The 49297-nt window shown below is 73.7% G+C and carries 50 protein-coding genes, 1 tRNA gene and 1 pseudogene (1 of these 52 running past the window's edge); 31 read left to right on the top strand and 21 right to left on the bottom strand.

The window, feature by feature from the left end:
- Positions 1-129 precede the first annotated feature (129 nt).
- On the top strand, positions 130-582 hold the full coding sequence (locus IH44_RS0114265; RefSeq protein ID WP_030459896.1) for an HIT family protein: 453 nt from the start codon (positions 130-132) through the stop codon (positions 580-582).
- A gap of 87 nt (positions 583-669) precedes the next feature.
- Positions 670-1218 (top strand): DinB family protein, encoded by a 549-nt coding sequence (locus tag IH44_RS45410; RefSeq protein ID WP_030459895.1) that lies wholly within the window; start codon positions 670-672, stop codon positions 1216-1218.
- Between the two features lie 7 nt (positions 1219-1225).
- Here IH44_RS45410 and IH44_RS0114255 read toward each other — a convergent pair whose 3' ends face one another.
- The 3 genes from IH44_RS0114255 to IH44_RS0114240 all read right to left on the bottom strand — a co-directional run bounded on the left by IH44_RS0114255 (position 1226) and on the right by IH44_RS0114240 (position 4590).
- The gene (locus tag IH44_RS0114255; RefSeq protein WP_030459894.1) at positions 1226-2344 is read right to left on the bottom strand and encodes a DUF2332 domain-containing protein; all 1119 of its coding nucleotides are present in this window, start codon (positions 2342-2344) and stop codon (positions 1226-1228) included.
- Between the two features lie 337 nt (positions 2345-2681).
- On the bottom strand, positions 2682-3080 hold the full coding sequence (locus tag IH44_RS42785) for a hypothetical protein (RefSeq protein ID WP_051816889.1): 399 nt from the start codon (positions 3078-3080) through the stop codon (positions 2682-2684).
- A 907-nt stretch (positions 3081-3987) separates the two neighbouring features.
- Positions 3988-4590 (bottom strand): hypothetical protein, encoded by a 603-nt coding sequence (locus IH44_RS0114240; RefSeq protein WP_030459892.1) that lies wholly within the window; start codon positions 4588-4590, stop codon positions 3988-3990.
- Between the two features lie 317 nt (positions 4591-4907).
- Between IH44_RS0114240 and IH44_RS0114235 the strand changes: the two genes are divergently transcribed.
- Positions 4908-5936, top strand: a complete 1029-nt coding sequence (locus IH44_RS0114235) for a type IV toxin-antitoxin system AbiEi family antitoxin domain-containing protein (RefSeq protein WP_051816888.1) — start codon at positions 4908-4910, stop codon at positions 5934-5936.
- Positions 5937-5958: 22 nt separating this feature from the next.
- Here the strand turns inward: IH44_RS0114235 and IH44_RS0114230 are convergent, their stop codons facing one another.
- Positions 5959-6549 carry an isochorismatase family protein gene (locus IH44_RS0114230; protein ID WP_030459890.1) on the bottom strand — a complete coding sequence of 197 codons (591 nt, stop codon included), beginning with the start codon at positions 6547-6549 and terminating at the stop codon, positions 5959-5961.
- Positions 6550-6844: 295 nt separating this feature from the next.
- Entirely contained in the window at positions 6845-8158 is a 1314-nt protein-coding gene (locus tag IH44_RS0114225; protein WP_030459889.1) for a nicotinate phosphoribosyltransferase, read from the bottom strand.
- Between the two features lie 161 nt (positions 8159-8319).
- Here IH44_RS0114225 and clpS point away from each other — a divergent pair, with 161 nt between their 5' ends.
- The 9 genes from clpS to IH44_RS0114185 all read left to right on the top strand — a co-directional run bounded on the left by clpS (position 8320) and on the right by IH44_RS0114185 (position 14327).
- Complete coding sequence (gene clpS / locus IH44_RS0114220; RefSeq protein ID WP_030459888.1) at positions 8320-8613, top strand: ATP-dependent Clp protease adapter ClpS; 294 nt, start codon at positions 8320-8322, stop codon at positions 8611-8613.
- Positions 8614-8655: 42 nt separating this feature from the next.
- Positions 8656-9231 carry a DUF2017 domain-containing protein gene (locus IH44_RS0114215; protein WP_030459887.1) on the top strand — a complete coding sequence of 192 codons (576 nt, stop codon included), beginning with the start codon at positions 8656-8658 and terminating at the stop codon, positions 9229-9231.
- 231 nt (positions 9232-9462) lie between these two features.
- Positions 9463-10905: an amino acid permease gene (locus IH44_RS0114210; RefSeq protein ID WP_051816887.1), complete on the top strand. Its 1443-nt coding sequence runs from the start codon at positions 9463-9465 to the stop codon at positions 10903-10905.
- Between the two features lie 20 nt (positions 10906-10925).
- Positions 10926-11357, top strand: a complete 432-nt coding sequence (locus tag IH44_RS0114205) for a Mov34/MPN/PAD-1 family protein (protein WP_030459885.1) — start codon at positions 10926-10928, stop codon at positions 11355-11357.
- 140 nt (positions 11358-11497) lie between these two features.
- Complete coding sequence (locus tag IH44_RS49700) at positions 11498-11611, top strand: putative leader peptide (RefSeq protein ID WP_310794779.1); 114 nt, start codon at positions 11498-11500, stop codon at positions 11609-11611.
- A 115-nt stretch (positions 11612-11726) separates the two neighbouring features.
- Entirely contained in the window at positions 11727-12005 is a 279-nt protein-coding gene (locus tag IH44_RS0114200) for a MoaD/ThiS family protein (RefSeq protein WP_014135950.1), read from the top strand.
- On the top strand, positions 12005-12973 hold the full coding sequence (locus IH44_RS0114195) for a PLP-dependent cysteine synthase family protein (protein WP_030459884.1): 969 nt from the start codon (positions 12005-12007) through the stop codon (positions 12971-12973). Before IH44_RS0114200 ends, IH44_RS0114195 begins: the two co-directional genes overlap by 1 nt.
- Before the next feature lie 221 nt (positions 12974-13194).
- Positions 13195-13383, top strand: coding sequence for a MarR family transcriptional regulator (locus tag IH44_RS0114190; protein WP_030459883.1), 189 nt, complete (start codon positions 13195-13197; stop codon positions 13381-13383).
- A gap of 191 nt (positions 13384-13574) precedes the next feature.
- Entirely contained in the window at positions 13575-14327 is a 753-nt protein-coding gene (locus tag IH44_RS0114185) for an MBL fold metallo-hydrolase (protein ID WP_030459882.1), read from the top strand.
- On the opposite strand, the gene IH44_RS0114180 is transcribed toward IH44_RS0114185, so the two are convergent.
- Complete coding sequence (locus tag IH44_RS0114180; RefSeq protein WP_030459881.1) at positions 14315-15232, bottom strand: branched-chain amino acid transaminase; 918 nt, start codon at positions 15230-15232, stop codon at positions 14315-14317. The genes IH44_RS0114185 and IH44_RS0114180 overlap by 13 nt on opposite strands.
- A 182-nt stretch (positions 15233-15414) precedes the next feature.
- Between IH44_RS0114180 and IH44_RS0114175 the strand changes: the two genes are divergently transcribed.
- Complete coding sequence (locus IH44_RS0114175; RefSeq protein ID WP_030459880.1) at positions 15415-16365, top strand: helix-turn-helix transcriptional regulator; 951 nt, start codon at positions 15415-15417, stop codon at positions 16363-16365.
- A gap of 4 nt (positions 16366-16369) precedes the next feature.
- On the opposite strand, the gene IH44_RS0114170 is transcribed toward IH44_RS0114175, so the two are convergent.
- Together IH44_RS0114170 and IH44_RS0114165 are read right to left on the bottom strand one after the other, a co-directional pair.
- Complete coding sequence (locus tag IH44_RS0114170) at positions 16370-17623, bottom strand: PTS transporter subunit EIIC (protein ID WP_030459879.1); 1254 nt, start codon at positions 17621-17623, stop codon at positions 16370-16372.
- Between the two features lie 216 nt (positions 17624-17839).
- Positions 17840-19129 (bottom strand): PTS transporter subunit EIIC, encoded by a 1290-nt coding sequence (locus IH44_RS0114165; protein WP_030459878.1) that lies wholly within the window; start codon positions 19127-19129, stop codon positions 17840-17842.
- A gap of 372 nt (positions 19130-19501) precedes the next feature.
- On the opposite strand from IH44_RS0114165, the gene IH44_RS0114160 reads away from it, so the two are divergent.
- From IH44_RS0114160 to rdgB, 4 genes are all read left to right on the top strand, one after another.
- Complete coding sequence (locus IH44_RS0114160; protein ID WP_014135942.1) at positions 19502-19735, top strand: glucose PTS transporter subunit EIIB; 234 nt, start codon at positions 19502-19504, stop codon at positions 19733-19735.
- 123 nt (positions 19736-19858) lie between these two features.
- Positions 19859-20584 (top strand): ribonuclease PH, encoded by a 726-nt coding sequence (gene rph / locus IH44_RS0114155; protein ID WP_030459877.1) that lies wholly within the window; start codon positions 19859-19861, stop codon positions 20582-20584.
- Between the two features lie 88 nt (positions 20585-20672).
- The gene (locus tag IH44_RS0114150; RefSeq protein WP_051816886.1) at positions 20673-21101 is read left to right on the top strand and encodes a hypothetical protein; all 429 of its coding nucleotides are present in this window, start codon (positions 20673-20675) and stop codon (positions 21099-21101) included.
- Positions 21102-21127: 26 nt separating this feature from the next.
- Entirely contained in the window at positions 21128-21733 is a 606-nt protein-coding gene (gene rdgB / locus IH44_RS0114145; protein WP_030459875.1) for an RdgB/HAM1 family non-canonical purine NTP pyrophosphatase, read from the top strand.
- A 71-nt stretch (positions 21734-21804) separates the two neighbouring features.
- Here the strand turns inward: rdgB and IH44_RS0114140 are convergent.
- Positions 21805-21888, bottom strand: a tRNA-Leu gene (locus tag IH44_RS0114140).
- Between the two features lie 252 nt (positions 21889-22140).
- Here IH44_RS0114140 and IH44_RS0114135 point away from each other — a divergent pair.
- Complete coding sequence (locus IH44_RS0114135; RefSeq protein ID WP_030459874.1) at positions 22141-24483, top strand: glycosyl hydrolase family 18 protein; 2343 nt, start codon at positions 22141-22143, stop codon at positions 24481-24483.
- Between the two features lie 290 nt (positions 24484-24773).
- Positions 24774-27155, top strand: a complete 2382-nt coding sequence (locus IH44_RS0114130; RefSeq protein WP_232794942.1) for a chitinase C-terminal domain-containing protein — start codon at positions 24774-24776, stop codon at positions 27153-27155.
- An 84-nt stretch (positions 27156-27239) separates the two neighbouring features.
- On the opposite strand, the gene bcp is transcribed toward IH44_RS0114130, so the two are convergent.
- Complete coding sequence (bcp, locus tag IH44_RS0114125) at positions 27240-27713, bottom strand: thioredoxin-dependent thiol peroxidase (protein ID WP_030459872.1); 474 nt, start codon at positions 27711-27713, stop codon at positions 27240-27242.
- A gap of 142 nt (positions 27714-27855) precedes the next feature.
- On the opposite strand from bcp, the pseudogene IH44_RS49105 reads away from it, so the two are divergent.
- The 10 genes and pseudogenes from IH44_RS49105 to IH44_RS0114080 form a co-directional block, all read left to right on the top strand.
- Positions 27856-28020, top strand: a pseudogene (locus IH44_RS49105) (DUF3618 domain-containing protein); the annotation flags it as partial.
- A gap of 210 nt (positions 28021-28230) precedes the next feature.
- Positions 28231-28533 carry a co-chaperone GroES gene (locus IH44_RS47230; RefSeq protein ID WP_051732111.1) on the top strand — a complete coding sequence of 101 codons (303 nt, stop codon included), beginning with the start codon at positions 28231-28233 and terminating at the stop codon, positions 28531-28533.
- A 68-nt stretch (positions 28534-28601) separates the two neighbouring features.
- Positions 28602-29450: an ABC-2 family transporter protein gene (locus IH44_RS0114115; protein WP_051816885.1), complete on the top strand. Its 849-nt coding sequence runs from the start codon at positions 28602-28604 to the stop codon at positions 29448-29450.
- Positions 29443-30276 (top strand): ABC transporter permease, encoded by an 834-nt coding sequence (locus IH44_RS0114110; RefSeq protein ID WP_030459869.1) that lies wholly within the window; start codon positions 29443-29445, stop codon positions 30274-30276. Before IH44_RS0114115 ends, IH44_RS0114110 begins: the two co-directional genes overlap by 8 nt.
- A gap of 13 nt (positions 30277-30289) precedes the next feature.
- The gene (locus tag IH44_RS0114105; RefSeq protein ID WP_030459868.1) at positions 30290-31258 is read left to right on the top strand and encodes an ATP-binding cassette domain-containing protein; all 969 of its coding nucleotides are present in this window, start codon (positions 30290-30292) and stop codon (positions 31256-31258) included.
- Between the two features lie 62 nt (positions 31259-31320).
- Positions 31321-32541 (top strand): glycosyltransferase family A protein, encoded by a 1221-nt coding sequence (locus tag IH44_RS0114100; protein ID WP_051816884.1) that lies wholly within the window; start codon positions 31321-31323, stop codon positions 32539-32541.
- Positions 32538-33845 (top strand): nucleotide sugar dehydrogenase, encoded by a 1308-nt coding sequence (locus tag IH44_RS0114095; RefSeq protein WP_030459866.1) that lies wholly within the window; start codon positions 32538-32540, stop codon positions 33843-33845. The genes IH44_RS0114100 and IH44_RS0114095 overlap by 4 nt, the downstream gene beginning before the upstream one ends.
- Positions 33793-35220 carry a DUF445 domain-containing protein gene (locus IH44_RS0114090; protein ID WP_369794943.1) on the top strand — a complete coding sequence of 476 codons (1428 nt, stop codon included), beginning with the start codon at positions 33793-33795 and terminating at the stop codon, positions 35218-35220. Before IH44_RS0114095 ends, IH44_RS0114090 begins: the two co-directional genes overlap by 53 nt.
- Before the next feature lie 123 nt (positions 35221-35343).
- On the top strand, positions 35344-36141 hold the full coding sequence (locus IH44_RS46510; RefSeq protein ID WP_030459864.1) for a hypothetical protein: 798 nt from the start codon (positions 35344-35346) through the stop codon (positions 36139-36141).
- A gap of 160 nt (positions 36142-36301) precedes the next feature.
- The gene (locus IH44_RS0114080) at positions 36302-37300 is read left to right on the top strand and encodes an adenosine deaminase (protein ID WP_030459863.1); all 999 of its coding nucleotides are present in this window, start codon (positions 36302-36304) and stop codon (positions 37298-37300) included.
- Here IH44_RS0114080 and yidC read toward each other — a convergent pair.
- The 6 genes from yidC to IH44_RS0114050 form a co-directional block, all read right to left on the bottom strand.
- Positions 37273-37959 carry a membrane protein insertase YidC gene (yidC, locus tag IH44_RS0114075; RefSeq protein WP_051816883.1) on the bottom strand — a complete coding sequence of 229 codons (687 nt, stop codon included), beginning with the start codon at positions 37957-37959 and terminating at the stop codon, positions 37273-37275. The genes IH44_RS0114080 and yidC overlap by 28 nt on opposite strands.
- A gap of 254 nt (positions 37960-38213) precedes the next feature.
- Positions 38214-38495, bottom strand: a complete 282-nt coding sequence (locus IH44_RS0114070; RefSeq protein ID WP_030459861.1) for a DUF6412 domain-containing protein — start codon at positions 38493-38495, stop codon at positions 38214-38216.
- A gap of 236 nt (positions 38496-38731) precedes the next feature.
- The gene (locus IH44_RS0114065; protein ID WP_030459860.1) at positions 38732-39802 is read right to left on the bottom strand and encodes a Gfo/Idh/MocA family oxidoreductase; all 1071 of its coding nucleotides are present in this window, start codon (positions 39800-39802) and stop codon (positions 38732-38734) included.
- Between the two features lie 99 nt (positions 39803-39901).
- Positions 39902-40264 carry a hypothetical protein gene (locus tag IH44_RS46505; protein WP_030459859.1) on the bottom strand — a complete coding sequence of 121 codons (363 nt, stop codon included), beginning with the start codon at positions 40262-40264 and terminating at the stop codon, positions 39902-39904.
- 202 nt (positions 40265-40466) lie between these two features.
- Positions 40467-40880, bottom strand: a complete 414-nt coding sequence (locus IH44_RS0114055) for a nuclear transport factor 2 family protein (RefSeq protein WP_030459858.1) — start codon at positions 40878-40880, stop codon at positions 40467-40469.
- A 23-nt stretch (positions 40881-40903) separates the two neighbouring features.
- The gene (locus IH44_RS0114050; RefSeq protein ID WP_030459857.1) at positions 40904-41815 is read right to left on the bottom strand and encodes a zinc-binding dehydrogenase; all 912 of its coding nucleotides are present in this window, start codon (positions 41813-41815) and stop codon (positions 40904-40906) included.
- Positions 41816-41942: 127 nt separating this feature from the next.
- Here IH44_RS0114050 and IH44_RS0114045 point away from each other — a divergent pair, with 127 nt between their 5' ends.
- On the top strand, positions 41943-42884 hold the full coding sequence (locus IH44_RS0114045) for a LysR family transcriptional regulator (protein WP_030459856.1): 942 nt from the start codon (positions 41943-41945) through the stop codon (positions 42882-42884).
- Positions 42885-42969: 85 nt separating this feature from the next.
- Here the strand turns inward: IH44_RS0114045 and IH44_RS0114040 are convergent, their stop codons facing one another.
- The 4 genes from IH44_RS0114040 to IH44_RS42775 form a co-directional block, all read right to left on the bottom strand.
- A complete protein-coding gene (locus IH44_RS0114040; protein WP_030459855.1) occupies positions 42970-43749 on the bottom strand; it encodes an HAD-IIA family hydrolase in 780 nt (259 codons plus the stop codon).
- Between the two features lie 301 nt (positions 43750-44050).
- Positions 44051-45574, bottom strand: coding sequence for a type VII secretion-associated serine protease mycosin (gene mycP, locus IH44_RS0114035; RefSeq protein WP_051816882.1), 1524 nt, complete (start codon positions 45572-45574; stop codon positions 44051-44053).
- Positions 45575-45680: 106 nt separating this feature from the next.
- Positions 45681-47324, bottom strand: coding sequence for a WXG100 family type VII secretion target (locus tag IH44_RS49100; RefSeq protein ID WP_051816881.1), 1644 nt, complete (start codon positions 47322-47324; stop codon positions 45681-45683).
- A gap of 37 nt (positions 47325-47361) precedes the next feature.
- Positions 47362-47922 carry a hypothetical protein gene (locus tag IH44_RS42775; protein WP_051816880.1) on the bottom strand — a complete coding sequence of 187 codons (561 nt, stop codon included), beginning with the start codon at positions 47920-47922 and terminating at the stop codon, positions 47362-47364.
- 379 nt (positions 47923-48301) lie between these two features.
- On the opposite strand from IH44_RS42775, the gene IH44_RS0114020 reads away from it, so the two are divergent.
- Positions 48302-49012, top strand: coding sequence for a uracil-DNA glycosylase (locus tag IH44_RS0114020; RefSeq protein ID WP_232794941.1), 711 nt, complete (start codon positions 48302-48304; stop codon positions 49010-49012).
- A gap of 54 nt (positions 49013-49066) precedes the next feature.
- On the opposite strand, the gene IH44_RS0114015 is transcribed toward IH44_RS0114020, so the two are convergent.
- On the bottom strand, positions 49067-49297 hold the 3' portion of the coding sequence (locus IH44_RS0114015) for a 3-oxoacid CoA-transferase subunit B (RefSeq protein ID WP_051816879.1). Its footprint extends 444 nt past the window's final position; 231 of the gene's 675 nt are visible here — the last part of the coding sequence; its start codon lies off the right edge, out of view — the gene reads right to left on this strand; its stop codon occupies positions 49067-49069.

Below are 49297 nucleotides of genomic sequence, written 5' to 3'. Positions count from 1 at the left end.
GGGCTGCGGGGGAGGAGGAGCGGGCGGTGTGTGCGCGGGTGTTGGAGGGGGTGGTGCCGGGGTTGGTGCCGACGTCGGCGGTGTGTGAGGTGAACGTGGTGGGGCAGGGGGGTCGGTAGGGTCGGTCGTATGGGTGATGGGGTGGAGTGTTACGCGTGTGCCCGGGAGGGCGAGTTCGAGCGGTTGCCGCGGTACGAGCGGATCGCGGTGGACGAGCACTGGCGGGTGGTGCACGCGGTGGGTTGTGCGTTGCCGGGGTGGCTGGTGCTGCTGCCCCGGCGGCACCTGGAGTCGATGGCGGAGCTGAGCGGGGCGGAGGCGGCGTCGCTGGGGGTGTGGCAGGTCAGGTTGGCGCGGGCGCTGGAGGTGGTGACGGGGTGCCGGAAGGCGTACGTGGCGCAGTTCGGGGAGGCGGAGGGGTTCGCGCACGTGCACTTCCACGTGGTGCCGCGTGGGGAGGACTTTCCGGTGGAGTGGCTCGGGCCGCGGGTGTTCGGGCTGTTGAAGGCGGGGGAGCGGGCGGTTCCGGCGGAGCGGATGAACGAGCTCGCCGAGCGGTTGGCCGTGGTGCTGGAGGGCTGAGCGGGGCGGGGGAGTTGGCGGGATCTCGCGGGTGGGTGGCATTTCCGCTGCTGGCCGGGTGGCGGGCGGGGCGGCGATCCTGGGGGCATGATCACTCCTGACACCAAGGACTGGACCTGGGTCCTCGAACGTCCCTGCGCCGACTGCGGGTTGGACACTTCCGCGCTGCTCTTCGAAGCGGTGCCGGGCCTGGTCCGGGCCAACGCGGAGTTCTGGACGGCGCTGCTGGACGGCGGCGGCGCCGGTGGCGTGGAGGGGCTGCGCGAGCGTCCGGCTCCCGGGGTGTGGGCGCCGTTGGAGTACGCCTGCCACGTCCGGGACGTGTTCCGGACGATCGAGGGGCGGCTGCGGCTGATGCTGGCCGAGGACGGGCCGGTGTTCGCCGACTGGGACCAGGACGCCACCGCCGTCGAGGAGCGCTACCGGGAGCAGGACCCGGCCGTGGTGGCCGGTGAGATCGCGCTGGCGGCCGAGCGGCTGGCGGGCGTCCAGGCGGCGGTGCCGGCCGGCGGTCGGCAGCGGGCCGGGCAGCGCGGTGACGGTGCCCGGTTCACGGTGGAGTCCCTCTCCCGCTACACCGTCCACGACGTGGTGCACCACCGGTACGACGTCACCGGTGAGCGGCAGGGGAGTTGACGGTCGGTCAGTTCGGCTGGTGGAGGGCGGGGTCGTCCGGCGTCAGCGTCCAGGCAGGCAGGCCGTGCGGGAGGGCTTCGGCGAGTGTGCTGGTGGGGCCGGTGGCGAGGCGGGCGGTGAGCAGGAAGCGGTGTCCGTCGCCGACCCGGCGGGGTTCGAAGGCGAGGTGGAGGAACGGCGCGGACGGGGTCGAGGCGGCGGCGAGCCGGTCCAACTCGCCTGCTGTGGAACGCCATTCCTCGGCGGGGACGTACTGGCGCATGACCGAGTGCCAGACCACGGTCAGCGCGCCCGGCGCGGTCTCGACGCCGCGCAGGAACGCGGCCGCGCCGACCGCCTCGACCGGGGCTGGCGTCCGGGCGGCGAGGGCGAGGGCGCCGTTCAGCCGCCGGGAGCGCGGGAGTTGGTCCGCCCACAGGTAGGCGCGCAGGGCCAGCGCGCCGTCGGCGGAGCGCGGGTCGATCGGGGTCGGGTCGCAGCCGCGCCGGTCCGTCACCCGCTGGAGCGGGGCGTCGCGCAGCCAGGCGGGCGGCTCGCCGCGCCAGGCGTCGGCGAGGACGACGGGGGAGTCCGGCGGGCCGTACGAGAAGCCCTCGGAGGCGCAACGGAACTGCTCGGCAAGGAGGTTGAGGCCCGCGCTGGAGCCGAGCTCGTACAGCCGTACCGGCAGCGGGGGCGCGGCGGGGCCGGCGGGGGCGGCGAGTTGGTGCTGGGCCCAGGCGAGGCCGGTGAGCAGCAGGTTGGCGCGGCCGACCTCGTTGGTCTGCGGCGGGCGGGTGAGCCACTCGCGGACGAACGGCAGGTGGGCGGCGACGGCGGCGCGGAAGGCCGGCCAGGGGGCGTCCGGGTCGGCGGGGTCGAAGCGGCCGCCCGCGTCGGGGTAGTGCGCGGCGAGGTCGGGGGCCCGGCCGGACAGCACCAGGGCGTGGACGGCGCCGAGCAGTCGCAGGGCGACGGCGGTCGGGCCGGGGGCGTCCTCGTGCCCGGCGATCGCCGCCGCGCACGGACCGCCGGCGGCCAGGTCCCCGGCGGCCCGGCGCAGCAGGGCGGCGGACAGCGGGGAGCCCAACTCGGCGCAGGCCTCCGCCTGGTGGTGGAACATGGCCACGGCGTGGTCGAAGGACATCCGGAGGCTCCGTCTCGGTCCGGTGGGGCGGGTCGGCTCGCGTCGCAGGTCACGGCCCATGAGCGGTCCACGAGCGGCCCATGGGTGGTCCATGGGCGATCCCTGGGCAGTCCATGATCGGACGGCCCCATCCTTCGCCGCCTCCGTCCGCGCGGGTAGGGCGCCTCGGCGTGATGTCGATCACCGGTGCTCCGGGTACGACCGGCCCGGGCGGGTGCGCCCCGGGTGCGGAGGTACGCCACGGGCGGACGAGGCAGCGAGGGGGCGTGCAAGCGACCCTGTGCGCCCTGGTGGAGGCGCTGACGGGGGTGCGGGTGGGGGCGGGGGACCGGCGGGTTCACCAGTCGGTGGTGCGCCGCCGGTGGGTCTGGCGGAGCTGGCTGGTGATGCTGGCGGTGTCGCCGCCCATCACGTCCGCGATCTCGGGCGTGGCCAGGCCGACCACGTAGTGCAGGATCGCCAGGTCCTCGTCGCCCTCGATGTCGGGGCGCAGCCCGCTGGTCCCGGCGGCCCCGGCCGTGCCGTTGTGCTGCTCGGTGACGGTGTCGCGGAGGATCTGCCAGGCCTCGGCGGCCGGATTGGGGCTCTCCAGGACGGTGGGCCAGACCGCGGCGATCGCGTGCAGGGCGAGCCGGACCACCCGGTGGGCGGCGCCGGGCTCCTGGAACCAGACCCGGGCGTAGCTCCGGTAGCGCGGTTCGTGCAGTTCGCAGAAGGCGGCGAACTCGACGGACACGTACGGAAGTTCGGCGGATCGATCAGCGGATGCCGAGTCTGCGGCCGGGACATGACGGTCAGTCACATCAGCTGCCTCTCGATCTGGGTCCGGACGGGGAGCGTCAGCGCTCACTCTAGGCCCTCGGGCGGGTGCTGTGGGTGACAAGTCTGCTGAGATGCCCGGGGGTGGGCCTGATTCGGGTCGTTGTGTGACGGCGCGTCAGCAAATGCCGCCCACCCGATGCGCCCCCGAGGGCATCATCGCTGGTCGGAGGCGGTGTGTCGGCGGCAGCCGCAAGGGAGTTGGTGCGCCGCTGTAGGCCCTGCGGGTGAACGCGAAATCGGCGCCGAGCCTCACCTTCACGGGCGAATCCCGGACCGCGGGCATGACCACCATCACACGCCGTTCCGGCCGGACCGCCCCGGCCACCGGCCCCGCGACCGCCACCACCCGCCCGGCGGCACCCCCGGGAACCCGAAACTTTCACCGTCCGTCGGAGCGCGCTCTACGATCGCGCGCCCCGTACCGGCCGTGTTCCGGCGGAGGCGGCCAGGTTCGGGCTCGGCCCCGCTTCGGCCCTGGCTCGGATCCGGTTCGGCCCGGCTCGGCTCCGGCTCGGCTCCGGTTCGGCCCGGCTCGGTCCGTGCTCGGCTCAGGTCCGACCCCGGCCCGGTCGGGTCGGGTCGCGCCCGAATCACGCCCGAGGCGGCAGCCGGATCGCCGTCCGATCGCGGTCGTGCCGCGCCCCGGCGTCGGGCGGAGGAGCTGACGTGCCGTCAGGAAGCCTGCCAGCGGGGCAGGCGGGCCCTTTGGCGGGCCTCGGCGACCCCGGGGGCGTCAGGGGTTTCGCGGGCCCGGCCGGAGCCCTTCACGGCCTTCGCGCTCCCGGGCCGGACCTTCGCGCTGGGCGGGTCCGGCCCGGTCCTCAGTTCTCGCGTGCCGACCGGGCGGCGGTGTTCCCGTCGAACCGGACGGTGGCGCCCGCGCCCCCGGCGGTCCGGGCGGCGGCTTCGGCGCCGGACCGCGCCGCGGTCCCGTCCGGGCGTCCGGCGGCCTCGTCGGCGCGTGCCGCGGCCCGGGCGGCGGCACCGGCGGCGGCCTCGGCGGCCGCGCTCTCGGCGGCGCGCGCCGCGGCGGCCACGCTGTCGGGTTCGCGGCGGGTCTGCTCGGGAATGCCGGCGGTGCGGGGGTCGGTCCGGGGGTCGGTCCGGGCGGTGGTCTCGGCGGCCTCGACGCTCTCCCGGGCAGCCAGGTAGGCCTGCACCGCGGCGATGCCGTAGACCGGCTGGATGAGCTGGTGGCCCTTGAAGAAGGGCCGGGCGGGGGCGAATCCGGCGGCGGTGACCAGCTCGCGGATCTCGGTTATCTCTTCTTCGCTGCGCGCGGTGAAACGGACTTCCCAGCCCTTCTTGTACGTCCGTCCGTCCTCCCCGCCGCGTCTGGCGGGATCCGGCTGGCGGACGTAGCCGGGCAGGCGGCCGAGGCGTAGTCGGGCGGCGCGCTGGGCTGATGACTCGTCGCGGGGCATGTGCCCGATGGTAGGCAATTCGTGACGGCCGCCGACGCCAGCGGGCGTGACGTTGGGTGTGGGCTCGATCACTTCCGGTCAGGTTTCGCAGGTCGGCGGCGCGGACTCGGTCGGATCGCAATGCTGTGTCGATCCGATGAAAATCGGATAGTAGAAAACAAGTCCGATCTATTACGGCAACGGAGTGAACATCCGATACGCCGAATGGGTGAGGGTATGCGGACTTTAGTGCGGAGCAGTCCCGGTTTGACGACGGTTGCGTAACAGGTCGTCAGGTCGGACGCCGGGTGTCGGAGGCGAGGGGGAACGTGGACGGCATGAGCTACCGGATTCCGCAGCAGCCCGTGTCCCTCGAAGAACTCGCCCGGCGCCAGCAGAACGTGGTGACGGCCAGTCAGCTCCGCGCCCGCGGCGTCCCGGCCCGGATGGTGAGCGAGCACTGCCGCAGCGGCGGCCCCTGGCAGCGGCTGCTGCCGCGGGTCTACCTGCTGCAGGACGGCGCGCCGACGCCCGAGCAGCGGATGTGGGCCGCGCTGCTGTACGCGGCGCAGAACGGGCCGGCCGGGGACGGGGCCCGCGAGGGTGCGGTGATCACCGGCGCGGCGGCGCTCGCGCTGTACGGGTTCGTGTCGGTGCCGCGGCTGCCCGCGGTGCACGGGGTGGAGGTGCTGGTGCCCAGGCAGCGCCGGCTGCGGGACGCCGGGCAGGTGCGGATCCGGCGCACCGGGCGGGTGCTGGAGGCCCGCTCGGTGCACGGGCTGGCGGTCGCCCCGGTGGCCCGGGCGGTGGCGGACGCGATCAGCGAGTGGGCCGAGCAGGGCGCGTTCGAGTCCGGCCGGGTCGGCCCGGGGCTGCTGCGGGCACTGCTGCGCGAGGCGCTGGAGCGCGAGGGCGGCTGCCCGGCGGCGGAGCTGCTGGCCGAGCTGGCCGAGGCGCGGCTGCTGGAGGTGCCCCGGGTGCGGGCGGCGGTGGACGAGCTGCTGGCGGCGCGCCGGGAGGCCGCGTTCGCCGAGCTGACGGCCCTGGCGGCGGAGCGGGGCCTGCCCGTCCCGCTGCCCGGGCCGGAGCTGCGGATGCGCGGCGGCACCTACATCGCGGTGCCGGACCTGTACTGGCCGGAGGCGGCCGTGGCGGTGGAGGTGGACTCCGAGCTGCGCTGCGTCAGCGAGGGCGAGGCGGCCTGGGTGCGCGGCGGCCAGCACCGGATGGAGTACCTGGGCGTGCGGGTGGTGTACATCGGCTCCGCCCGGCTCGCCGCCGAACGGGACGCGGTCGGCGGCGAGTTGGCCGAGGCGTACGGGATCGGCGGCGAGAACGTGGTGGAGCTGGTGGTCACCGGGCGCTGAGGCGCCGGGAGTTGACGCCGCGTCAGCTGCGGACGACCGGGGTGCCGGTCAACTCGACGCCCGCGGAGCGCAGTTCGTCCAGCGCCTCGGCGGTGGTGGCGGGGGCGACGCCGGCCGTCAGGTCGAGCAGGACGCGGGTGGCGAAGCCCTCGCGGGCGGCGTCCAGGGCGGTGGCGCGGACGCAGTGGTCGGTGGCGATGCCGACCACGTCGACGTCGGTGACGCCGCGCTCGTTCAGCCAGTCGGTGAGGGTGCCGCCGTGCTCGTCGAAGCCCTCGAAGCCGCTGTACGCGGCGGCGTGCGCGCCCTTGGAGAAGACCGCCTCGACCGCGCCGGAGGTCACCGAGGGGGCGAAGTTGGGGTGGAAGCCCACGCCCTCGGTGCCGGCCACGCAGTGCGCGGGCCAGGAGCGGACGTAGTCGGGCTCGGCGGCGAAGTGCGGGCCGGGGTCGATGTGGTGGTCGCGGGTGGCGACGATGTGGGCGTAGCCGGGGGCGGACTCGGCGATCAGGTCGGTGATCGCGGCCGCGACCTCGGCCCCGCCGGCGACGGGCAGGCTGCCGCCCTCGCAGAAGTCGTTCTGCACGTCGACGACGATCAGGGCCCGGTGCATGGCTGGCTTCTCTCGTTCGGGTGGGGGTGCGGTCCAAAGCCCGGGGGTCTCGGCCGCGGCGGTGTCGGGGTGGTCCGGGCGGGGCCCGGACGGTACAGCGGTTGGCACTCTAGGCAGTGCGGGGCGGCCGCGAAAGTGCGGAAGGGCAAGGGCGGGCAAAGCCGGGCCGGGCCCGCCCGTCGCGTCCACCGTCCGGCCAGCTCGGCCCGGCCCCGTCCGGGCCTCTCGGTCCCGTATCAGGCCTGCTCGGCCCCGGTCGGGCCGCTCGGCCCTGCTCGCCCCGGCTGCCGCGGGCTCAGCCGGACAGCCGCTCGGTGGTGATGACCGGCTCGCCGCGGGAGAGCTGGGTGGCCGACAGCGGCAGCGCGGCGCGGGCCCGGCGGTGGCGGTCCCGGGCGGCGTCCAGCGGCTCGCGGCCGACCACCTCGCCGTCGGTGATCAGCGGGACGTGCAGCAGGTGCGGCTCCAGCTCGGCCGGGACGGGGCCGGTGCCGACCACCTCGGCCTCGGCGACGCCGTCCCGGTCGGGGCGCCGGGCGGCCCACTTGCGGCCGCCGACGCTGGTCTTGCCGCCGGCCGAGCGCTTGGCGACCGCGACCAGCTCGCCGCCGGGCGCCGACTCGCGGGCGACCAGCTTGTAGACCATCGCGCAGGTCGGGTGGCCGCTGCCGGTGACCAGGCTGGTGCCGACGCCGTAGCCGTCGACCGGGGCGGCGGCGAGCGCGGCGATCGCGTACTCGTCCAGGTCCGAGGTGACGATGATCTTGGTTTCGGTGGCGCCGAGCTCGTCGAGCTGGCGGCGCACCCGGTGGGCGAGCAGGGTCAGGTCGCCGGAGTCGATCCGGACGGCGCCCAGCTGCGGGCCCGCCACCTCGACGGCGGTGCGGACCGCCTCGCCGAGGTCGTAGGTGTCCACCAGCAGGGTGGTGTCGCGGCCCATCGAGTCGATCTGCGCGGTGAAGGCGTCCTTCTCGCTGTCGTGCAGCAGGGTGAAGGCGTGCGCGGCGGTGCCGGTGGTCGGGATGCCGTAGGTGAAGCCGGCCTCCAGGTCGGAGGTGGCGGCGAAACCGGCCAGGTAGGCGGCCCGGGCGGCGGCCACCGCGGACTGCTCGTGGGCCCGCCGGGCGCCCATCTCGATCACCGGGCGGTCGCCCGCGGCGGCGGTCATCCGGGAGGCGGCGGCGGCGATCGCCGAGTCGTGGTTGAGGATCGACAGGATCACCGTCTCCAGGATCACCGCCTCGGCGAAGCTGCCCTCGACGGTCAGCAGCGGCGAGCCGGGGAAGTACGCCTCGCCCTCGGGGTAGCCGTGCACGCTGCCGGTGAAGCGGTAGTCGGCGAGGAAGCGCAGGGTCTCCTCGTCCACCACCCGCTGGTCGGCCAGCCAGTCGAGTTGCGGGGCGGTGAAGCGGAAGTCCTCGATGGCGTCCAGCACCCGGCCGGTGCCGGCCAGCACGCCGTAGCGGCGGCCGTCGGGCAGGCGGCGGGTGAACACCTCGAAGACCGAGCGGCGGTGGGCGGCCCCGCTGCGCAGCGCGGCCTGCAGCATGGTCAGCTCGTAGCGGTCGGTGAGCAGCGCGGAGCTGCGGTGCGCGGTGATGGCGTCCATGGGGATGATGCTACTACCACTTAGCGTCAAAGTGACGATTTCTCTCCGCGGACCGTGTCGGACCGGGTCCGGCCGTGTCGGACCACCCTGATTCGCTCCTGGGTCCCTCGGATGGAAGCATGGGTCGGGGGGAATCCGAGGTCGACGAGGAGAGACGGACTGTGAGTGTCGCGCCGGTGGAGATCGAGCGCCCGGAGGTGGAGGGGGTTCCGGTCACGGAGCCGGACACGCCGTGGGTGACCATCGTCCACAACGACCCGGTCAACCTGATGAGCTACGTCCAGTACGTCTTCCAGAGCTACTTCGGCTACCCGAAGGACAAGGCGCACCAGCTCATGATGGACGTGCACCACAAGGGGCGGGCGGTGGTCTCCAGCGGCACCCGCGAGGAGATGGAGCGCGACGTGCAGGCGATGCACGGCTACGGCCTGTGGGCCACCCTGCAGCACGACTGACGGACCGTCACCCACCATCCACGAGGGACTGATTCCACACACATGGCCGGTTTGTTCGAGAGTGCGGACGGCGGTGGCGCGGCGATCGCGCTGGACGAGTTCGAGGCCTCCATCCTGCGCTCGCTGGAAGTCCAGATGCTGGAGCTGATCGGGCCGCCGCCCGGCGGCGGCAGCGACGACCCGCTGGCCGCGCTGTTCGCGGAGGGCCCCACCGAGGCCCCCGAGGACCCGGCGCTGCTGCGGCTGTTCCCCGACGCGTACGGCGGCCCGGACGCCCCCGAGGACCCGCGGACGGACGAGATGGCCGCCGAGTTCCGCCGCTACACCGAGCTGGACCTGCGGGCCCGCAAGCGGGACGACGCGCTGGCGGTGGTCCGGGCGCTGGACGGGCTGGGCGGCGCGGGCGGGGTGATCGAGGTCGAGGCGGGCGAATTCCCGCACTGGCTGGGCGCGCTGAACGACCTGCGGCTGACCCTGGGCACCCGGCTGGAGGTCGCCGAGGAGGACGACGAGGGCCTGTACCGGCTGCCCGACTCCGACCCGCGCAAGCCGCTGGTGATCGCCTACCTGTGGCTGGGCGCGATGCAGGAGAGCCTGCTGGAGGCGATGGCGGGCTGACCGCCGCCCCCGGAGCCCCGCTCCGGCGCCCCCGCCGCGCCGGTGCCGCTCCGGCGCCCCGTCGCGCCGCCGCCGCTCCGGCGCCCCCGTTTCGCTCATATTGTCCGATTGCTCAGGTAACGCTCAGATGTGAGCCGTTCCGGGGCTTTCGCATGGTTCACTGCTGCCTCCCCGGGAAGACGGGGCCCGTCGGCCGGCCGGTCGGCGCGGACCGGGAGGCGAGGCGGGCGGATGACGCAGCAGACGGCGGACGAGGCGGCCGGGGCCGTCCCCGACGAGGAGGGCTACCAGCGGGGCCTGGGCAGCCGGCAGATCCAGATGATCGCCATCGGCGGCGCGATCGGCACCGGCCTGTTCCTCGGCGCCGGCACCGCCATCTCCAAGGCCGGGCCCAGCCTGCTGCTGAGCTACGCGGTGGCCGGCGTGGTGATCTTCGTGATCATGCGGGCGCTCGGCGAACTGCTCACCTACCGCCCGGTGTCCGGCAGCTTCGCCGAGTACGCCCGGGAGTTCCTCGGCCCGTTCGCGGGCTTCGTCACCGGCTGGACGTACTGGCTGTTCTGGGTGGTCACCGGCATGGCCGAGACCACCGCCGCCGCCGTCTACGTCCGCTTCTGGGCGCCCGGCATCCCGCAGTGGACCACCGCGCTGGCCTTCCTGCTGGTGCTGTACGCCGCCAACCTGATCTCGGTGAAGCTGTTCGGCGAGATCGAGTTCTGGTTCTCGATGGTCAAGGTCACCGCCATCCTCGGGATGATCCTGATCGGCATCGGCGTGCTCACCCTCGGCTTCTCGGACGCCGGCGACACCGCCTCGATCACCCACCTGTGGCAGGACGGCGGCTTCTTCCCCAAGGGCGTCGGCGCCACCGTGATGACCCTGCAGATCGTCATGTTCGCCTACCTGGGCGTGGAGTTGGTCGGCGTCACCGCGGGCGAGAGCGAGAACCCGGAGAAGACCCTGCCGCGGGCCATCAACACCCTGCCGCTGCGGATCGCGCTGTTCTACATCGGCGCGCTGGTGATCATCCTGTCGCTGGTGCCGTGGACCGAGTTCCAGCCCGGCGTCAGCCCGTTCGTCGCCGCGTTCGGCAAGATCGGCATCCCGGCGGCGGCCGGCATCATCAACTTCGTGGTGCTCACCGCCGCGCTCTCCTCCTGCAACTCCGGGATGTACTCCACCGGCCGGATGCTGCGCGACCTGGCCCTGCGCCGGCAGGCCCCCGGGCGGCTCACCCGGCTCAACGCCCGCCGCACCCCCGCCGCCGCGATCACCGTCTCCTGCCTGCTGATGGGCGCCGGCGTGGTGCTCAACTACTGCGTCCCGGAACGGGCCTTCCAGTACATTACCTCGGTCGCCACCGTCTGCGGCCTGTGGACCTGGGGCGTCATCCTGGCCAGCCAGATCCGCTACCGCGCGGCCTGGAAGGCCGGCCGGCTGCCCGCCCCGACCTTTCGCGCCCCCGGCGGCAACTGGAGCCGCTGGCTCTCGCTGGCCTTCCTGCTGCTGGTCGCCGTCCTGATCGCGGTCGACCCCGACGCCCGGATCTCGCTGTACGTCTTCCCCGGCTGGGCGCTGTGCCTGGCCGTCGGCTACGCGGTGCTGCGCCGCCGCGACCCGGCCGCCGTGCACGCCGACCCGGACGCCCACCTCCACGCGGGGGACGGCAACTGACGCCTCGCTATCCTGGCCGCATGCTGACCATCACCCGAGAACTGCGCGACCGGATCGTCGCCCACGCCCGCGCCGACCACCCGGACGAGGCGTGCGGCGTGATCGCCGGACCAGCCGGCACCGGACGCCCCGAGCGGTTCATCCCGATGCTCAACGCGGCCCGCTCGCCCACCTTCTACGAGTTCGACTCCGGCGACCTGCTCAAGCTCTACCGCGAGATGGACGACCTCGACGAGGAGCCGGTGGTGATCTACCACTCGCACACCGCCACCGAGGCGTACCCCTCCCGCACCGACGTGAGCTACGCCTCCGAGCCGTTCGCCCACTACGTGCTGGTCTCCACCGCCGAGGGCGCCGGCGAGCAGGACCCCTACCAGTTCCGCTCGTTCCGCATCGTGGACGGCGTGATCACGGAGGAAGACGTCGAGGTGGTCGAGGCCCACCAGGGCTGAGCGACGCCCGCCCGGGGACGGGCCGTCCCGCCGTACCTCCACGCGGCGGAACGGCCCGTTTTCTCATTCCCCGGAACGCTCCCGACCGGATGCCGAGACAAGCATGTCAAAGCGGGGGCGGGAATCTATACGATGAGCCCATGCGTTCCGTCGATGTGAGCAATCAGGCCCCAGGCACCCGCCTCGTGGCGCGCCTGCACGTCGACCTGTGCCGGCTCGCCAGCGCGATCTGTCCCGGCACCGCCGCGCGCTGACCGGCGGCACCGACCGGCAAGCCCCAGACAGCACCCGCCCCGCGCCCCGGGGCCCTTCCCCCTGCCGCGCCCCGCCCGGCCCGGCAACCCGAACTCACTCCACAGGAGCGCAGCCATGGCCATCGAGGTCCGCATCCCGACCATCCTCCGTACCTACACCGACGGCGCCAAGGCCGTCGACGGCAACGGCGCCGACCTCGGGGAGCTCTTCACCGACCTCGACTCCCGGCACCCCGGCATCGCCGCCCGGCTGCTGGACGGCGGCGAGCTGCGCCGCTTCGTCAACGTCTACCTGAACGACGAGGACGTCCGCTTCCTGGACGGCATCTCCACCGCCCTCTCCGACGGCGACAGCGTCACCATCCTCCCGGCCGTGGCCGGCGGTATGAAGTAATGCGCTACGACAGCCCGATCGAGGCCATCGGCAACACGCCCCTGGTGCGGTTGCCGAGGCTCTCGGCCGGGATCCCCGGGAACGAGGACGGCCGGGTCACGCTCTGGGCCAAGCTCGAGGACCGCAACCCGACCGGCTCGATCAAGGACCGCCCGGCGCTGCGCATGATCGAGCGCGCCGAGGCGGAGGGCCGGCTCACCCCCGGCTGCACCGTCCTGGAGCCCACCAGCGGCAACACCGGTATCTCGCTCGCCATGGCGGCCAAGCTCAAGGGCTACCGGATGGTCTGCGTGATGCCGGAGAACACCAGCGAGGAGCGCCGCGAGCTGCTCCGGATGTGGGGCGCGGAGATCATCCCCTCGCCCGCCGCCGGCGGCTCCAACACCGCGGTGCGGATCGCCAAGGAGATCGCCGCCGAGCACCCCGACTGGGTGATGCTCTACCAGTACGGCAACCCGGACAACGCGGGCGCGCACTACGCCACCACCGGCCCGGAGATCCTCGCCGACCTGCCCACGATCACCCACTTCGTGGCGGGCCTGGGCACCACCGGCACCCTGATGGGCATCGGCCGCTACCTGCGCGAGAAGGTCCCGGGCGTGCAGATCGTCGCCGCCGAGCCGCGCTACGACGACCTGGTCTACGGCCTGCGCAACCTGGACGAGGGCTTCGTCCCCGAGCTGTACGACGCCGAGGTGCTCACCACCCGCTTCTCGGTCGGCTCGGCCGACGCCGTCACCCGCACCCGCGAACTGCTCCAGCAGGAGGGCATCTTCGCGGGCGTCTCCACCGGCGCGGTCGCGCACGCCGCGATCGGCGTGGCCCGCAAGGCCGCCAAGGCCGGCGAGCGGGCGGACGTGGTGTTCGTGGTCGCCGACGGCGGCTGGAAGTACCTGTCCACCGGCATCTACACCGCCGAGACCACCGAGGCGGCGGTCGAGGCACTGCAGGGCCAGCTCTGGGCCTGACGGCCCCGGGCGGCCGGACCACGGCGCGGCACCCCGACCCGGGGGCCGCGCCGTCCGCTTGTCCGATCATCGATCCGCTGTGACATCGCGGCATTTGTCCGTCCCGGGTGACCGCTTCGTCACGGAACGGTCACCGCGCCGGTCGCGCCCCGCCCCCCGGCCGGGGCCGCGCCAGGCTGGCGGCGCACCACTGGTACGCCGTCATCCCGGAGGTGGGCGCGATGCCCGGCCGAGAGCTCTGGTCCTACGTCGAGATCGCCCGGCACATCAACGTGCGGGCCGAGACCGTGCGCAACTACAAGCGGCACGGACTGCTGCCCGACCCCGACCACCTGGACGCCGCGGGCCACCCCCGCTGGTACCCGGAGACCATCCGCGACTGGGCGCTGGCCCGCCCCGGACGCCGTTGACGGCGCCCCTTCCCCGCCCTTCCCCGTCCTGGTGATTCCGCCCACAGCCCGGCACGGGAGAGGGGGCAAAGTGCCGCCCGGCCCTTACTCTCGACAGTCGAAGCACCGACGGAGACGAAGAACCCCGCCCCGCCCCACCGGCGGCGCGGACGGCCGCGGACGATGGCCCGACGGGGCGGGAAGGGCTCGGCATGAAACTGACCGTGGTGGGGTGCTCGGGGAGCTTCCCGTCCGTGGACTCCCCGTGCTCCAGCTACCTGGTGGAGCACGACGGCTACCGCCTCGTCGTCGACCTCGGCAACGGCGCGCTCGGCGCGCTGCAGAAGTACGCCGATCTGTACGAGGTGGACGCCGTGCTGCTCAGCCACCTGCACGCCGACCACTGCGTCGACCTGTGCGCCTACTGGGTGGCCCGCAACTACCGGGTCGAGGGCTGCCCCGACCCGCTGCCCGTGCACGGCCCGGCCGGCACCGCCGAACGGCTCGCCCGCGCCTACGACATGCCGGAGAAGCCCGGCATGACCGAGGTCTTCGACTTCCGCGACCTCACCGACGGCGCCCGCCTGGAACTCGGCCCGTTCACCGTCACCGCCGCCCGGGTCAACCACCTGGACTGCGAGGCGTACGGCTTCCGGATCGAGGCCGGCGGCCGCAGCCTGGTCTACTCCGGCGACACCGGCGTCTGCCCCGACCTGGTCGAACTCGCCCGCGGCACCGACCTGTTCCTGTGCGAGGCGGCCTACACGGACGGCAAGGAGACCTTCGACTCCATCCACCTCAACGGCACCCAGGCCGGCGAGCACGCCGCCGAAGCCGGCGCCGCCCGCCTGGTGCTCACCCACATCCCCCCGTGGACCGACGCCGAACGCAACCGCCGCGACGCCGCCGCCGCCTTCCCCGGCCCGGTCGAACTCGCCCGCGCCGGAGCCGTCTACGAGCTGTGAACCGGCGTCAGCCAGTGCCGGTGGCGGGGGTCGGCGCCGCTCACCGCGGCCCGATACGCCTCGGCCAGGCGCTTGGTCAACTCACCTTCCGCTGAAGGCAGTTCACGGTTGTCCAGGGAGGCGACCGGGACGACGCCGGCGGCCGTGCCGGACAGGAAGACCTCGTCGGCCGCGTACAGGTCGGAGCGCAGCAGGGGCTCGATCCGGACCTCGGCGCCCAGCTCCCGGGCCAGGGTCAGCAGGGTGTCCTGGGTGATGCCCTCCAGGGCGCCGGCGCTGGCCGGGGTGGTGCGCAGCACGCCGTCGCGGACCGCGAACACGTTCTCCGAACTGCACTCGCTGACCGTGCCGTCCGGGGCCAGCAGCAGGGCCTCGTCGAAGCCCGCGTCGGTGGCCTCCCGCCGGGCCAGCGCCGAGTTCAGGTAGGGGCCGGTGGCCTTCGCCGCCGGGGGGACGGTGTTGGGGTCGGTGCGCCGCCAACTGCTGGTCATCAGCCGCAGCCCGCGCCCCGCCGCCAGGTAGGCCGGCCACTCCCAGGAGGCGATCGAGACGCTGGTGGGGGAGTTGCGCATGTCCAGCCCCATCGAGCCGTAGCCCAGGAAGGCCAGGTGCCGCAGGTAGCAGGAGCGGTGGCCGTTGGCCGCCACCAGCGCCACCGTCGCCTCGGCCAACTCCTTTCGGCTGTAGGGGAGTTCGATGCGCAGCATGCGGGCGCTGCGCTCCAGCCGGGCCAGGTGCTCGTCCAGCCGGAACACCGCGGGCCCGTCGGCCGTCTCGAACACCCGGGTGCCCTCCAGCACCCCGGTGCCGTAGTGCAGGGCGTGGGTGAGGACGTGGACGCGGGCCTCCTGCCAGGGCACCAGCGCGCCGTCGAACCAGATCACGGAAGACTCGGGAATCGCCATGCCGCCATCCTGGGGACCCGGGCCCGCCCGGCGAAGGCCCCCGGCCGCGCCGGATCAGGCCATGGCCGCCACCGGATCCCCCGTCCCGGATGCCGGACGCCGTCCCCCGTCTCGGACGCCGGGCGTCTCGCATGCTGAAAACCGCGCTCCGCTCCCCGGCCGCGGGCCTAGGCTCCCGGAGGGTGGAGACCAGCACCGCCCTGTACGCCCGCCTGCTCGCCGACCCCGGCCTGCCGCTGGACTCCCTGCGTGACGAACTCGGCTGCGAGGAACGGGAGTTCGAGCGGGCGCTGGGTGAGCTGCGCGGCCTCGGGCTGCTCCAGCGGACGTCGGCGACCACCAGCGGGGTGGCGGCCGTCTCGATCGACACCGCGGTGCGCCAGCTGCTCGCCGACTCCGACCGCCGCTTCACCGCGCTGCTCGGCGAGGCCCGCCGCACCCGCGAGCGGGTCGAGCACCTGCACACCCGCTACCTGCCGCTGCAGAGCGGCGGCACCGCCCACGAACTGGTCCGCGGCGCCGACCGGGTGGCCGCGCTGCTGGAGGACGCCGCCCGGGCCGCCCGCACCGAGGCGCTGTCGCTGCGGCCGGGCCAGGACCAGTCCGAGAGCGGCCTGGCCGAGAAGCTCGCCCGCGAGCGGATCGCGCTGGCCCACCGGGTCACCCTGCGCACCATCTACCCGGCCGCCGCGCTGCACCAGGGCGCGGTGCTGGCCCACGTCCAGGCGCTGACCGGGGCGGGCGCGCTGATCCGGGTCGCGCACACCCTGCCGCTGTGGCTGATCGTGGTCGACGCGCACCTGGCCGTGCTGCCCGCGCCGGGGGAGCCGCCGGGCAGCGCGGCGGTGGTGGTCCGGGACCCGGCGGTGGTCGGCGTGGTCCGCGAGCTGTTCGAGCACTTCTGGGCGGCCAGCTGGATCCCGCCGGAGCTGCTCGGCCGCACCACCCCCGACGACCGCCACCGCGAGGTGCTGCGGCTGCTCGCGGCCGGCCTCACCGACCAGGCGATCGGCCGCAAGCTGGAGGTCTCCGACCGCACGGTGCGCCGCCTGGTCGCCGACCTGACGACGGCGCTGGGCGCGCAGTCGCGCTTCCAGGCGGGCGTGCACGCGGCCCGGCTGGGGTGGATCTGAGGGGCTACCCGTCCTCGAAGCCGTCGTCGTCCTCACGGCCGGGCGTCTTGAGGTCGAAGCGCAGGATGACGAACCGGAAGACCGTGTAGTAGACCGCCGCGAAGCACAGCCCGATCGGGACGACCAGCCAGGGTTTCGCGGCCAGGTTCCAGTTCAGCACGTAGTCGATGGCGCCCGCGGAGAAGGTGAAGCCGTGGTGCACGCCCAGCGCCCAGGTGACGGCCATGGACAGGCCGGTGAGCACGGCGTGCAGGACGTACAGGACGGGGGCGACGAACAGGAAGGAGAACTCGATCGGCTCGGTGATGCCGGTGGCGAAGGAGGTCAGGGCGAGCGAGAACATCAGGCCGAGCACGGCCCGGCGGCGTTCGGGGCGGGCGCAGTGGGCGATGGCGAGGGCGGCCGCGGGCAGGCCGAACATCATGATCGGGAAGAAGCCGGACATGAACTGGCCGGCGGTGGGGTCGTGCTGGAAGAAGCGGGTCTGGTCGCCGTGGAACTCCTGGGTGCCGACGGGGTAGGAGCCGGCCTGCTGCCAGAAGAAGGTGTTGGCGAACTGGTGCAGGCCGAACGGCAGCAGGGCCCGGTTGATCAGGCCGAAGACGCCCGAGCCGAGCGCGCCGAGGCTGATCGCCCAGGTGCTGAAGTGGTCGACGACCTGGCCGATCGGGCCCCAGCACAGGCCGAAGAAGACGCCGAGCGCGGTGCCGACGAAGGCCATCACGATCGGGACCAGCCGGCGCCCGTTGAAGAAGCCCAGCCAGTCGACCAGCCGGGTGCGGTGCAGCCGCTGCCAGAGGACCGCGGAGAGCAGCCCGACCACCACGCCGCCGAGCACGCCCGGGTCCTGGTAGGTGGCCTCGACGTCCCGGCCGGGCAGCACCTGGTAGTCGGTCTTGGGGAAGGCGGTGAGCACCTGGTGGTACGTCAGGAAGCCGACCAGGGCGGCGAGCGCGGTGGAGCCGTCGGACTTCTTGGCGTAGCCGATGGCGATGCCCACGCAGAACAGCAGCGGCATCCAGTCGAAGACGGCGTGGCCGGAGGCGGAGAAGACCTTGGCGACCCTGGTCCAGCCCAGGCCCTGGTCGCCGAAGACGTCCTCCCGGCCGAGCCGCAGCAGGATGCCGGCGGCGGGCAGGACGGCGATCGGCAGCTGCAGGCTGCGGCCGATCTTCTGGAGCGCCGCGAAGACCCGGGAGCGCAGCTCCCGGCCGCCGGAGGCCGCCGCGGGCCGGGGGTTCTGCGCGGTCGTACTCATAGCGGTGGTCCTCACGGCAGCGCGATCCTGGTCTAGACCACTTAAGGTCTCGTTCAGCTTTCTAGCACGCGCCGAACAGGGACCGGAACCCTCTTAAGGTTCGCCGGGGACAAGCGCCGCTGAATCGAAACCTTGCCGGATCGCCGCCGGGCAGCACGGCGCCCCCGGACGGGAGTCCACCTCCCGTCCGGGGGCGCGCGCGGCGCTGACCCGGGGTCAGGCCTTGGTCACGTCCTCGACCTCGTCGTCGTCCTCGCGGCCGGGCGTCTTCAGGTTGAACTTGGTGATGATGAACCTGAAGAGGAAGTAGTAGACCACCGCGAAGCACAGGCCGATCGGGATGATCAGCCACGGTTTGGTGGCCAGGCTCCAGTTGATGACGTAGTCGAGCAGGCCCGCGGAGAAGCTGAATCCGTCGTGGACGCCGAACCCCCAGGTGATCGCCATCGAGGCGCCGGTGAGCAGGGCGTGGACGGCGTACAGCAGCGGGGCCACGTAGGCGAAGGAGTACTCGATGGGTTCGGTGACGCCGGTGACGAACGAGGTCAGTGCGACCGAGGTCATCAGGCCGTAGATCTCCTTGCGCCGGTGCGGCTTGGCGGAGGCCGCGATGGCCATCGCCGCGGCGGGCAGCGCGAACATCATGATCGGGAAGAAGCCGGAGGTGAACTGGCCCGCCGTCGGGTCGCCCGCCAGGAAGCGGTTGATGTCGCCGTTGACGACCATGCCGTCCGGCTTGGTGAAGGAGCCGAACTGGAACCAGAGGAAGGTGTTCAGCAGCTGGTGCATGCCGATCAGCAGCAGGGCGCGGTTGGCGACGCCGAAGATGCCGGAGCCGCCGGCCCCCAGGTCGGCCAGCCACTGGGAGAAGTCGTTCATGCCGGTGCCGATCGGCTTCCAGACCCAGGCCATCAGCGAGCCGAACAGCAGGCCGACCAGGGCGGTGATCATCGGGACCAGGCGGCGGCCGTTGAAGAAGCCCAGCCAGTCGACCAGCCTGACCCGGTGGTAGCGCACCCAGAGCCAGGCCGAGAACAGGCCCATCAGGATGCCGCCCAGCACGCCGGGGTTCTGGTAGACGGTGCTCGCCGCCTTGCCGCCGGCGAAGTCGATGCACTGGTTGCCCTTGAGCACGGTGGGGGCCGGGCAGTCCTCGGGGAACGCCTGCAGGACGGCGTAGTAGACCAGGAAGCCGGCCACCGCGGCGAGCGCGGTCGAGCCGTCGGCCTTCTTGGCCATGCCGATGGCGACGCCGATGCAGAACAGCAGCGGCAGGCCCAGCGCGGAGTTGAGCAGGGCGCCGCCGGCCGCGCCGATGGCGGTGGCCACGTTGTCCCAGCCGAGGCCGTCCTTGCCGAAGATGTCCGGCTGGCCGAGACGGTTCAGGATGCCGGCGGCGGGCAGGACGGCGACCGGCAGCTGGAGGCTGCGGCCCATCTTCTGCAGGCCGCCGTAGAAGGTGTGCCACCAGGTGGACTGGTTCGCCGTGGCGCCTGTTGAACTCATCGTCGGCCCTCCGCTGCCGTTCCCGTTCCCCTCTGGGGATCCATCCGTGCGCGGGGCCAGGAACACCGGCGGACCGTCCTGCGTTGTCCCGAGTGCACCTAGAATTGGTGTAGACCACTTTCGGGGCAGTGGCGGTCCGCGGGTTCGAGAGCCCGATGATCGCCATCCTCCGGCGGGCCCAGAGGCGGCCGCGCGCTGAGGTAGCCCGAAAGTGGACTAACGTGGCATACCGTCCGGAATCGGGTGATGCTGGTTGCGCCGTCGGAAGGCGCGGCAAACTGATCCCGGGTCACCTCCGGCCGGCACCACCGCACACGCAGTACGGCACCCGGCGACCGACCGCCGAAGCGCCGAGACAGAGGGAGAAAGACCATGGCCAGCAAGGCTGAGAAGATCGTCGCCGGTCTCGGCGGAATCGAGAACATCGACGAGGTCGAGGGCTGCATCACCCGGCTGCGCACCGAGGTCCACGACGCCTCCAAGGTCGACGAGGCGGCGCTCAAGGCGGCCGGCGCCCACGGTGTGGTGAAGATGGGCACGGCCATCCAGGTCGTCATCGGCACCGACGCCGACCCGATCGCCGCCGAGATCGAGGACATGATGTGAGCTGAGCCTCCCCGCAGGCCCGCTCCACCCGCGACGGCCCGCCCGCCGGAGACCACCGGCCGGCGGGCCGTCGCGCGTGCGCCCCCGCCGGGGCCCCGCCCGCGACCCGATACGCTCGTGCCCATGTCTCGCATCGACGGCCGCACCCCCGACCAGCTCCGCCCCGTCACCATCGAACGGAACTGGAGCAAGCACGCCGAAGGCTCCGTCCTGGTCTCCTACGGCGACACCAAGGTGCTGTGCACCGCCAGCGTCACCGAGGGCGTCCCGCGCTGGCGCAAGGGCAGCGGCGAGGGCTGGGTCACCGCCGAGTACGCCATGCTGCCCCGGGCCACCAACACCCGCGGCGACCGCGAGTCCGTCCGCGGCAAGATCGGCGGCCGCACCCACGAGATCAGCCGGCTGATCGGCCGCTCGCTGCGCGCCGTGGTCGACCACCGGGCGCTCGCCGAGAACACCATCGTGCTCGACTGCGACGTCCTGCAGGCCGACGGCGGCACCCGCACCGCCGCGATCACCGGCGCGTACGTCGCCCTGGTCGACGCGGTCGCCTGGGCGCGCGGGAAGAAGCTGCTGCGCGCCAAGGGCCAGCCGATCACCGGCGGCGTCAGCGCGGTCAGCGTCGGCATCATCGACGGCGTCCCGATGCTCGACCTCCAGTACGAGGAGGACGTCCGGGCCGAGACCGACATGAACGTCGTCTGCACCTCCGACGGCCGCTTCGTCGAGGTCCAGGGCACCGCCGAGGGCGCCCCGTTCGACCGCGGGCTGCTCGACCAGCTGCTCGACCTCGGCAGCCTGGGCTGCGCCGAACTGGACGAGATCCAGCGCAAGGCCCTGGAGCTGTAGGAACCGCGACCGGCTGAACCGTCGTCAGGAAGGGTGGGCGGGCCCCGGAGTGCTGTACAGGCACGCGGGCCCGGCCTTAACGTTCGGGGTGAGCCCGCACACCCTCCTGGAGGACTCGCCGATGCAGCAGTCGCTGACCATCAACCGCACCACCGCCTTCGCCGTCGCCGCGCTGGCGCTGGTCCTCCCGTTGAGCGCGGTCAGCTGCTCCGCCGCGGAGAAGGCGGTCAGCTGCGCCAACACCGCGGTGCAGATCACCTCGGACGTGGCCCAGCTCGGCTCCGCGTACGACAGCGCCGAGCAGGACCCGGTCGCCGCCGGGAAGGCGCTGCAGAAGCTCAAGGGCGACATGGACAAGATCGGGCGCAACTCCAGCGACGCCGACCTCGGCAAGGCGATCGGCGACCTGCAGACCCAGATCGACAAGGCGCAGCAGGCCGTCGACAGCAACCAGGTGCCCGACCTCGGGCCGCTCGGCGACGCGGCGGGCCGGGTCAGCAAGGTGTGCACCGGCTGACCGGGACGGTTCACTAGGCTGGGGGCATGACCAAGCGACTCGTTCTCGCCACCCGCAACCAGCACAAGGTCGCCGAGCTGCGCGACATCCTCGGCGCGGCCGGACTGGAGGTCGAGCTGGTCGGGGCGGACGCCTTCCCCGAGGTGCCGGACGTGCCGGAGACCGGGGTGACCTTCGCCGAGAACGCGCTGCTCAAGGCGCACGCGCTGGCGCAGGCGACCGGGCTGCCGGCGGTGGCCGACGACTCGGGGCTGTGCGTGGACGTGCTGGGCGGGGCGCCCGGGATCTTCTCCGCGCGGTGGGCCGGGCGGCACGGCGACGACAGGGCCAACCTGGACCTGCTGCTGGCCCAGCTCGGCGACATCGCCGCGGAGCACCGGGCCGCCTCGTTCGCCTGCGCCGCCGCGCTCGCGCTGCCGGACGGCACCGAGCGGGTGGTCGAGGGCCGGCTGCACGGCACCCTGCGCACCGAGCCGGCCGGGACGGGCGGCTTCGGCTACGACCCGATCCTGCAGCCGCTCGGCGAGAGCCGGACCTGCGCCGAGCTGAGCGCCGAGGAGAAGAACGCGATCAGCCACCGCGGGCAGGCGTTCCGCTCGCTGGCGCCGGTGGTCGCCGAACTGCTGGGCTAGGCGACGAAACACGCGGAGAGGCCCGCCCCGGGGGAGCCGGGGCGGGCCTCGTTCGCGCGTGGATGCGCCGGTGCGGCCTGAGGGACTCGAACCCTCACGAGATTTCTCTCACGGGCACCTAAAACCCGGGCGTCTGCCAATTCCGCCAAGACCGCCGATACGTGATGTCCGCCATGCTACTGGCCCGTTGCGGGGGCGTGCACCACCCTTTCCGGCGGCGGTTCGGGGTGTTCCCACTTGTTCAAAAATTGGTACAGACCTATTGACCCTTGTGGTCCAGACCACGTACGTTCGCGCCGATCCGCGGAAAACCGGGTCCCGGGCGGTGCGCAACGACCGGGCCCAGGCACGTCTTCCTCCCCCACGGCGTCCGGTCCCCCTGCCGGGCGCGAGCATTGGAGCGACCCATGCCCGAACGCGCCACAGCCGCGCGCTCCGCCGCCCGCCCCGGGCGGCGTCCGCTGAAGGCCGGCACCGCGCTGGCGACCGCGACCGCACTGGTGGCCGGCGCCGCCGGACTGGTCACCGCGATGGGCGGCGCCTCCTCGGCCGCCACCGTCAACCTGCTGGCCAACGGCGACTTCGAGAGCGGCACGCTGACCGGCTGGAACTGCTCGGCCGGCCTCGGCTCGATCACCTCCACCGCCCCGCACTCCGGCACCAAGGCGCTGCAGGCGGCGGCCTCCGCCTCGGACAGCGCCCAGTGCTCGCAGACCGTCGCGGTCAGCCCGAACACCACGTACAGCCTGAGCGGCTGGCTGAAGGGCAACTACACCTACCTGGGCGTCACCGGGACGGGCACCACCGACACCAACTCCTGGGGTTCCAGCGCCGACTGGGCCAACCGCAGCACCACTTTCACCACCGGCGCCTCGACCACCTCGGTGACGGTCTACACCCACGGCTGGTACGGCCAGGGCACCTACTACGCGGACGACCTGGTCCTCACCGGCCCCGGCGGGTCGGGCTCCAGCAGCCCGTCGGCGAGCGGGAGTTCGAGCCCGAGCGCCAGTGCCAGTGCCAGCGCTTCGGCGAGCCCGTCCTCGTCCGCCTCCGCCTCGGCCTCCGCCTCGCCCTCGCAGAGCGCCTCGCCGTCGGCCAGTGCCTCGCAGACCGGGACGCCGGGCGGGGACGGGGTGGTGACCACGCCGACCGGGCTGAGCGCGAGCGTGGCGGGCACCGCGGTGACGCTGAAGTGGAACGCCTCGACCGACAACGCGCAGAACGGCAACAGCGCGGTCTACCGGATCTTCACCGGCGGGACCACGACCCAGACCGCGACCTCGATGGGCACCGCGGTGACCATCTCCTCGCTGCTGCCGAACACCGCGTACTCCTTCACCGTGCAGGGCTACGACAAGGACGGGCACAGCAGCGGGTTCACCGCGCCGGTGACCGTGACCACCGGGGCGGCCCCGACCGGCGCGCTGAAGTCGGCGTACTTCGCGCAGTGGGGCATCTACGGGAACAAGTACTACCCGTCGACGATGGCCGCGACCGGCGCTGCGGGCGGGCTGAACACGATGACCTACGCGTTCGCCAACATCGACCCGTCGACGCTGAGCTGCTTCGAGACGATCAAGGCCGCGGACACCAACGACAACAACCCGAACGCCGGCGACGGCGCGGGCGACGCGTTCGCGGACTACCAGAAGGGCTACACCGCGGACATCGCGGTGGACGGCACCACCGACGCCTGGACCCAGCCGCTGAAGGGCAACTTCAACCAGCTGCGCGAGCTCAAGGCGAAGTACCCGAACCTGAAGATCACCATGTCGCTGGGCGGCTGGACGTACTCCAAGTACTTCTCGGACGCGGCGGCCACCGACGCCTCGCGCAAGAAGCTGGTCTCCTCCTGCATCGACATGTTCATCAAGGGCAACCTGCCCTCGATCCAGGGCGACGCGACCGGCGGCGCCGCCGCGGCGATGGGCATCTTCGACGGCATCGACATCGACTGGGAGTACCCGGCCTCCGCGGGCGGCCACACCGGCAACCACTACGCGGCCGCCGACACCGCCAACTACACCGCGCTGCTGGCCGAGTTCCGCAACCAGTTGGACGCGTACGGGCAGACCGTCGGCAAGAAGTACCTGCTCACCGCGGCCCTGCCGTCCGGCCAGGACAAGATCGCGCTGCTGCAGACCGACCAGATCGGCAAGTACCTGGACTACGGCAACGTGATGTCCTACGACATGCACGGCGCCTGGGACGCGACCGGTCCGACCAACCTGCAGGACCCGCTGTACGACAGCCCGAACGACCCGAGCAACGTCGTCGCCCCGGGCACCCAGAAGTACACCGTGGACAACGCGGTCAACGCCTACCTGAACGGCGCCCCGGCGTACGGGATCAAGGGCGGCTTCCCGGCGAAGAAGCTGGTGCTGGGCGTGCCGTTCTACATGCGCGGGTGGACCGGGGTGCCGGCCGGCTCGAACTACGGCCTGTACCAGAGCGCGACCGGCCCGGCGGCGGCGCAGGGCACCAGCCAGACCGCCGGCGTGGCGTTCTGGAAGGAGCTGGTGGCGGCCGGCAAGACCACCGGTTCCTCGGTGCACTGGGACCCGACCACGCAGAGCTCGTGGATCTACGACGGCACCAGCCTGTGGACCGGTGACACCCCGCAGGCGATCGCGGCGCGCGGCTCGTACGCCACCTCCAAGGGCCTCGGCGGCATCTTCGCCTACTCGCTGGAGGCGGACGACCCGTCCGGAACCCTCGTCAACGCGATGACCGGAAGCATGAAGTAGCGTCAACTTCCCCTAGGGAGGGCCGGATCGTCCGAGTGCGGACGGTTCGGCCCTCTTCAGCAAGTTGGTACAGACCTGTTGACGTGGATGGTCCAGACCTTTTAAGTTCGGCGGAACTTCCCCCACATGTGCCCGGCTTCCCACGGCCGTGCGCACGACACTCTCTCCAGGAGGACCGAGTGTTGATCCGAAACAGGGCGGAGCAGCGTCCCACCGCTGCCGGCCGCCACCTCAAGGGCCGCAAGGTGGCGTTCGCCGCCACCGCGGCCGCGGGTCTGGCGGGCCTGCTGATGAGCACGCTCGGCGTGGCTCCGTCCGCGGCCGCCGTCGACAACCAGGCGTGCCGCCCCGACGGCATGTACACCACGCCCGGCGTCGACGTCCCCTACTGCAACGTCTACGACACCAGCGGCCGCGAGCAGATGGGCGCCGACCACCAGCGCCGCGTCATCGGCTACTTCACCAGCTGGCGCACCGGCAAGGACGGCACGCCCGCCTACCTGGTGAACAACATCCCCTGGGACAAGGTCACCCACCTCAACTACGCGTTCGCGCACGTGGCTTCCGACAACACGCTGTCGGTCGGCGCGGACGGCCCGAACAACGCCTCGACCGGGATGACCTTCCCCGGCGTGGCGGGCGCGGAGATGGACCCGGCGTACTCGTACAAGGGCCACTTCAACCTGCTCAGCAAGTTCAAGAAGCAGTACCCGAACGTCAAGACCATGGTCTCGGTGGGCGGTTGGGCCGAGACCGGCGGCTACTTCGACGACTCGGGCAGCCGGGTCAACTCGGGCGGCTTCTACTCGATGACCGTCAACGCGGACGGGTCGGTCAACCAGGCCGGCATCAACACCTTCGCGGACTCGGCCGTCGCCTTCATCAAGAAGTACGGCTTCAACGGCGTCGACCTCGACTACGAGTACCCGACCTCGATGAAGGACGCGGGCAACCCGCTCGACTACACCATCTCCAACGCCAAGCGCGCCTCCCTGATGAAGGGCTACGCCGCGCTGATGAAGACCATGCGGGAGAAGCTCGACCGGGCCTCCGCCGCCGACGGCAAGTACTACCTGCTGTCGGTCGCCGCCCCGTCCTCGGGCTACCTGCTGCGCGGCATGGAGACCTTCCAGGTCACCCAGTACCTGGACTACGTCAACATCATGTCGTACGACCTGCACGGCGCCTGGAACAAGTACGTCGGCCCGAACGCGGCGCTGTTCGACGACGGCAAGGACGCCGAGCTGGCCGCCGCCAACGTGTACGGCACCTCGCAGTACGGCGGCATCGGCTACCTGAACGGCGACTGGGCCGTGCACTACTTCCGCGGCGCGATGCCGGCCGGCCGGATCAACCTCGGCGTGCCGTACTACACCCGCGGCTTCCAGAACGTGCAGGGCGGCACCAACGGCCTGTGGGGCACCGCCTCCACCACCACCTGCCCGGCCGGCTCCGGCCTGACCACCTGTGGTGACGGCGCCGTCGGCATCGACAACCTCTGGCACGACCTGGACACCAACGGCAAGGAGTCGCCCGCCGGCTCCAACCCGATGTGGCACGCCAAGAACCTGGAAGCGGGCGTCCTGCCGGACTACCTGTCCAAGTACGGCGTGAGCGACACCGCGCTCAAGGGCACCTACACCCGCAACTACGACTCGACCCTGGTCGCGCCGTGGCTGTGGAACGCCGACAAGAAGGTCTTCCTCTCCACCGAGGACGACCAGTCGATCGCGGCCAAGGCCGACTACCTGGTCAACCAGGGCGTCGGCGGCGCGATGATCTGGGAACTGGCCGGCGACTACAAGTGGGACGCCACCGCCAACGGCGGCAAGGGCGAGTACGTCCAGGGCAACACCATGACCTCGCTGCTGTACGACAAGTTCAAGTCGGCCTCGGCGTACGGCGCGACCCGCTCCACCATCGCGCTGCCGCAGCAGACCCTGCCGATCGACGTGTCCTTCACCGACTTCGCGCTGGGCGACAACAACTACCCGATCAACCCGAAGATCCACATCGTCAACAACTCGACCACCACCCTGCCGGGCGGCACCGAGTTCCAGTTCGACTACTCGGTCTCCGCGCCCAGCAACGCCGCCGACCAGTCCGGCTTCGGCTCCAAGGTGATCCGGGCCGACCACACCGGCAGCAACGTCGGCGGCCTCAAGGGCACCTACAACCGGGTCTCGCTGAAGCTGCCGACCTGGCAGACCCTGGCGCCCGGCGCCTCGGTGGACGTCGCCTTCGTCTACTACCTGCCGGTCTCCACCCCGTCCAACTGGACCGTGAACGTCGGCGGCACGCTGTACGGCATCAACGGCGACTTCACCCGCGGCGCCACCGCGGGCACCGCCTCGCCGTCCGCGTCGGCCAGCGCCTCCGCCTCGGCCTCGCAGTCCGCGTCGCCGTCGGCCTCGGCCAGCGCCTCCGCCTCGCAGTCGGCGTCCCCGTCGGCCTCCGCCTCGCAGTCCGCCTCGCCGTCGGCCAGCGCCTCCGCGTCGGTCACCGCCGGGACCTGCTCGGGCGCGCCGAGCTGGAGCGCGGGCACCACCTACGCCACCGTCACCAAGGTGTCGTGGAAGGGCCACTACTACCAGAACAAGTGGTGGACCGCGGGCGAGGACCCCTCGCTGAGCGGCGCCTGGGGCGTCTGGACGGACCTCGGGGCCTGCTGAGCCTGATCCCGAGCCCATGAACGGCGGTGGCGGTCGACCCGGTCGGGGGGTCGGCCGCCACCGCTGCCCGCGTTCGCGCGCGGGCTACTCGCCGACCTTCAGGTCCTTCAGCAGCTTGGCGACGTGGCCGGTGGCCCGGACGTTGTACAGCGCCCGCTCCACCTTGCCCTGCTCGTCGACCACGACCGTCGAGCGGATCACGCCCTGGTAGGTGCGGCCGTAGTTCACCTTCTCGCCGTAGGCGCCGTACGCCTCCAGCACCCGGTGCTCCGGGTCGGAGAGCAGGGTCACCTTCAGCTGCTCGGTCTCGCGGAACTTGCCGAGCCGCTCCGGCGCGTCCGGCGAGATGCCGATCACGTCGTAGCCGGCGCCCGCGAACACCTCCAGGTTGTCGGTGAAGTCGCAGGCCTGCTTGGTGCAGCCCGGGGTGAGTGCCTTCGGGTAGAAGTAGACGATCACCTTGCGGCCCAGGTGGTCGGCCAGCGACACCTCCTCGCCGTCGGCGTCGGGCAGGGTGAAGGCGGGGGCGGTGTCGCCCGCCTGCAGGCGCTCGCTCACGGTGCTTGGATCTCCTCTGGAGCTGGACGGGGTCGGTACTGCCCGCCAACCTACTCCCGTTGGTGGGTGGCGCTGCGCGTGCGCGGCAGCGAGCTGACAGACTGTCGGTGGAGAAGAAGTACCTAGCGGTAACAGAGATGGGGTGGCCCCAGTGGCAGCGAGCGGCAAGGACACGTCGGCACCGCGTACGACGGCCCAGATCGAGGCGGACATCGCCGGGACCAGGGACCGGCTCGCCGTGACCCTCGACGAGCTCGCCATGCGCGTCCACCCGGCCACCGTCGCCGCCCAGGCCAAGGCCAAGGTCCGCGCCTCGGTCGAGCAGAAGGCCGGGCAGGCGTACGTCGCCGCGAGCGGGGCCCTCGAGCAGCCCCGGGCAGGTGCCCGGGGCCCCGCCGTTTCCGCGGTCCGGTACGGTCGGGGCGTGAGTGAGAACGACACCCAGAACACGGCCGCGCCCGGTGAGGACGCCCCGCACGGGCGGCACGACCGGCTCGGGGAGAAGCTGCCGATCCGGATGCTGCACGACCGGGTGCTGGTGCGGACCGAGACCGGCGAGGGCGAGCGCCGCTCCACCGGCGGCATCCTGATCCCGGCCACCGCCGAGCTGTCCCGGCGCTGCGCGTGGGCCGAGGCGGTGGCCGTCGGCCAGAGCGTCCGGTCCGTCGAACCCGGGGACCGGGTGCTGTACGACCCGGAGGACAAGCTGGAGGTCGAGGTGCGCGGCGCCACCTACGTGCTGCTGCGCGAACGCGACCTGCACGCGGTCGCGGCCGGGCGGTTCGGCGACCTGGAGGGCTCGACCGGGCTGTACCTCTAGCGGCGCGGCCCCGGCGGCAGGTCAGCCGGAAATAGGGGTGCGGGGCGCGGGGCGGCGGGCCTAGCCTGATGGGTCGCTCCGGTGCGGAGCCCTGTCGACGGGGGGACACGGTGGTGGGCGGCGTCTACCTGTCGGTGGCCCGCGGCGCGTTCCGGCGGTACTCGACGTACCGGGCGGCCACCGTCGCCGGGACGGTCACCAACAGCGTCTTCGGCGTCATCCTGGCGTCCACCATGCTCGCGCTGTGGCGGGCCCGGCCCGGCCTGGGCGGGTACGACGCCGCCCAGGCGGTGACGTACACCTGGATCAGCCAGGCGCTGCTGGCCACCGTCGCGGTGTGGGGCGGCGGCTTCCAGGACGACCTGCAGGCGCGCTTCCGCAGCGGGGACATCGCGGTCGACCTGTACCGGCCGGTCGACTTCCAGGGCTGGTGGCTGGCCACCGACCTGGGGCGGGCCGCGTTCCAACTGGTCACCCGGGGCGCGCTGCCGGTCCTGGTCGGCGCGGCGCTGTTCGACCTGGCGCTGCCCGGCAGCCCGCTGGTGTGGGCCGAGTTCCTGCTCGCGGTGGCGCTGGCCGTGGTGGTCAGCTTCGGGCTGCGCTTCCTGGCCTCGCTGACCGGCTTCTGGCTGCACGAGTCCGAAGGGGTGCGGGCCGTGATGACCGTGGTGTCGATGTTCTTCTCCGGCATGCTGCTGCCGCTCGCGCTCTTCCCCGGCCTGCTCGGCGAACTGGCCCGGGCGCTGCCGTTCTCGGCGATGGTGCAACTGCCCGCCGACGTGCTGCTGCGCCGGCGCACCGGCACCGGCCTGCTCGCCCTGTACGGGTTCCAACTCGGCTGGGCCGCCGCCCTGCTGGCCCTCGGCCGGGCCGGGCAGGCGCTCGCCGTGCGCCGGGTGGTGGTGCAGGGTGGCTGAACCGGACGGCCCGGCGGCCCGGGCGGGCTGGGCGGTGCGCTCGTGGTGGCTGATCGCCGGGATGTGGATCCGCTCCACCATGGCCTACCGGGCCTCGTTCGCGCTCAGCCTGGCCGCCAACACCCTGGTCACCTTCCTGGACTTCGCGGTGCTGCTGCTGATGTTCGCCCACACCCGGCAACTGGCCGGGTGGACGCTGGCCGAGACCGGCTTCCTGTACGGCACCTCCTCGGCGGCCCTCGGCGCGGCCAACGTCCTGGTCGGATCGGTCGGCGGGCTGGGCGAGCGGGTCCGCTCCGGGAGCCTGGACACCATGCTGATCCGGCCCGCCCCCGCGCTGGCCCAACTCGCCGCCGAGCGCTTCTCGCTGCGCCGCCTGGGCCGGCTGCTGCAGGCCCTCGCGGTGCTCGGCTGGTCGCTCACCGCGCTGGACGTGCACTGGACCTGGGACCGGGTGCTGATGGTGCCCGTGCTGCTGCTGTGCGGCACGCTGATCTTCTGCGCGCTGTTCATCGGCTGCTCCTGCGTGCAGTTCTGGTGGGGCGAGGCCGCCGAACTGCAGAACTCGGTCACCTACGGCGGCGCCACCCTGCTCCAGTACCCGCCCACCGTCTTCGCCCGGGAGCTCGTCGCGGGCACCGTGTTCGGCGTGCCGCTGGCCTTCGTCAACTGGCTGCCCGCGCTGCACGTCCTCGGCCGGCCCGACCCGCTCGGGCTGCCCGCCGCGTTCCGGTTCGCCTCGCCGCTGGCCGCCGCGCTCTGCCTGCTGGCGGCCGGACTGGCCTGGCGGACCGGGCTGCGCGCCTACCGCTCCACCGGAAGCTGACGGAAGGACCAGCATGGCGATGATCGAGGTCGAGGACGTCCGGCGGAGCTTCACCGTCCGGGTCCGGGACGGGCGCTGGCGGCGGACCAAGCGCGAGGTGCGGGCCGTCGACGGGCTGACCTTCGCCGTCGAGGAGGGCGAGTGCGTCGGCTACATCGGGCCCAACGGCGCCGGGAAGTCCACCACCGTCAAGATGCTCACCGGCATCCTGGTGCCCAGCGGCGGCCGGCTGCGGGTGGCCGGCGTCGACCCGGCCGCCCGCCGGGCCGAACTCGCCCGCCGGATCGGCGTGGTGTTCGGCCAGCGCACCACCCTGTGGTGGGACCTGCCGCTGCGCGACAGCTACGAACTGGCCCGCCGGATCTACCGGATCCCCGCCGCGGCGTACCGGGCCAACCTCGACCGGTGCGTCGAACTCCTCGACCTCGGCGACCTGCTGGACACCCCCGTCCGGCAGCTCTCGCTCGGCCAGCGGATGCGCGGCGACCTCGCCGCCGCCCTGCTGCACGACCCCGGCGTGCTCTACCTCGACGAACCCACCATCGGGCTCGACGTGGTCAGCAAGGCCAAGGTCCGGGCGTTCCTGCGCGAGACCAACCGGGAACGGCGCACCACCGTGCTGCTCACCACCCACGACCTCACCGACATCGAGCAGCTGTGCGACCGGGTGATGGTGATCGACCACGGCCGGCTCGTCCTGGACGGCCCGCTGGAGCGGCTGCACGAGATCGGCGGCAGCGAACGCACCCTGGTGGTCGACCTCGCCGCGGCGCACCCGCCGATCGAGCTGCCCGGCGTCCGGGTGGTGCGCACCGAGGGCCCGCGGCAGTGGCTGGCCTTCCCCGCCCGGCAGAGCGCCGCCCCCGTGGTCGCCGCCGTCGCCGAGCGCTACCCGCTGGTCGACCTGTCGGTGCGGGAACCCGCCATCGAGGACGTGATCGCCCGGATCTACGCCGGGAGCGCCCCCGCACCGGCGCACTGACCCTCCCTCACTCGTTCGGGTGAGGAAGGTGACCAGACGGCCGGTACGGGAGTTGACACCGCGTGACCGAGCAAGGACCGGACGTCAGCGTGGTGATCGCCGTCCACGACACCATGCCCTACTTGACCGCCTGCCTCGACTCGCTGGTGGGCCAGAGCATCGAGCGGCAGCGGATGGAAGTCGTCGCCGTCGACGACGGCTCCAGCGACGGCAGCAGCGAGGAACTCGCCCGCTACGCGGCCGCCCACCCGGGGCTGTTCCGCACCGCCCGGCAGCCCGCCTCCGGCGGCCCCGCCAGCCCCACCAACCGCGGCACCGACCTCGCCCGCGGCCGCTACCTGCTCTACCTCGGCTCCGACGACTGGCTCGGCCCCGAGGCGCTGGAGCGGATGGTCGCCGCCGCCGACCGCTGGCAGTCCGACGTGCTGATCCCCAAGCAGGTCGGCGAGCACGGCCGGGTCGTCCCGCAGGGCATCTTCGACCGCACCGCCGAACAGGTCGGCTTCACCGACTCCGCGCTCGCCTGGGCCCTCGGCGACACCAAGCTGTTCCGCCGCGACCTGGTCACCAGCCACGGCCTGCGCCGCCGCGAGGACCTGGTCATCCACTCCGACCAGCCCTTCACCCTCGGCGCGCTGCTGCACGCCCGCAAGGTCTCCGTCCTCGCCGACTACGACTACTACCACCTGGTGCTCCGCCAGGACCGCTCCAACGTCACCCACCGGGCCGGGCCGCTGGACCGGCTGCGCGGCTTCACCGCCGCCCACGAGGTGCTCGACCGCTCCACCCTGCCCGGCCCCGCCCGGGACGCCGTCCGGGCCCGCTACTTCAGCTGGGACGTCCCGCAGCTGCTGCAGGCCCCGTTCCTCGCCGAACCGCCCGCCATGCAGCGCCGGATCGTCCAGGAGATCGGCCGGTTCACCGAACGGCACTGCTCGCCCGCCGTGTTCCGCACCCTGCCCGTCCCCGCCCGGCTGCGCCTCGCCCTCGCCCGGCGCGGCGAACTGCTCGCCCTGTGCGACCTGATCACCTGGGAGCGGGACCACGGCGAGGCCCCCGCCGTCCGCCGCGGCTCCCGGCTCTACGCCGGCTACCCGGTCTTCCGCGACCGGCACCTCGGCCTGCCCGACGCCCTGTTCGAACTCGGCCGCGCCCCCGGCCCGGCCGGCTGGCGCCGCCTCGTCCCCGCCCCGCTGCGCCGCGCCCGGTGGGCCGCCAAACGCCTGCTGCGCCGCACCCGGCGGCACGGCCTGGCCGCCGCGCTGCGCGGAGCCGCCCGATGAGCGCCGCACCCGCCCGGGACGTCTGCGTCGTCGGCCTCGGCAAGATCGGCCTGCCGCTGGCCGTCCAGTACGCCGGCAAGGGCCACCTGGTGACCGGCGCCGACATCGTCCCCGAGGTGGTCACCGCCGTCAACGCCGGCCGGCCGCCCTTCCCGCGCGAGGCCCACCTCGACGAGCGGCTCGCCGAGGCCGTCGCGGCCGGCCGGCTGCGCGCCACCACCGACACCGCCGCCGCCACCGCCGGGGCCGACGCCGTGGTGATCGTCGTCCCGCTGGTCACCGGCCCCGACGGCAGCCCCGACTTCTCCCTGCTGGACGCCGCCACCGACGCCGTCGCCGCCGGGCTGCGCCCCGGCACCCTGGTCAGCTACGAGACCACGCTGCCGGTCGGCACCGTCCGCGGCCGCTTCGCCCGGCGGCTGGAGGCCGGCTCCCAACTGGCCGCCGGGCGGGACTTCGCGCTGGTGTTCAGCCCCGAACGGGTGCGCACCGGACGGGTCTTCGCCGACCTGCGGCGCTACCCCAAGCTGGTCGGCGGCATCGACGAGGAGTCCACCCGGCGCGGCGTCGACTTCTACCGGGCGGTGCTCGACTTCGACCCGCGCCCCGACCTGCCGCGCGGCAACGGCGTGTGGGCGCTGTCCACGGCGGAGGCCGCCGAGTTCGCCAAGCTCGCCGAGACCACCTACCGGGACGTCAACATCGCGCTGGTCAACCAGTTCGCCCGGTACGCGGACCGGGTCGGCGTCGACCTCGCCGAGATCGTCGACGCCTGCAACTCCCAGCCCTACAGCCACCTGCACCGGCCCGGCATCGCGGTCGGCGGCCACTGCATCCCGGTCTACCCGCGGCTGTACCTGTGGAACGACCCCGGCGCCACCGTGGTGCGGGCCGCCCGCGAGGCCAACGAACAGGTCCCGGCGTACGCGGTCGGGCTGCTGGAGGGCGCGCTCGGCCCGCTGGCGGGCGTCGCGGTGACGGTGCTCGGCGCGTCCTACCGGGGCGGGGTCAAGGAGACCGCGTACTCCGGGGTGTTCCCGCTGGTCGAGGCGCTGCGGGCGGCCGGGGCCGAGGTCGGCGTCAGCGACCCGCTGTACCTCCCGGAGGAGCTGGCCGCCCTCGGCCTGCCGCCCGACCAGGGCAAACCCGCCACCGCGCTGGTCGTCCAGGCCGACCACCCCGAGTACCGGGACCTCGGCGCGGTCGACTTCCCGGGCGTGCGGGTGCTGCTCGACGGCCGCCGGGTCACCGATCCGGCCCGCTGGGAGGGCGTGCGGCGGATCGTGCTCGGCGGGGGCGGCTGAGCGTTCCCGGCCCGGGCCCCGGCGCCCGGGCCGGGCGGATTCGCGGGGCGGGGGCCGTTTCGCCGGGCCGGTGTGCCAGGCTGGCGGGGTGAGCGCGGACCAGACTGCCCCCGGAGTCAGCTTCACCGCCGCCGACGAGGAGAAACGGCGCGGTGTCCGACGGATGAAGACCATCGCCACCGGCCTGCTCGGCCTGGCCACCCTGGTCTTCGCCCTCGCCACCTGGGCCAAGGCGGCCGGGGCGGGCGCCTGGGCCGGGTACGTGGCCGCCGCCGCCGAGGCCGGCATGGTCGGCGCGCTCGCCGACTGGTTCGCCGTCACCGCGCTGTTCCGCCGCCCGTTCGGCCTGCCGATCCCGCACACCGCGATCATCCCGACCAAGAAGGACGCCTTCGGGCGCTCGCTCGGCGACTTCGTCGGCGACAACTTCCTGTCCGCGCCGGTGGTCCGGGCCCGGCTCGGCCGGATCGGCGTGGCCCGGCGGCTCGGCGAGTGGCTGTCCGCGCCCGGCAGCGCCGAACGCGTCACCCGGGAGGCCGCCGCCGCGCTGCGCGGCCTGCTCGCGGTGCTCCGCGACGACGACGTGCAGGCCGTGGTCGCCGAGGCGGTCACCCGGCGGGCCGCCGCCACCTCGGTCGCCGAACCCGCCGGCCGGTTGCTCGGGAAGATCGTCGCGGACGGCGGGCACAAGGGCGTGGTCGACCTGGTCGCGGTGCGGGCCCACGACTGGCTGGTCGAGCACCACGGCGAGGTGGTCGCCCGGGTCACCGCCAAGACCCCCGGCTGGACGCCCAAGTTCCTCGACCAGCAGGTCGGCGAACGGGTCTACAAGGAACTGCTGCGCTTCGTCGGCGACGTCCGCGACGACCCGGTGCACCCCGCGCGCGGCGCCCTCGACAACTTCCTCGCCGACTTCGCGCAGGAGCTCCAGCACGACCCCGCGACCATCGACCGGGTCGAGCGCGCCAAGTCCGAACTGCTGGCCCGCCCCGAGGTGCAGGACCTGATCGCCTCCTCCTGGTCGGCCGTCCGCACCCTGGTGCTGAACGCCGCCGAGGACGAGGACAGCGAACTGCGCCGCCGCCTCACCGACGGGCTGCGGAGCCTCGGCCGACGGCTCGCCACCGACGGCAAACTTCAGGCAAAAACTGACGGTTGGCTGCTGGACGCCGCCGAGTACGTGGTCTCCACCTACCGGGAGGAGATCACCTCGCTGATCTCCGACACCGTGGCCGGCTGGGACGCCGCCGACGCCTCCCGCAAGATCGAGGCCAACGTGGGCCGTGACCTGCAGTTCATCCGGATCAACGGCACCGTGGTCGGCGCGCTGGCCGGCCTGCTGATCCACACCGTCAGCACCGCGCTGGGCGGCTGACGGACCGTCGGGCCGGCTCCCACCGACCGGTCGGCGGGTGTCCGGACCCTTGGGTAGGGTGAGCGACCGATCGGCGCGGCCAGGGGGGTCGGACGCCTGTTCTCCACGGGGGAGTTGACGGACATGACGGTACGTGCACGAAAGCTCGGGCTGCGGGTCGCGGCACTGGCGGCCGCCGGACTGGTGCTGACGGCCTGCAACGACGACCTGACGGACGCCGGCGCGGCCCCGTCCACGGCGGCCGGCTCGCCGGCCGCGAGCGCCAGCCCGACCGGCAAGGGCAAGGCCAAGGAGCCCGCCAACGGCGGCAAGCCCAGCACCAAGCCGAGCGGCGGCACCGCGACGGGCACCGACAAGGCGGCGCAGGCGAAGATGGGCAAGCTCGCGCTGACCGCCGCCGAGTGGGAGACCTACGCGGCCGACGGCGACGACAGCACCAGCACGGACAACTACGTGATGGACAAGTCCTGCGCCAACGTGCCGGACGGCACCGCGGTCAAGGGGCTGACCGCCACCGTGCTGCGCTTCGTCAAGCAGGACCACGAGAGCGACACCACCTTCGCCAGCACCGAGGCCGACCAGTTCGCCACGGTCGCCGACGCGCGCCAGGAGGTCCAGGCCTTCCGGCAGAACACCCAGCGCTGCCCGAACTACACCGAGGACGACGACAAGTACACCGGCGTCCACGCGGGCAAGGCGCCCGCGGTGCCCGGCGCCGACGAGGTGTACCTCGACGAGGGCAAGGCCACCTACCCCACCACCGACGGCGGCCGGACCGACCCGCGGGACTTCGTCCTCATCGCGGCCCGCAAGGGCACCGTCGTGGTCAAGGTGTTCCTGGACGTCGACCCGAACTTCAACGCCGCCACCAGCAAGGACGACGCGCGCGCCGCGATCGCCAAGCTGGCCGCCAAGTGGTGACCGGCCGGCGGGCCGCCGCGGGTTAGCATGCGAGGTCCGTTCGGGTCCGGGTGGTCCGGGCCCGGGCGACCCGCGTCCGGGCGGTCCGGATCCGGGTGAGAGCAGACGGGAGCGTGCCGTGGCCGAGGGTGTCCAGGGGATCGAGGCGTTCATCGCCGGAATGCCGAAGGCGGAGCTGCACGTGCACCACGTGGGCTCGGCCTCGCCGCGGGTGGTGGCCGAACTCGCGGCCCGGCACGCCGGGCGCAGCAAGGTGCCGGCGGACCCGCAGGCGCTCGCCGAGTACTTCACCTTCACCGACTTCGCGCACTTCATCGAGGTGTACCTGAGCGTCGTCGACCTGATCCGGGACGCCGAGGACGTCCGGGCGCTGACCTACGGCGTCGCCCAGGACATGGCCCGGCAGAACATCCGCTACGCCGAACTGACCGTCACCCCCTACTCGTCGGTCAGCCGCGGCATCCCCGACGTCGCCTTCATGGAGGCGATCGAGGACGCCCGGCTGTCCGCCGAGAAGGACCTCGGCATCGTGCTGCGCTGGTGCTTCGACATCCCCGGCGAGGCCGGGCTGGCCTCCGCCGAGGAGACCGCCCGCCTCGCCCTCGACCTGGCCCCCGAGGGGCTGGTCTCGTTCGGGCTCGGCGGGCCCGAGATCGGCGTGCCGCGCCCGCAGTTCAAGCCGTACTTCGACCGGGCCCGGGCGGCCGGCCTGCACAGCGTGCCGCACGCGGGCGAGTCGACCGGCCCCGAGACGGTCTGGGACGCGATCCGGGTGCTCGGCGCCGAGCGGATCGGCCACGGCACCCAGTCGGTCAAGGACCCGGCCCTGGTCGACCACCTGGGCGAGCACCGGATCCCGCTGGAGGTCTGCCCGACCTCCAACCTGGCGACCCGGGTGGTCGAACGGATCGAGGACCACCCCGTCCGGCAGATGGTCGACGCCGGGCTGCTGGTCACCATCAACAGCGACGACCCGCCGATGTTCGGCACCGACCTGAACACCGAGTACGCGGTCGCCGCGAAACTGCTCGGCCTGGACGAGGCCGGGGTCGCGGCGCTCGCCCGCAACGCCGTCGAGGCGTCCTTCCTCGACGAGGCGGGCAAGCGCCGGCTGGCCGGCGAGATCGACGCCTACCTGGCGGGGTGGCCCACCGCCTGACCGGTGGCGGGGCCGGCGGCCGGACGGTGCAGGTACCACCGTTCGGCCGTCGTCCAGGCCGTGCTGGTCAGCAGGTAGAGCTGGCCCGCGAGCGGCAGCAGCAGGGCGAACAGCGGGGTGCCGAAGGCCAGCCAGCGGACCGGGCCGACGGGAGTGGGGGCGTGCTTCGCCCGGCGGACGCCGGCCCAGGCCAGGGCCAGCAGGGCCGCCTCCAGGACGGCGAACACCGCGAACTGCGCCGGCGTGTGGGCCGCCGCGGGATGGACGGCCAGCGGGACGCCCGCGAGGGTCGCGTCGAGCAGGTGGCCCGGGGCGGTGGTGAACAGGCGGTACATCACCGAGAAGAACGGGGCCTGCAGCAGCACCGGGAGCAGCCCCGCGAACGGGCCGGTGCCTTCGGCGCGGTGCAGGGCGAGCAGTTCGCGGTTCAGCCGCTCGGGGTTCCGGGCGTGCCGCTCGCGCAGCCGCGCGACCTTCGGCGCGAGCCGGGCGCGGACCCGCTCGGCCCGGGCCGCCGACCGGGCCAGCGGGTGCAGGGCGGCCCGGACGGCCAGGGTGAACAGGACGATCGCGGCCGCGGTGGGGACGACGGCGGCGAGGGCCGCGACGGCGGCGTGGGCGAGGTGGACGGCGGGGTCGAGGACGCTCAGGACGGACATGGTCGGGCTCTCCGGGAGTCGGCGGGTCGTGACGACGGTGCTCGGAGGGCGGACGCGAGGAGGGGACGCAGGGCCGACCCGGCGGCGCCGCGCGCGGGCTGGCGCGGCGGGAGCCGGGCGGTGCGTGTGCGTGTGGTTGCCCGCGCGGTTCCCCGTGCGGTTCCCCGCGCCCCGGGCGGGGTGCGCGAGAGCGGTGGGCCCTCGGCCCCGGCGGGGGAGCGGGAGTTCGGGGACTGCAGGGAGGAACGGGCCCCTCAGGCGGCCGCGGGCCGGTGTCCCGGGGCTCGGGGGCGGGCGCGGCCCGCGGCGTCCGGGTCTCGCGGCGGCAGGTAGGCGGTGCGGTAGGCGCGGCGGCGCAGCGCCGCCGCGTGCACGGCCGCCGGGGTGCGGGCGCCGGGGAGGCGGGTGGTGGTGAGGGTGGCGGTGACGGCGACGGCGAGCAGCAGCAGCGCGGCCGTGGTCAGCGCACCCGGGCCGGTGAGCAGGTCACCGGTGAGGACCCTGAACAGGACGAGCAGGAGCGGGGTGACGAGCACGGTGCGCAACCTCCTCGGGCCGGGGCGGGAACCGTCCGGGCGGGGTGCCGCCGGACGGGTCGAGTGCGGACGCTGCGTCAACGGCCGGGCCGGGCGGCGCAGTTCCGGAGCGGTCAACGGCGGGGCGGGCACCGGAGTTCCCGGCTCCGGGTTCCGGGTTCCGGAGTTTCCGGCTCCGGGTTCCGGGTCCCTGGTGTCGCCCCACCGTCGACGCGAGGGCTCGGTCCGTCCGGGGTTCAGGGCAGCCGGACCACCGAGGCGGTCGCGGCGGAGGCGCGGGCGGCCTCCAGGACGGCGAGGGTGGCGACCGCGTCGCGCGGGTCGACCGGTGGCGGGGTGCGGTCGGCGAGCGAGGCGGCGATGCCCGCGTAGTACGCCGGGTAGTCGCCCGGGTCGGTGGTGACCGGTTCGGCGTCGCCGTCGCTGCCGAGCAGGCCGTACGCGGCCGGGTCGTCGTCGCCCCAGCGGTCCGCCGGCCCGCCGGGGCGGCGGCCGGCCCGCAGGGCGGCCTCCTGCGGGTCCATGCCGAACTTGACGTACCCGGCGCTGTCGCCGAGGACGCGCAGCCGGGGCCCGGCGAGCGGGGCCAGCGCGCTGGTCCACAGCTGGGAGCGGACGCCGCCGATGTGGGTCAGGGCGAGGAAGGCGTCGTCGTCGACCACCGCGCCGTCGCGGCGCACGTCGATCTCCGCGTACACCGTCTCGACCGGCCCGAACAGGGTCAGTGCCTGGTCGACCAAGTGGCTGCCCAGGTCGTACAGGGTGCCGCCGACCTCGGCCGGGTCGGCGAGCTCGCGCCAGCCCGGCTTGGGCTTGGGGCGGAAGCGCTCGAACCGGGACTCGAAGCGGTGCACCCGGCCGAGCCGGCCCTCCTCGACCAGGCGGCGGGCGGTCAGGAAGTCGCCGTCCCAGCGGCGGTTCTGGAACACCGACAGCAGCAGGCCGGACTTCTCGGCGAACTCGCACAGGTCGCGGGCCTCGGCGCTGGTCGCGGCCAGCGGCTTGTCGACCACGGTGGCCAGGCCGGCCAGCAGGGCGGTGCGGGCGAGCGGGACGTGGGTGCGGTTGGGGGAGGCGATCACCACCAGGTCGAACCGGTCGGCGTCCTCGAACAGCTGCTCGGGGGTGTCGAGGGCGCGGGCGCCCGGGTGGTCGCGGTGCAACTGGGCCCGGCGGTCGGGGTTGGCGGTGACCACCGCGTCCAGCTGCAGTCCGGGCGTGGTGGCGATCAGCGGGGCGTGGAAGGCGGAACCGGCCAGGCCGTAGCCGATCAGGCCGACGCGGAACGGGGCGGAGGGCGTGCTCATGCCCTCAACTCAACCACCCCGGCCCCGCCGAACGGCGGAGGCCGACCGGTTCGCCGGACCCGGTCGGCGCAGGCCCGGGCCCCGGCTCCGGCGGCGTGCTCAGCGGTCGGAGGGCGGACGGCGCCGGTACAGCACGGCGCACGCCGCGCCGGTCAGCAGCAGCACCGAGCCCAGCGACAGCAGCATGCCGTTGCGGACCGCGTCCCCGCCGTCCCCGCTGCCACCGCCACCGCCGTCGCCGGACCGGGCCAGCGGCGCGGTGACGGGGACGGCGGGGGCCGCGGCCGCGGCCGCGGCGGGGACGGAGGCCGGGACGGCGCCGGGAGCGGCGGCGACGGCGGGCCGGGCGGCCGGGCCGGCCGACAGTGCGGCGACGGCCAGCAGCAGGACGGCGGCGCGCGCGGCGGCGGCGCGGACGGCGCGGGGACGGGCGGGGGAGGCGGTGCGGCGGACGGAGGCCATCGAGGGCTCCCTTGCGTCGTGCGGAGAGGGCGTGTCCGGGACGCTAGCCAGTCCTGGTACGGGAATTGACGGTACGTCAGGGTAGTTACGGGCGGCTTAAGGCGGCGTTGAGGTGCCCCGGACCGGGTGCGACGGTCCGGGGCCGGGCGGTCACCCGCCGTTCGGGAGCGGGGCGGTCACCCGCCGTTCGGGAGCGGGGCGGTCACCCGCCGTTCGGGAACAGGGTCTCGGCGACGTGCCGGGTGTCGGTGTACTCGCGGACGGCGGCGATCCGGCCGTCCCGGACGGTGAAGACGCCCAGGCAGCGGTTGTCGTAGCGGCGGCCGTGCACGGTGGTGCCGCGCGAGGTCCACTCGGCGACCACCCGGTCGCCCTCGGCGATCGGCGTGCCGACCAGGGCGACCTCGACGGCCGTGCCGGGCTCGAAGACGCCGCCGACCGAGCCGAGGAAGTCCTCGACGACGGCCGTCCGGCCGCGCCACTCGCCGCTCAGCGGCAGGTCGCCCGGGTAGCTCCAGACCACGTCCTCGGTGAAGGCGTCCCGGATGGCGTCCGCGTCGCCGCGGGCCACCGCGGCCACGTAGTCGGTGACGACGGTGCGGGGATCGGTGTTCATGGCGGATCTCCTCGGGTGGAAGGTCAGTTGAGGGTGAGGACGGTGTTGCCGCGCACGCGCCGGCCGCGCAGGGCGGCGATCGCCTCCGCGGTGTGCTGCCAGTCGTCGACCAGGCCGAGTTCGGGGTGCAGCCGGCCCTGCTCGGTCAGCCGGACCAGGGTGCGCAGGTCGTCCCCGTCCGGGTGGTCGACGTCCGCGTAGCTGAAGTGCCGGACGGTGGCCGAGACCGGGCCGTTCAGCAGGGCGAAGAAGTCCAGCCGGACCGGCTCGCGGGACGCCTGCCCGAACCACAGCAGCCGGCCGCGCGGGGCGAGCAGCGCCAGCGCCCGGGGCAGCTCCGTGCCGCCGGTCGACTCCAGCACCAGGTCGTACGGGCCGCGCGCCCCGGCCACCTCGTGCACCACCTCGGCCGCGCCCAACTCCCGCAGCCGGGAGCCGCGTTCGGCGTTCGCGGTGACGACCGTCAGCTGCGCCCCGGCGGCCGCCGCCAGCTCGGTGACGTAGTGGCCGACGCCGCCGGACGCGCCGGTCAGCAGCAGCCGCCGCCCGGTCACCGGGCCCGCCGCGCGCAGCAGCCGCAGCGCGGTCAGACCGGCCAGCGGCAGCGCGGCGGCGGTCGGGGCGGCCAGCCGCTCGGGCAGCACCGCCAGCGCGTCCGTGCGCACCGCCGCGTACTCCGCCCAGCCCGCGCCCGGCGGGTGCGCCACCACCCGCTGCCCGACCGTCGGGCCGGTGCCGTCCGCGGCGGCCTGCACGACCAGCCCGGCGACGTCCTTGCCGGGCCGCCAGTGCGGCGGGGGGTCCTCCAGCAGGAAGGTCTCGCCGCGGTTCACCGAGAACGCGTCGACCTTCACCAGTACCTCGCCGGGGTGCGGCTCGGGCTGCGGGACCTCGGCGAACTCGACCGTGCCGTGCGCCGGAACCAGGGCCTTCATCAGGGGACTTCCTCTCGTGGGGACCGACTCGCTCGGTGCTGGACCCAGTCAACGGCCCGGGCCCCGGGAGGGTCCAACAACCGGAACGGCCCTACGACAACCGCCGGTTGTCGGCGATGATGGCCCGATGGACGACCCCGACCTCCGGCAGCTGCGGGCCTTCGTCGCAGTCGCCGAGCAGCGCCACTTCGGGCGCGCCGCCGAGCAGTTGGCGATCACCCAGCAGGCCGCCTCCAAGCGGATCGCCGCCCTGGAACGGGAGTTGGGCGTCCAGCTGCTCGACCGCGGCCCCGCCGCCGTGCAACTCACCGACGCCGGAAGGCGGTTGCTCGACCCCGCGCGGGCCGCGCTGGCCGCCGGGCAGGCCGCCCTCGCCGCCGTCCGGCAGCGGGCCGCACCCGCCCGGCTGGACGTCTGGGGCCACCTGTTCGAGCCGCTGCGCACCGTGCGCGACGCGCTCGCCGCCGCCCCCGGACTGACCGTCGAGGTCGGCCCCGCCCGGGACCTCGACGCGGTCGCCGCCGCCCTGGTCCGGAGCGAGAGCGCCGCCGGGTTCGGACGCCACCAGCCGGGCGCCGGAGGGGAGTTGGCGCACCGGCTGGTCCGGCTGGAACCCGTCGACGCGGTGCTGCCCGCCGACCACCCGCTGGCCCGCGCCGACCGGCTGCGCCCCGCCGACCTGGCCGCGCTGCGGCTGGTGCTGCCCGCCGACCCGGCCCGGCTGGACTTCCTGGCCCGGTTCGGCGCGCACTTCGGCGTCCCGCTGCTGCCCGGCGAGGCCAACCTCGGCCTCGCCCACCTGCTCGACCGGGTCCGCGCCGTCCCCGACGGCTGCACCCTGCTGCCCGCCGAACTCCCGCTCGCCGTCCCGCCCGGCCTGACCGTCCGCCCGCTGGTGGACCCCGTCCCGCTGTACGCCTGGTCCCTGGTCTGGCACCGCGAACGCCCGCACCCCGCCGTCCCCACCCTGCTGCGCGCCTTCGCCGAACGCGGCCGCGAACGCCGCTGGCTGGAGTACCGCCCCGACCGCGACTGGCTGCCCGGCGCCGACGCCCGCGACCTGGCATGACGGAGGGCCCCGGCGCGGCGGCAGCACGGCGGTGGCACGGCGGAGGGCCCCGGCGAGGCGTTCGCCGGGGCCCTCCGGGGCGGGGTCAGACCAGTTCGACCAGGTCGGCGATCGAGTTGACCACCTGGGTCGGCCGGTACGGGAAGCGGTCGACGTCGGCGGCCTGGGTCAGGCCGGTCAGCACCAGGAAGGTCGACATGCCGGCCTCCATGCCGGAGACGATGTCGGTGTCCATCCGGTCGCCGATCATCGCGCTGTGCTCGGAGTGCGCGCCGATCGCGTTCAGGCCGGCCCGCATCATCAGCGGGTTCGGCTTGCCCACGAAGTACGGCTCCACGCCGGTCGCCTTGGTGATCAGCGCGGCCACCGCACCGGTCGCGGGCAGCGCGCCCTCGGCGGACGGGCCGGTCTCGTCCGGGTTGGTGGCGATGAACCGGGCACCGTCGTTGATCAGGCGGACGGCCTTGGTCATCGCCTCGAAGGAGTACGTCCGGGTCTCGCCCAGCACCACGAAGTCCGGGGCGGTGTCGGTCAGCACGTAGCCGACGTCGTGCAGCGCGGTGGTCAGGCCGGCCTCGCCGATCACGTACGCGGTGCCGCCCGGGCGCTGGTCCTCCAGGAACTTCGCGGTGGCCAGGGCGGAGGTCCAGATGTGCTCGGCGGGCACGTCCAGGCCCATCCGGGACAGGCGGGCGTGCAGGTCGCGCTGGGTGTAGATCGAGTTGTTGGTGAGCACCAGGAAGGGCTTCCCGGACTCACGCAGCCGCTTGATGAAGGCATCGGCCCCGGGGATCGGCACGCCCTCGTGGATGAGGACTCCGTCCATGTCGGTCAGCCAGGTCTCGATGGGCTTGCGGTCTGCCACGTGGGTGTCTCCTTGGTCTTGCACAGGTCGAACGATCTTCGTGATCGCTCCGACCGGACACCACTGGCCGGCCGGGCGCCACAGGCTGCCCCAACGCCGATCAGCCTAGTCGTCCCGACCGGCCGGACACAGGGGCGTCCGCGCCCGCGGCCACCCGCGTGGGCACCCGCGCTGGCACCCGTGCGGGCACCCGTGCGGACCAGGGCCCGCGGGGCCCGGGACGGGGGGCGGGAGGCCGGCGAACGCCGACGGCGGGCGGCCCGGGCACTCCGGGCCGCCCGCCGTCCGGGCCGCTGCGGCGTCAGTTCGCGTACGGGTTCCCGCCCGAGGGCGGCGGCTGCTGCCCGTACGGCGGCTGCTGGCCGTACCCGGGGGGCGCGGCGGGCGGTGCGGCGGGTTGCCCGTAGGGCGGCTGCTGGCCGTACCCGGGCGGGGCGGCCGGCGGCGCGGCGGGCTGCTGGCCGTAGGGCTGCGGCGCGGGCGGCTGCGGGGCGTACGGCTGCTGCTGCGGCGGCACGCCGTACGGGGCGCCCGGCGGCACCGGGCCCGGGCCGGTGGAGCGGTTGCGCCGGACGACCAGCACCACCACGAGCACCAGCACCAGGACGCCCGCCACCGCGCCGCCGACGACCAGCGGGAGGCTGCCCGAACCGGAGGACTGCTGCCCGGTCGCCTCGGGCGCCGAGGACTTCGCGGGCGCGGACCCCTCCGGCGCGGCACTCGCGGCGTCGCTCGCCGCCCCGCCCGGCTGGTCCGCCGCGCCCGACTTCCCGGCCCCGGGCGAGGCCGAGGCCCCGGCACCGGTGCCGGGCAGCGGGCTGACGTCCGCCGGGCCCGGGTCGCCCGGGCTGGTCAGGGCGATCCGGGGCCGGATGACGCCGTAGCCCAGGTAGTCGCTGCGCTCCTTCGGGTTGCTCGCGGTGTTGATCAGCACCCGCAGCACCTGGTTGGCCGTCCAGTCCGGGTGCACCGACCAGATCAGCGCGGCGGCGGCCGAGGTCAGGGCGGTGGAGTCGGAGGTGCCGTCGCCCTTGCAGTAGCCGGACCCGCTGGTGCAGGCGCCGTAGATCTCCACCGCCGGGGCGGCCAGCACCACCTGCGGGCCGTGCTGCGACTTCGACCAGGCCTTCGCGTCCCGGTCGGTGCCGGCCACGGTGACGACACCGGGCAGGCCGCCCGGGTAGTCGACCTCGTTACCCGTGTCGCCGCTGTTGCCGGCCGCGGCGATCACCAGAGAGCCCCGGGAACGGGCGTGGTCGACGGCTGCCTGGAGCTTGGCGCGGTCGGCAGCTTCGCGCAGGGGGCTGCCCTGGGAGACGTTGATGACCTTGGCACCCTGATCGGCCGCGTAGGTGATGCCCTGGGCCAACTGGTTCAGAATCTGGTTCTGGGTCTCGTAACTGCCGTCGTTGACGGTTCTGATCTTGATGGGGAGGATCTTGACTCCGGGCGCCAGACCGTAGGCGCCCTGGCCGTTCAGGTTTTTCCCGGTGCCGGCGATGTCGCTGGCCATGTGCGTTCCGTGGCCGATCGGGTCGGAGAGCACGCCGCCGGGCAGTCCGCTGAGGTCGGTGCCGGTCAGCAACTGGCCGGCCAGGTCGGGGGTGCCGTCCTGGAAACCGCTGTCGACCACCGCGACCGTGATGCCCTTGCCGGTGCTGATCTGCCACATCTCGTCGGCGTGCATCGCGTCCAGGTGCCACTCCTGCGCGCGGATCGAGTCCGCGGCCGACGCGGGTCCGGCCGTCCACCCCCACAGGACGGCGCCGACCGCCGCCGCGGCGGCGAACCGTCGCCCCCGCCCTGCCCTGCCCGTTCCCCGCATCACACGCTCCCTCGTCCTTCGCCACGTCCACCGGGGCGGCCCCGGCGCACAGTTCGGCCCGGCCGCGGGAGCCGCAGCCCCCGCGACCGGGCCGTCGAACCGGTCACTACTCGATCACGTTCGGATTGACCGGGCCCATCCCGGACGTCCAGGTGTTCTCGTCCTCGGTCAGGTAGTCCGGACGGTTGCCCTGGGCCTTGCCCTTGCGGTTGGCGCTGCCGCCGCCGTGCCCGCCGCCGAAGGAGCCGCCGGCCCGGCCGTCCGCGCCCCGCTCGGCCCGGCCGCGCAGGCCGGTCCCGCCCGGGGTGAACTCGCCGCGCCCGCCCGGGGCGCGGTTCGCGCCGACGGTGCCGCCCGCGCGGTTCACCAACCCGCTGCCGCGCGAACCGCCGGCCCCGCCGCGGGCACCGCCCGCGCCGCCACCGCCGTGCATGCCGCCCATGCCGCCCGCGCCCGAGGCGCCCGCCCGGCCGGTCTGGCCGGCCGCGCCCGCGGCGCCCGACGAGGCGCCGGTGCCGGTGCCGGTCCGGGCACCCGCGCCGGTCGTCCCGGCCGTGCCGCCGCCGGTGGCCCGGCCGCCGCCTGCGCCGCTCCCGCCGAGCGCACCGCCGCCGCCCAGGCCCGGGACCAGGCCGCCGGTGTAACCACCGCCGCCCCCGCCCCCACCGAGACCGCCGCCGCCCAGGCCGCCACCGCCGCCGCCACCGATCAGGCCGCCGCCACCGCCGCCCGTGGGTGGGAGGCCGCCCGGGCCGGGGACCGTCGGGGTCGGCGCCACGTGGTCGATCTTCAGCGGCGGCGGGTCCGGGATCACCGGGGTGGGGCCGCCCGGCGGCGTGACCGGGGGCGGCGGGGTCGGGGTCGGGTAGGGGTACGGGGTCGGCACCGGGCCGGGGTGCCGGATCAGGTGCGGCGGGCTCGGCGGGGGCGGTACCACCGTCGGAGGAGGTGTGGTCGTGCCGCCTCCGCCGCCCCCGGGCGGCGTCCAGGTCGGCGGCTGGGGCGGCGTGGTGCTGCCGCCACCGCCACCGCGGCCGTTGCCGCCACCGATCGGGACTTCCTGCAGGTTGTCGAGGTCGACGGCTCCTCCCGGCGGGGCCGGGAAGGTCGGCACCGCGGCCGAGTTGAGCTGGGTGCTCGCGTACTCGTACGACTGGCTGAGGCGCTCCATCTGCGTGATGGCCTCCTGGTGCGCCTGGAAGACCCGGTCGGACGCGGCGCGGGCCTGCTCCTCGGTGACCCAGTTCGGGTCGAGCATCCCGGCCACCTTGCCGCCGAGGTAGCCGCCCGCGGCGGCGCCGATGCCCGGCATGACCACCCCGCCGATGATGGCGCCGCCGATGGTCGCGGCCGTGTTGTCCTGCGCCTCGTAGCGGCGGACGGTCTCCATGTCGTCGTACGGCACCGGGGGCAGGCCGTACTTGACGGTGCTGAGGGTGTCGCCGGCCGAGGTCATGTGGGTGCCGGCGGTCCGCGAGTAGGTGGCCAGGTCCATGGTGGAGCGGGAGACCTGGGTGCCCCAGTTCTTGAAGCTGTCAGCGGCCTGGCCCTCCCAGTCGAGGCTGCTGATGTGGGTGTGCAGCTCCTCGCTGATCTGGTCCAACTGCTGGGCAGCGTCGACCAGTTGCTGTCCGACGCCGGACACCGCGAACGGGTTGGCGTTCTCGATCATGGCGACCAGCTGTTCGTGGCTGGCGCGGCCAATCTCGCCCGGCTGGATCCGGACCAGTCTCGACTCTTCGAGTTCCATCGGTTCTCTCCCCCTGTGCTGTGGTCGGACCGGGCGGTCAGTACGAGCCCTGCTGGACGTTGCTGCCGGGTGCCGCGGCCGGGTAGCCGGGCTGCTGCCCGTACTGCGAACTGCCGGCCGGCGGGAGCTGGGCCTGGGCACCTGCCCTGCGCAGGAGCGAATGGAACTGCTCCTGTTGTTCGGCGTCCGCGTTCTGGTAGCCCCGGGCCGCCATGTCGATGCTGGCGCTCATCGCCTCGATCTGCATGGACAGCGTCTTGGAGAGCTGGTCCAGGTTGGCGTGCACCGTGGTGTAGGCGCTCATCAGGTCGCCGGCCTGGCCGAAGTCCTGGCCGAGCTGGCCGGGCGTCAGCTGCTGCCGGGAGATCGTGCCCTGGCCCGCGGCCGAGCTGTCCAGCGTGCTGAGCAGGTCGTCGACCCGCTTCTTGAAGGTCTGCAGGTTCTCCACCTCGACCTTGACCGCGGCGGCGCCGACCTGGCCGATCAGGGCCTGGGTCTGGGCGACCACCGCGGCCGCCGCCACGCCGCCGACCACCGCGCCGATGGCGCCGCCCACCGCGGCGCCGGACGCACCGCTGTCGTTGGAGGGTTCGTTCATCGCGGTTTTCCTTCCCCCGTGGCACGGCTGGCCGCGCCCGTCACTGCTTCCACTGCCGGGCCCCGCTCCCCGGGCCCGTCCCCGTCCCCGTCCCGTTCCCACGGCGGGGCACGGGTCGCCACGGCAAAGATAGCGCTCCGCGCGGACACTCCGGGAGGGGCCTCGCGCGGGCGTCCGGAACGGGGCGGCGGCGGCCGGAGCCGGGCGGGCGGGCGTCTCGGTCGTACGCCAAGGGGCTTGCGGTGCGGGGGAGTTGCGGCGGGCGGCGCGGGCTGTCGGCGCGACTGTGTAGCGTTCACCGCGGTGGGTCCGGGACGGGCCCGCGGAACGCACGAGTCAAGAGCGGCCGCCGTGCGGCGCGGCCGGTGGGAGGTACAACGTGACGGAGCTGGCCGAGACGTCCGCGGGCGGCGTGCCGGAGCTGCCCGAGTCCTGGCGGGGAGTGCTCGCCGAGGAGACCGGCAAGCCCTACTTCGCGCAGCTGGCGGAGTTCCTGGCCGCCGAGCGCGCCGAGCACGAGGTGTTCCCGCCGGCCGGGCAGGAGTTCGCGGCGCTGGAGGCGGTGCCCTACCAGGACGTCAAGGTGCTGATCCTCGGCCAGGACCCGTACCACGACAACGGCCAGGCGCACGGCATGAGCTTCTCGGTGCTGCCCGGCGTCAGGACCCCGCCGTCGCTGCGCAACATCTACAAGGAGCTCGGCACCGACCTCGGCCTGACCGTGCCGGACAACGGGTACCTGATGCCGTGGGCCGAGCAGGGCGTGCTGCTGCTCAACGCGGTGCTCACGGTGCGGGCGCACGAGGCCAACTCGCACAAGAACAAGGGCTGGGAGAAGTTCACCGACGCGGTGATCAAGGCGGTCAGCGCCCGCGAGGAGCCCTGCGTGTTCGTGCTCTGGGGCGGCTACGCGAAGAAGAAGCTCCCGCTGATCGACACCGAGCGCCACGTGGTGGTCCAGGGCGCGCACCCGTCGCCGCTGTCCGCGAAGCTGTTCCTCGGCAGCAAGCCGTTCTCGCAGATCAACGAGGCCCTGGAGGGCTTCGGCCAGAAGCCGATCGACTGGCAGATCCCGAACATCAAGGGCTGACCGCAGGACGGAGGGGGGCCCGCCGGGAACGGCGGGCCCCCCTCCGGCGCGTGCTCAGGCCAGCACCGGCGGCTCGGTCGCCGCCCGCAGCTGCGCCAGGGTGACGCCGTCCGCGAGGGAAACCAGGCGCAGGCCCTCGGGGGTGACGTCGAGGGTGGCGAGGTCGGTGACGACGCGGTGGACGACGGCGCGGCCGGTGGCGGGCAGGCTCAGCTCGTCGACGATCTTCGGGCTGCCGTCCTTCGCGGTGTGCTCCATCACCACGATCAGCCGGCGGGCGCCGTG

Origin of the sequence: Kitasatospora sp. NRRL B-11411 (genome assembly GCF_000721345.1) — a bacterium.
Lineage (GTDB): Bacteria > Actinomycetota > Actinomycetes > Streptomycetales > Streptomycetaceae > Kitasatospora > Kitasatospora cineracea.
The sequence above is the reverse complement of the archived record's forward strand: the minus strand, read 5'-3'. Positions and strand labels throughout refer to the sequence as shown.

Coding starts and splice junctions, on each gene's coding strand:
- IH44_RS0114265 (WP_030459896.1), top strand. CDS start 130: ATGGGTGATGGGGTGGAGTGTTACGCGTGTGCCCGGGAGGGCGAGTTC.
- IH44_RS45410 (WP_030459895.1), top strand. CDS start 670: ATGATCACTCCTGACACCAAGGACTGGACCTGGGTCCTCGAACGTCCC.
- IH44_RS0114255 (WP_030459894.1), bottom strand. CDS start 2,344: ATGTCCTTCGACCACGCCGTGGCCATGTTCCACCACCAGGCGGAGGCC.
- IH44_RS0114240 (WP_030459892.1), bottom strand. CDS start 4,590: ATGCCCCGCGACGAGTCATCAGCCCAGCGCGCCGCCCGACTACGCCTC.
- IH44_RS0114235 (WP_051816888.1), top strand. CDS start 4,908: ATGAGCTACCGGATTCCGCAGCAGCCCGTGTCCCTCGAAGAACTCGCC.
- IH44_RS0114230 (WP_030459890.1), bottom strand. CDS start 6,549: ATGCACCGGGCCCTGATCGTCGTCGACGTGCAGAACGACTTCTGCGAG.
- IH44_RS0114225 (WP_030459889.1), bottom strand. CDS start 8,158: ATGGACGCCATCACCGCGCACCGCAGCTCCGCGCTGCTCACCGACCGC.
- IH44_RS0114215 (WP_030459887.1), top strand. CDS start 8,656: ATGGCCGGTTTGTTCGAGAGTGCGGACGGCGGTGGCGCGGCGATCGCG.
- IH44_RS0114210 (WP_051816887.1), top strand. CDS start 9,463: ATGACGCAGCAGACGGCGGACGAGGCGGCCGGGGCCGTCCCCGACGAG.
- IH44_RS0114205 (WP_030459885.1), top strand. CDS start 10,926: ATGCTGACCATCACCCGAGAACTGCGCGACCGGATCGTCGCCCACGCC.
- IH44_RS49700 (WP_310794779.1), top strand. CDS start 11,498: ATGCGTTCCGTCGATGTGAGCAATCAGGCCCCAGGCACCCGCCTCGTG.
- IH44_RS0114200 (WP_014135950.1), top strand. CDS start 11,727: ATGGCCATCGAGGTCCGCATCCCGACCATCCTCCGTACCTACACCGAC.
- IH44_RS0114195 (WP_030459884.1), top strand. CDS start 12,005: ATGCGCTACGACAGCCCGATCGAGGCCATCGGCAACACGCCCCTGGTG.
- IH44_RS0114190 (WP_030459883.1), top strand. CDS start 13,195: ATGCCCGGCCGAGAGCTCTGGTCCTACGTCGAGATCGCCCGGCACATC.
- IH44_RS0114185 (WP_030459882.1), top strand. CDS start 13,575: ATGAAACTGACCGTGGTGGGGTGCTCGGGGAGCTTCCCGTCCGTGGAC.
- IH44_RS0114180 (WP_030459881.1), bottom strand. CDS start 15,232: ATGGCGATTCCCGAGTCTTCCGTGATCTGGTTCGACGGCGCGCTGGTG.
- IH44_RS0114170 (WP_030459879.1), bottom strand. CDS start 17,623: ATGAGTACGACCGCGCAGAACCCCCGGCCCGCGGCGGCCTCCGGCGGC.
- IH44_RS0114165 (WP_030459878.1), bottom strand. CDS start 19,129: ATGAGTTCAACAGGCGCCACGGCGAACCAGTCCACCTGGTGGCACACC.
- IH44_RS0114160 (WP_014135942.1), top strand. CDS start 19,502: ATGGCCAGCAAGGCTGAGAAGATCGTCGCCGGTCTCGGCGGAATCGAG.
- rph (WP_030459877.1), top strand. CDS start 19,859: ATGTCTCGCATCGACGGCCGCACCCCCGACCAGCTCCGCCCCGTCACC.
- rdgB (WP_030459875.1), top strand. CDS start 21,128: ATGACCAAGCGACTCGTTCTCGCCACCCGCAACCAGCACAAGGTCGCC.
- IH44_RS0114135 (WP_030459874.1), top strand. CDS start 22,141: ATGCCCGAACGCGCCACAGCCGCGCGCTCCGCCGCCCGCCCCGGGCGG.
- IH44_RS0114130 (WP_232794942.1), top strand. CDS start 24,774: ATGAGCACGCTCGGCGTGGCTCCGTCCGCGGCCGCCGTCGACAACCAG.
- IH44_RS47230 (WP_051732111.1), top strand. CDS start 28,231: ATGCTGCACGACCGGGTGCTGGTGCGGACCGAGACCGGCGAGGGCGAG.
- IH44_RS0114115 (WP_051816885.1), top strand. CDS start 28,602: ATGGGTCGCTCCGGTGCGGAGCCCTGTCGACGGGGGGACACGGTGGTG.
- IH44_RS0114105 (WP_030459868.1), top strand. CDS start 30,290: ATGGCGATGATCGAGGTCGAGGACGTCCGGCGGAGCTTCACCGTCCGG.
- IH44_RS0114095 (WP_030459866.1), top strand. CDS start 32,538: ATGAGCGCCGCACCCGCCCGGGACGTCTGCGTCGTCGGCCTCGGCAAG.
- IH44_RS46510 (WP_030459864.1), top strand. CDS start 35,344: ATGACGGTACGTGCACGAAAGCTCGGGCTGCGGGTCGCGGCACTGGCG.
- IH44_RS0114080 (WP_030459863.1), top strand. CDS start 36,302: ATGCCGAAGGCGGAGCTGCACGTGCACCACGTGGGCTCGGCCTCGCCG.
- yidC (WP_051816883.1), bottom strand. CDS start 37,959: ATGTCCGTCCTGAGCGTCCTCGACCCCGCCGTCCACCTCGCCCACGCC.
- IH44_RS0114065 (WP_030459860.1), bottom strand. CDS start 39,802: ATGAGCACGCCCTCCGCCCCGTTCCGCGTCGGCCTGATCGGCTACGGC.
- IH44_RS46505 (WP_030459859.1), bottom strand. CDS start 40,264: ATGGCCTCCGTCCGCCGCACCGCCTCCCCCGCCCGTCCCCGCGCCGTC.
- IH44_RS0114055 (WP_030459858.1), bottom strand. CDS start 40,880: ATGAACACCGATCCCCGCACCGTCGTCACCGACTACGTGGCCGCGGTG.
- IH44_RS0114050 (WP_030459857.1), bottom strand. CDS start 41,815: ATGAAGGCCCTGGTTCCGGCGCACGGCACGGTCGAGTTCGCCGAGGTC.
- IH44_RS0114045 (WP_030459856.1), top strand. CDS start 41,943: ATGGACGACCCCGACCTCCGGCAGCTGCGGGCCTTCGTCGCAGTCGCC.
- mycP (WP_051816882.1), bottom strand. CDS start 45,574: ATGCGGGGAACGGGCAGGGCAGGGCGGGGGCGACGGTTCGCCGCCGCG.
- IH44_RS49100 (WP_051816881.1), bottom strand. CDS start 47,324: ATGGAACTCGAAGAGTCGAGACTGGTCCGGATCCAGCCGGGCGAGATT.
- IH44_RS42775 (WP_051816880.1), bottom strand. CDS start 47,922: ATGAACGAACCCTCCAACGACAGCGGTGCGTCCGGCGCCGCGGTGGGC.